We start from the raw sequence: 57,671 nt of genomic DNA on the forward strand, positions 1-57,671 counted from the left end.
GTCCCGGCCCAGGCGTTGCCGACTACTGCCGCTAGGCGCGGTGGGTCAGTGGTGGCCGTGGCCACCGTCACTGCGACGGCGCTGGAGCGTGAACTTCTCGAAGACCGACAGCTCACCTGTAGGCGTGATGATGTTGTAGTAGGTGACGTGGATGCGGGTCATGTCACCGGGGCGACGGCCCGGGTCGACGGCGAACTCGGCGAAGCCGTACGGATGCTCCGCGTCACGGACGCCGATCCAGACCGCCGTCTCCTGCTCCTTGACCGAGTTGAACTTGCCGACGTGCTCCGTCTGGACGTATGCCGAGTGATGCCCGTGACCGTCGGCGTCGTCGGTGGTGAAGCTGTTGTTGGTGATGCCGGACACGCCGCCACCGCCGAGGACCATGTGCGTGGTGCCGTGCTCGCTCTCGATCACGTCGAGTGCGGTCTGACTCGGGTTGGGCGTGAGGGTGACGCTGCCGGGGACGACGCCGCGCACCGCCAACGAGCGCTCGTAGTCGTGCTCGTGGCCACAGACCACCAGGTCGACGCCGTACTTGTCGAACAGCGGGCCGTACGCCGCGCGCAGCGCGAGATCGGCGCCGTTCGCGGCGGTCGCCGAGCTGATCATCACCTGGTGCATGCAGATGACGATCCAGTCGATGTCCTTCGAAGCCCGTGCCGACTTGAGCTCCTTCTCCAGCCAGGCGAGCTGCCGACCGCCGGAGTAGCCCTTGATGTAGATGTCGCCGCCCTCCTGCAGGGCGATCTCGTCGTTCTGCAGGGTGATCACCTTCACCGAGCCGACGGTGAAGGAGTACCAGAGGTTGTCGAGTTCGGGCTGGGTCTCGGTCGAGGGCAGCTCGAAGTAGGTCTGGTACGCGTCGAGACCGAGCTTGCCGTTGCCCAGCTCGATCTCGTGGTTGCCCGCGGCCGGCATCCACGGACGGAATCGCGCCGAGCGGCTGTTGTTGGTGAGGAAGTCGCGCCAGACGCGGACGCGGTCGGGCCCGGTGTTGGCGTAGCAGAGGTCACCGTTGAGGAGGTGGAACAGCGGGCCGACCTTCTCGATGCCGGTGACGATGTCGGCAGCGGCGGGCGTGGCGTTGGGTTCGAAGTCCCGGCCCGAGGCGTCGGCCGGGTTCGCTCCGGTCTTCCACGTCACACTGGGCGCACCCTGGTCGCCGAAGCTGGTGAAGGTGAACGGAGCTCTGCCGGACGGCGCCGTGTGGAAGGTGCCGGCGTCGGGGGTGGCGCCGTCGTGCTGGGCCGCGTACAGGTAGTCGGTGTCGGCCTTGAGCTTGCTGATCAGCGCGTGATGGACCCAGACGGTCCGCCCGGAGGTACCGTCCACGTAGGTCTTCGTCTTCGCGTGCGCTGTGGAGCCGAAGCCGCCACTCAGCGTGCCGTAGACGACCCGCGGGTTCTTGACGGCCGCGTCGGTGACCCACGAGACGACCATCTGGCTGCGGGGGTCGGCACCGAAGGTCAGGTGCAGGCCCTGGACAGGGGTGGTGGCCGAGCCGGTGGTGAGACCGGTGACCTCCGACGTCGCCGGAACCGCCTCGGCGGTTCCGGCGCCGAGGACCAGTGGCCCGGCGGCGGCGCCGGACACTGTCGCGCCGAACAGGCCGAGCGCGTTGCGACGAGAGATTCGAGTTTGCTTGGATTCTTCGGACATTCCGGAGGCCTTTCACGTCTTCGGGTGCAGTCGAACACCGACCGGACAGCAGCGGTTCGAACCTGACGGCGGACTGCGGCAGGCCAGTGGTGCGCAACACTCACGGACGCTAGGAAGAACGTGACAACGGCGCGTCGGGACGGGCATGAACGCCAGATGCCAGTCTCCGCAACGGACGGCAACTCCCAACGGCCTGGCTCCTGCAGGCGTCCGGCAGCGCGGCCGGCCCCGCCCATCACGTTCACCCGACGATCCGGGCGCCATCGGCGAGGCAGCGCGGCGCGGGCATGTACCGACGAACGCCGGGGCAGCGGATGCGCCAGGCGGCCATGCGGGAGCGGGCGGGGGAGCGGTGCATGGAGACCGATTACGCCTTCACCACTCGCACGGGGCGGCCCGTCGAGCCGCGCAATCTGTACCGCTCGTTCATGCGCGTCGCCGGCAGTGCCGGTCTTCGCGTGATCCGGTTGCACGACGCCCGGCACGGCTGCGCGCTGGTGGGCGTGGACGTTTTCGAACCGCCGACATCCGCCTTGTAAGCCTGGTGGTCAGGGTCGTCGAGGTTACGCAGGTCGAGTCAGGTCTGAAGGGTCCCCAGCACAGCGAGGCATCTCGACCGTGGCGAGCCGTCGTTGCCCGTGGCTGACCGCTCGATGTGGCACGGTTGTGGCACGCGTGGGCGCTGTCGACACCCGGCCCCAGGCCTGTGAGGGTGGTACCTCAGCCCTGGAAGGCCTCCGAAGACCTTGTGGTGTCGGCTGGGGCAGCGAGAAGGGAGTCGCGTTGGTACGGCATCTCACCCCTACGTTCGCGCTGGGGGCGTTGTGTCGCGGCAAGGAGATCGAGCAGTTCCTCGGCCCGGTGGAGCGGGGCGGCCGGCGTGGCGTTCGTTGGATCACTCTCAGCCCTGGCCGTGCCGGCGTCGGGGTCTACCTGAACGAGGTGGAGGACATCCCCTCCGAGACCTTTCGTGACATCACCTACCAGCTACCGCTCGACCCGGACGACGAGACATGGGGCAAGGAGATCACCACCGTGGCGACTCCGGAGGAAGCCATCAGCCTGGCCGAGCGGGAGTTCGGCGCGACCGCTGACCGCTGGGTCAATCAGGCTTTCGTCAGCGACGAGTACTACGACTACGTCACCTCCGGCCGTCCGGATCGGACGGACTGACACGTGCCTTGTAAGTTCGGGCCAAAGCCCAGTCGACCTGCCGGAAGGTGTCTACACGGGCGGCCTCTATTCGGTCTCCGGCTGTCTGGCTCCGCAGTCGTCTCCCCGCTGTAAGGCCGGACCGGCCCAGCGGCGACATGCGGCGGACGGGTCGGCAACCGCCCCGAGTAAAACCGATGGCACCGAAAGCGTTCCGGCGACAAGACTGCCCCGGTGAACACCCTGCCGCCGGTGCCCGGCCCGCTCTCTACGCCCCTGCCGGACCCACGTGGCCGCGACATCGTTCTGGACTACGGTGGCATGGACGCTCTGGTAGCGGACCTGGTTTTGCCGCGCGGAGCGTCGATGTATGTCATGAGCGCGATGGAAACCTCCCGCGAGCTCATCCGGCACTCCTACTACCGGTTCGAGTTCGCCACCGTGGCCGTCACGCACTCCCTGTTCGCCCTGGAGCACGTCCTCGCCGAGCGTCTAGGCTCGAACGACCCGCTCCACGCCCTGATCCAGCGGGCCACCGACGCAGGGCTCATCACGGCCGGACTCGCTGCCGAACTCGACCGCAGCCGCCTACTGCGCGACCGGCTCACGCAGGGCGCCGTGTCAAGTGCCGCCCTCAGACAGGCCCAAGCGGTCGCAATGGTGCGTGCCGTCTTCGATGCCGTCGCCCTGCTCCTTCGCCCACCGTCCGCAGCAGAGGCGACAGCCACCCCGGTGGGCGGAGCACAGCCCATTGGCGGACTCGCGCAGCTGTGGAAGGACCACCTACGCGCCCTGTTCCCCGACGGCTTCCGCGGCGTGGACTTCGACGGTGTGGACCTGGTCCTCCTGGATGCCGACGTCGCCGGCCTCGTGCATGGAGAACTGAACGGCGGACTTGACGACAGGGGCATTGCCTCCCTCTGGGGCTTCATCGCCGACCTGGACAAGATCGTGCCCCTGATCAACGAGGAGTACTGCGCCTCCTATTTCACGAAACTTCGGACGATGGCACAGGTCGCAGCATCGCGCTACAACCCGACTGCGATCTGACTGCCGGGGTTGAAACAGACTCGCGAGGCGGGTACGTCGCTTGCGGGACGCCACAGGTCCGGATGTCAAAGACCCCCAGCCATGACCGGCCGGGGGTCTCCTCACTGGTGGGCGTGGACGTTTTCGAACCGCCGACATCTGCCTTGTAAGTTCGGGCCAATCCCCAGTCGACCTGCCGGGAGACCTCGCGACAGGCGGCCCTTGTCCTGCCTTCGGCTGCCGCGTTCCGCCGCTGTCCCTCGGCGTTGATGTCACTCGTGGATGTCAGGATGACGCAACCGTATGCGCTCGTTGGCACAATGGTCTCGTGGTCAACCCGGAGCGCATCGTTGAGATCGTCGCGTACTACCGAGCACTCGAAGAGAGTGCCGCTCTGCGGTACCACTTCCGCCACGCTGACGGAGAAGGCGGCCTTTGGTACATCGAGGCTGTACCCGATCGCGATGAGTTGATCGTCATCAAGCAAGCCGAGCTGACTCAGGCCGGCCGACTTCACCGCTACAGCTGGGAATTACTGGAGGACGAGCACGGCGGCCTGACAGATCAAGCGATCGATCCTGAGGTGGATCCGCTGGAGCCCATCTCGCCCGAGGAGTTCCAGCGGGTGTGGAACTCGTGAGCGCGCGGGACAACCACCTTGGAAGCGAGGTGGGGCGGTTCTGGGCCTGACCTGGGGTTCCTTGTCCTGGGCGGAGTCTGGCATCGCGCACCCTTGCGCACCCTGATTCCCCGTGAGACCCCGCCCGATCTGGTACGGCGTGCTCTCACTCGTGGGCGACCGCCACCAGGGCACGGATCAGGGTGAGGACGAAGAAGGCGAGCTGGGCCAGGATGACGAGCGCGACTACACACCCCGCCAGTCTGTTCGCCTGGCTGCGCTGCCTGGCATCCTCCTGCATCCAGGCGACGCAGATCTGGCAGGCCCATCCCGCGCCGCTGCACCACGGACAGACGTCGACTCCGCTGCGGTCACAGCGTGGGCAGTCCCAGGTGGACTCGGAGCCGTTGCCGTCGGAGGTGGTGTACGTTCCCGAACCGCCGCACTCCCCGCAGGCCGAGTGGCCGGAACCGCCGCAGCCCGTGCAGATCCCCACAACGTGCCTGTGCCATCGGCTACTCACGGAGCGTCCCCCGGCCCTCGGCAATCCCCCGGTGACTGGTCTCTGCCCTCGGTGCCCCGCCTTCAGACAGGACACGGGCCACCTGGTGGGGCTGGACTCCGCTGACCGGTCGGCCCACCGGCGCCGTCGGCACCTCTGCGATTCCGATAGGTGAACGTGACAACAGGCGTGCCGTGGTGGAGAGTTGCTGCGGTCGGCGGCCGGTGTGATCGCCGGTCAGGAAGACCGGCCGACGTACGACCGGGGGTCACGGTGCCGTGGAGCCGGGCTCCAGGGTGGGCCCCTCCGGCGGCGGCGAACCGGCCGGCCGATGGAACGAACAGCGTGTCGCACACCCGAAGGAAGCGGAAATGAGCACGGTCCTCATCGTAGGAGCCACACAGGGCACGGGGCGGGCACTGGCCGCGGAGTACGCGCGGCGAGGTGCTGACGTCGTCATCACCGGACGCACCCAGGAGCGCGCCACGTCGGCGGCAGAGGAACTGGTGGGGGAGACGGGAGGGACGGTCAGGGGGCTGGCGCTGGACCTGAGCCGTCCGGCGGAGATCGCCGCCGCGCTCGAGACGGTGCGGCACGTGGACCGGGTGGTCCTCGTCGGGATGGTCCGCGACATGAACACCACCGGCGCCTATGACGTGGTCAAGGCGACGACCCTGGCCACGACGAAGATCGTCGGTTACACGGCCGTGGTCGCCTGCCTGCGTCCCCGGATGTCCGCGGACGCCTCGGTGCTGCTGTTCGGTGGAATGGCCAAGGACTTCCCGTATCCGGGCTCGACGACACTCACCGCGGTCAATGCCGCCGTCCAGGGGCTGGTGCGCACGCTGAGCGTGGAACTGGCGCCGGTGCGGGTGAACTCGCTGCACCCGTCGGCCATCGTCGACAGCCCCTTCGTGGTGGACAACCAGCAACTCCAGGACATGGCCCTGAAGATGACGCTCGCCGGACGTCTCGCCACCATGGACGACATCGTGGACGGTTGCCTGTTCCTGCTTGAGAACCCGATAGCCAACGGCATCGACCTCAAGTTGAACGGCGGTATCGCCTGACGCCGACGCTGGACGCACGACGTGGCGGGTCGCCTCAGCTCTTGACGGCCTCTGCGATCCGCAGAGCGGCCTGCGCGGGCGTGAGGTGCGTGGTGTCGACGACCTCGGCCGCGTCGTGCAGCCATGTGCGTGCCGCCTCGGCGTAGGGCTCGAGGTATCTGAGACGGAACGGGGAGGGGCCGAGGAGCGTGTCCCCTTCGATGCGCCCGCGAAGCGTGTCCTGGTCGGCGTGCAGTACGAAGTGTCGTACCGGGATGGCGTGGTGGGCGAGGCCCGTGCTGATCTCGCGCCAGTACCGCTCGACCAGGACGGTCATGGGCACCACCAGAGTGCCGCCGGTGTAGTCGAGCACACGGCGGGCGGTCTCGACGACGAGCGGCCGCCACGGCGGCCAGTGCTGGAAGTTGTCCGTCTCGGGCAGCCCCGGCGCGATGTCCATGAGCGTCTCGCCGACCTTCTCGGCGTCGAACACCCGTGAATCCGGGATCAGTGGCTGCACGAGTGCACTGGTCGTCGTCTTGCCTGCGCCGTGGGTGCCGTTGAGCCATACGATCATGGGCCCTCACGGTAGCGCTGTGCGGGTCGGGGCGAGGTCCGGCAGCGCCTCGTGCTCCCGTGAGCGGAGCCGCGCATTGGCGCGCCCAGCGGGTGTTGTATCGTGCACAGCCGCTGATCTTGTAAAACACTTTGCCTTCCGAGGGGAACTTTTCATGAACATTCGCCGCCTCATAGCGACCACCGTCGCCGCCGGCACACTCACCTTCGGTCTCGCGGCCTGTGGTGACGCCGCGAAGGAGGTGTCGAACGCCGGGCCGGCCGGGAGTTCCGGCAAGCCGGCGGAGAAGGAGGTCTCCCCGCTCGTGGCGGTGCAGAACGCCACGAAGGCCGTGCAGCAGCAGGCGTCCGCGAAGGTCGCCGTCGACTCCGTCGACCCGGGCGAGGGCAACACCAAGGCCGACGGCACCCTGAGCTGGAAGCAGGGCTCCGAGGCCGCCGAGCTGAGCATGGCGCCCGGTTCCGACGCCGACCTGCAGGACATGGCCGGCTCGGACGGCAAGGTGCACATGACGATGGCGGACGGCAACGTGTACCTCCCGCTCGAGGGGGAGATGGCCGCGGCCGCCAACGGCAAGAAGTGGCTGAAGTTCGACGGCTCCGCCGAGGAGGACAACCCGGCGAACGACCTGCCGCACGGCCCGGCCACGGCCCTTGCCGCGCTGTCCACCGCCGCGGACCTCGCCGAGAGCGGTGAGGAGCAGGTCGCCGGTGCCAAGGCCGACCACTACACGGGCACCGTGGACATCAAGAAGTTCGCCGCGGACACCGCCGTCCTGAAGCTCATCTCCAAGGACGAACGCGACGCCTACGTCAAGGAACTGAGCTCCACCGGCCTCAAGGACACCGTCAAGATCGAGGCGTGGATCGGCGCCGACAACCTCGCCGTCAAGACCGTGGAGTCCGGTACGACGGCCAAGGGCCCGTCCAAGGTCGCGATCACGTACTCCGGCTACGGCCGGACCGCGGTCATCAAGGCGCCCCCGGCCAAGGACGTCACCACGGTCGCCGAGATGCTGAAGAACGCTGCCCAGGGCTGATCCCCCTGCCACTGGTGGGTGCGTGGCCGGCCGCACCCACCGATGCGGGAGTCCCCGGCAGAGTCGGGCCGCGCGACGGTCGAAACCATTGTCGCGCCCGGGTTCCGGCCGATAGACAGACCCAGTCGTTGGTTGTCATCCGGGAGATCGGCATCCCACGACGGAGTGCCCAGCACCACGATTCCCCACAGAGACGGAGAAATCGTGTTCGCCGCCTACGTCACGGTCACCATCCTCGGCGCGGTCTTCAACGGTGCCGCGGCCGTCACCTACCTGATCGGCCACGAATACCCGAAAACCCAGGCCGACATGAAGGGCGTGCCCCGGAAGTGGGTGCCGGTGCTGGGCATGCTGCTGGCAGCGGGCGCCGTGGGGCTGGCGGCCGGGCTCGCCGTGCCGCTCCTGGGAACCCTCGCCGCCTCCGGCCTCCTGCTGTACTTCATCGGCGCGATCATCGCCCACCTGCGGGTGGGTTCCCGCGACATCGTGGGCGGGATCGTGTTCCTCTCCCTCGCGGCGGCCGCCCTGGCTCTGGGCTTGGTCCACCACGGCCCCTGGTGACCCGTGGGGCCCCGTGGCGTCCTGGTCCGCGGGGTGCTCTCGCGCAGGGGAAAAACGACTGGGCGCAGCCGGTTACGTACCCTGGCGGCATGCGTATGCGCCCCACTCTGAGCTGGACCCCCACCGAGGACCTGCCGCCCGCCACCACGGATCTGGAGCCGGTTGCCGATGCGCTGGGCGCCGGCGGTGTGCTGGTGCTCAGCGGGGCGGGCATCTCCACGGAGTCGGGCATCCCCGACTACCGGGGCGAGGGCGGCAGCCTGAGCCGGCACACCCCGATGACCTACCAGGATTTCACCGCCGACGCCCAGGCCCGGCGCCGCTACTGGGCGCGCAGCCACCTCGGCTGGCGCAGCTTCGGCCGCGCCCATCCCAACGCCGGGCACCGGGCCGTGGCCGCGTTCGGGCGGCGCGGCCTCCTGTCAGGAGTGATCACCCAGAACGTCGACGGCCTGCACCAGGCCGCTGGCAGCGAGGGCGTCGTCGAACTGCACGGAAGCCTGGCCCGGGTCGTCTGCCTTTCCTGCGGCGCCTTCAGCCCGCGGCGCGAACTCGCCCGCCGCCTGGAGGAGGCCAATGCGGGCTTCGAGCCGGTGGCCGCGGGAATCAATCCGGACGGCGACGCCGACCTCACCGATGAACAGGTCGGGGACTTCCACGTGGTGCCCTGCACGATCTGCGGCGGCGTCCTCAAGCCGGACGTGGTGTTCTTCGGCGAAGCCGTCCCGCCCGCCCGGGTCGAGCACTGCCGCAAGCTGGTGAGCGAGGCCACGTCGCTGCTGGTCCTCGGTTCCTCACTGACGGTGATGTCCGGACTCCGGTTCGTCCGCCTCGCGGCCCAGACCGGGAAGCCGGTGCTGATCGTCAACCGGGACCCGACCCGGGGCGACCGGCACGCCCTCACCCGCGTCGCACTCCCGCTGGGAACGGCTCTCACCACCGTGGCCGGCCGCCTGGACATCCCCGTCGACGGCCAGGTGTCCGAGGTGAGCGGGTGACGGCGACGGCGAGGGTGCCAGTGCCGGTGGGGATGACGGGGGTCCTTCTCGCCGACCTGCCGTGCGGATGCGGCGTGCGGCGCCCGGGACTCAGCCGGCGGCGGTAGCCGCGGCGGCCGTGGCGTCCTCGCAGGCGCGCAGGTAGGTCTCGATCGCGCTCCGGTTGCGTTGCAGCACGTCGATGCGGCGTTCGATGCTGCTGAGCTGGCGTCGCAGTCCGTCCAGATCCTTGCCCGCCGGGCACACCGGGGGCTGCGCTTCTTCCTTCGCGGCGTCGAGGCAGGGCAGGACCTCGCGGATCATCTCCGTCGTCAGGCCGGCTTCGAGGAGTTCGCGAATCTGCAGTACCCGGTCGATGGCGGGCTCGCCGTAGCTGCGGTATCCGTTGCTGCTCCGGAACGGGTGCAGGATGCCGACCTCTTCGTAGTAGCGAAGCAGCCGCGGCGCGACCCCGGTCTTCGCGGCCAGGTCTCCGATCTTCACATCGTTCTCCTGAAATGTGCGTCCCTGGGCGGTCTCGCCGCCGGCTCCTTGACCTTGACATTAATGGAAAGGTTTAGCTTTTTCCACGGCCCCCGACCTGCCGGGACGGGTTGTTCAAGGGCGCTCGACAGGAAGGTGGGAGCAGAAAATGACGACGGACTCCTGGGCGATGGAAGGCGAGCCGGGCGGTGCCGGATGGACCGCGGACCGAATGGCCGGGCAGAAGGGCCGGACCTTCGTCGTGACGGGCGCGACCAGCGGGCTCGGCCTGGTGACGGCGCGCGAGCTCGTGGCGCACGGCGGCCGGGTACTGCTCGCGGTGCGCGACGCGGCACGAGGGGAAGCGGTGGCGTCCTCGTTGCGCGAGGGGTATTCGGGGGCCGAGGTGGAGGTGCGGCAGGTCGATCTGCTGGATGTGGACTCGGTCCGCCGGGCGGCGGCGGAGATCGGCGAGGAGGACCGCGTCGACGTGCTGGTCAACAACGCGGGCATCTCGATGGTCGAGCACTCCGTGACCGCGCAGGGCGCCGAGCGTCATCTCGCCGCGAATCACCTCGGCCACTTCGCGCTCACGGCGTTGCTGGAACCGGCACTGCGCCGTTCGCCGGCGCCGCGGGTGGTCACCGTGACGTCGTACATGCACGAGAAGGGCGAACTCGACCTGGACGATGTCGCGTGGTCGCGGAAGTACACGCCGCTCGCCGCCTACTCGGCATCGAAGCTGGCCAACGCCGTCTTCGGTGTGGAGCTCGCCCGGCGCGAGCAGTCGTCACCGTCGCCGATCACCAGCGTTCTCGCGCATCCGGGCTACAGCAACACGCCGATGCAGAGCAAGGGCACCGGGTTCACGGGGATCGTCATGCGCGTCTCCGGCAGGCTCTTCGCGCAGAGCCCGCAGATGGGGGCCCTGCCCCAGCTCTTCGCGGCGACGGAGCCCGGTCTCGCCGGCGGCTCCTACGTCGGACCGGGCGGCCGTGGTGGACGATCCGGACATCCCGCACTCGTTCAGCTGTCGGCGGCAGCCCGGGATCCGGAACTCGGGCGTCATCTGTGGGACCGCTCGCAGCAGTTGACCGGCGTCAGCTGGCACACCGCCGACGCCTGACCGTGGCGCCGCGGTGAGGCGCGCGACGCCGGCGCCACGGGCCGCCTCCGGCCTGGAGGGGGCCCGTGGCGCCGGCGTGCCCTCATCCGGGCTGCTGTCAGCTCAGATCGTCGGTGTCTCGTCGATGGTCTCCTGGTGCGGTTCGAGGATGAACCTCCAGCCGGCGCTGGGCTCCATGAACCGCACTCGGGTGGGGTATATGTCCAGGGCGCGGCGGTCGCGGTTTTGGCTGCCCGTGCTCTTCCGCCCGCGGGCCGGCTCCTCGAACAGGTCGATCTTGACGTCCGGGACCGCCACGACTTCCTCGTTCCAGCGCTGGACGATTCCCGCGCCGAACGCTTCCCTTGCGGAGTTGTAGAGCGAGTCCAGAGATTCCGTGGTCCCGTCCGGCACGAAGAGGGCGAGGTTCAGGAGGACGCCGGCGCTCCGGAGAACCTCGATTTCCTCGCCCGCCTCGTCGGCAACCCATATCCCGCGTTCTTCGGCATTGTCCGGAAGAACGTGAATCTCCGTGCCGAAGATCGTCCTTGCGGTGAAGGATCCTCCCTCGAAACTCTTGCCCGGCTTCGTAAGGAGGGCCGGGGCGTAGCAGTCGAGACTGAGGTCGTCCATCTCCGCCGAGACGAATATCTCGTTCTGGAGGCCGAGTTCTGAGACTTCCTCGGTCGTAAGACGTCGGGCCTTGACCTTCTCAGTGTTCACGCTATTCCCCTTCTTCGTATGACCACGGACAGTTCGGCGGGCCGCTGCTCGCGGCCCGGCCACGCCCCACCAGTCGGCCCCGGTGGTGACCCCGGGTCAAGTGGTGCCGGCAGTCGGGCGCGGCGCTTGACGTCGCCGCCCCGGACAAGATCCCAGACACCGGACCCGGGCAGCAAATCCGTGTGTTCGGCGTGGCTGTCCCGGCGCCCGGGATGTCGATAGCGCCGGGGGACGGATATTCACCGCTGCTTTGCACGCGGGATTACGCGGTCATTCCGGCCGTGCGCTATTCCCCCTCCGGCCGGTGACCCCGCGGCCCTTGGCGGCTTGTCAGGCCAGTGCCGGCGGAGTGTCCCGCAGCGTGACGTTGGCGTGGCTCTCCTGGAAGCTCTGGTCCGAGACCAGAGTGAGCCGGGCGGTGGACTGGAACTCCGGCAGGGTGGTGGAGCCGCAGGAGACCATCGTGGTCTTGAGTTTGGCGATGGTCAGCGCGAGCCCTTCGTTGAGGTCTCCGGCATAGGGGACGTAGCCGTCGACGCCTTCTTCGAAGACCAGCCCCTGGCCTCCCTGACCGTAACGCTGCCAATTGCGGGCACGGTTCGAACCCTCACCCCAGTACTCCTTGACGAATCCGTCGCGGGTGGGCAGCTTGGCGCCGGCCGCCTGGTCGAAGCGCGCGAAATACCGCCCCATCATGACGAAGTCGGCTCCCATCGCGAGAGCCAGGGCCACGTGGTAGTCGTGGACGAGCCCGCCGTCGGAGCAGATCGGCACGTACTCGCCGGTGCGCTCGCGGAAGGCGTCCCGGGCCGCGGCGACGTCGAGCACCGCGCTGGCCTGTCCGCGGCCGATGCCCTTCTGGTCGCGGGTGATGCAGATGGAGCCGCCGCCCACGCCGACCTTGACGAAGTCGGCCCCCGCCTCGGCGAGGAAGGTGAACGCCTCGCCGTCGACCACGTTGCCGCCACCGACCGGGATCTCAGGATGGTGCTTCTTCACCCAGGTCAGTGCCTGTGCCTGCCAGTCGCTGTACCCGTCGGAGGAGTCAAAGCACAGCACGTCCGCGCCTGCCTCCACCAGCGCCGGGACACGCTCCCGGTAGTCGTGGGTGTTGACGCCCGCACCGACGCGCAGGCGCTTGGCGGCGTCGACGGCCTGGTTCGGGAAGCGCTTGTTGTCCGTGTAGTCGGACCGGAACACCAGATGCTGGAGGTGACCCTCGGCGTCCAGCACCGGGAGGCAGTCGAGCCGCTCGTCCCACAGCCGGGCGTTGGCCTCGGAGAGCGTGGTGTCGGGCCCGCAATGGGCGAGGTCGGCGATGGCGGTCATCCGGCCGCTGACGGGTCCGTCGAGGTCGTGGCGCTGGGGGTGGAAGTCCCTGGAGGTCACCAGCCCGAGGAGGCGGCCGGCGGCGGTCCCGTCGTGGGTGACCGCGGCGGTGCTGTGGCCGGTGCGTCGCATGACGTCCGCCAGGCGGCCCAGGCTGTCGTCGGGGCGGACGTTCGTGTCGCTGGTGACGAATCCGGCCTTGAAGTTCTTCACCTGCCGTACCGCTGCCGCCTGGTCCTGGACCGGCTGGTTGTGGTGCAGAAAGCTCAGACCGCCGTTGCGTGCGAGCGCGATGGCGAGTTCGGGCGTACTGACGGCTTGCATGATCGCGGAAGTGAACGGGGAGTGCAGCTCGATCGCCGGCGCTTCGCCCGGAAGGTGCCGCACCAGGGGCGTACGCAGGTCGACCGTCGCCGGCGAGCAGTCGGTCCGGGTCCGGTTCGGCAAGAGCAGAAATTCGTTGAACGTCCTCGAGACCTCGGCGATGATCTGTGCCACTCGTTCCTCCTGACCTGTCGGCCGGGGCCCGACTGCCCCGCCCTCAAGATCGCCCCCGTGTCCGGGGCCCGGGCGGGCAGGGGTCGGCGCGGCAGCCGTGGAGGTGCCACACGCTGCGGCAGAGCCCTGACCGGCCCGTGGATCGAACGGGGTGCGGTCTGACCTGGCACCCTATCGATCGCCTCCCCATCCGCGCTCGCACCGGCCCTCCGGCCGCGCGGCCACGGGCGATCCCGGGCGGCGCTTGTACCCCCAGAACGCGGCGGTGCTTGCCGTTCGTTCAATGACGCGCATCACGCTCACGCCGGACGAGCAGGCGCGGATGAAGGCGGCGCTGCCGTTGTGGCAGGCGGTGCAGGCGCGCTTCGAGGCACGTTTCGGGGACGTTGAGGCGGCCCGGCTGCGCGGGGCCCTCGGGGCCGTTCTCGAGACCGGCTTCGAGCCCTGGGCGGAGTAGGGGCGCTCGCCGCTCGTCGCGGGGCCCGCACGGAATTGCAGCAAATAGGTGAATTGCCCGCCTTATGGGGTGGTCATAGGGTTGATTTCATGGCTATCGCAACGACGAATCCTGTGACAGGTGAGGTCCTGGAGAGGTTCGACGAACTCACTGCTGAGCAGCTCGAGGGCAAGATCGCCAGGGCGGCGGCCGCCGCCGCCTCGTACCGGCTGACGAGCGTCGAGGAGCGGGCGGGATGGCTGCAGCACGCAGCCGAACGTCTGGAGAAGGAGATCGAGAGCGTCAGCCGGATGATCACCACGGAGATGGGCAAGACCTTCCGGGCGGCGGAGGAGGAAGTGGTCAAGTGCGTGCACGGGCTGCGCTTTTATGCCATCGAGGGGCCGGCGTTCCTGCGGGACCTGGACGGTGACAGCGCGCGCGTGGGCGCGAAGCAGACGTTCGTGACGTACCAGCCGATCGGCGTGGTGCTCGCGGTGATGCCGTGGAATCTGCCGTTGTGGCAGGCCATGCGTTTTGCCGCGCCTGCCCTGATGGCGGGGAACGTGGGCCTGCTCAAGCATGCCTCGAACGTGCCGCAGTGCGCCCTGTACCTGGAGGAGCTCTTCCATGACGCGGGCTTCCCGGACGACGTCTTCCAGACCCTGCTGATCTCCGCGGGGAGGGTGGAGCAGGTGCTGCGCGACCCGCGGGTGGCCGCCGCGACACTGACGGGCAGCGAACCCGCGGGGCGGTCGGTGGCCGCCATCGCCGGCGACGAGATCAAGAAGGTGGTCCTCGAACTCGGCGGCTCCGACCCCTTCATCGTCATGCCCTCCACGAACCTGGACCGGGCCACCGATGTCGCGGTGAAGGCGCGGTGCCTGAACAACGGGCAGTCCTGCATCAACGGCAAGCGGTTCTTCGTCCACCAGGACATCGCAGACTCCTTCCTCGAGATGTTCGTGGCGAAGATGGGCGCGTTGGTGGTGGGCGACCCCATGGATGAGGGCACCGACGTCGGTCCGCTCGCCACCGAGTCCGGCCGGCGGGACGTGGAGTCCTACGTCGACGACGCCGTCGGCAAGGGCGCGACGGTGCTGCTGGGCGGCGAACGCCCGGACGGACCAGGCTGGTTCTACCAGCCCACCGTGCTGACCGGCATCACGCCGGAGATGAACATGTACCACGAGGAGGTCTTCGGCCCCGTCGCGCAGGTGTGGACCGTGGCCTCCCTGGAGGACGCCCTGCGGGAAGCCAACGGGCACCCCTACGGCCTCGGGTCGAACCTGTGGAGCGAGGACGAGGCCGAACGCGAACTGTTCGTCCGCGACGTGCAGTCGGGCATGGCCTTCATCAACGGCAACACGACCAGCTACCCCGAGATCCCGTTCGGTGGCGTCAAACGCAGCGGCTACGGACGCGAGTTGTCCGACCTCGGCATGAGGGAGTTCATGAACGCCAAGACCGTCTGGATCGGCCGGGACGCCTGAACCCCGCACCGCGCGGCAGCAGGCACCACTGGCATGGCGCGGCGGCCGACGCGACGCGCGTGCCGCCGAGCCCGTGGAGGCGTGACGATGAGCGGAGCGAAGCGGACCCCGTCGTCCGGGCAGGGACGGCCCGTGGTCGCGGTGCTCGGGACGGGCACCATGGGGGAGGCCATGGCACGCAACATCGCGGCGGCGGGACTGGGACTGCGCGCATGGAACCGCAACCGGACCGCCGCCGAACCGCTGGCCGGCGCCGGCGCCGCGGTGTGCGAGACGCCGGCCGAGGCCTGCCGTGGCGCCGACGTCGTACTGACGGCGCTCGCGAACGAGAAGGTGGTCGCCGACGTGATGGACCAGGCCCGCGACGGCCTCGACGAGCACACGGTGTGGGTGCAGACCTGCACGGTCTCCCCGGACGGCGGTCGCCGTCTCGCGGAACAGGCGGCCGCCCTGGACGTGGCCTACGTCGAGGCTCCCGTTCTCGGCACCAAGGAACCAGCCGTGGCCGGCACCCTGACCATCCTGGCCGCGTCCCCCCAGCAGGAGGCACGCGAAGAGGTACGGCCGGTCCTGGAGGCGGTGGGCGCACGCACCGTGTGGCTCGACGAGGTCGGCCAGCCGAGCAGCCTCAAACTCGCCTACAACGCCTGGGTCCTGACCACCGTCGAGGGCATCGCGGAGTCCCTCACCCTCGCCGGCTCCCTGGGGGTGGACCCCCGTCTCGTCATCGACGTCATCGACGACAGCGGGCTCAACAGCCGGTACGTCCAGAGCAAGGGCCCGAAGATGATCGACGACGACCTCGACACCCCCTCCTTTCCTCTCGAAGCGGCGGCCAAGGACGCTCGCCTGATCACCGACACGGCCCGTGCCGCGGGCCTGCGACTGGGCATCGCGGAAGTCGTGCGCGAACGCCTTCGCCTGGCCGCCGACGACGGACTCGGCCGCGCCGACGTCGCCGCGACCTACCGCATGTCCCGCCGGGCCGCGTCCTGACCGGGCCCGGCTGTTCGTTCGCGGGAGCCGAGAGAGGCAGGGGAGACGAGTGGAGGAACGATGACCCGTGCCGGCATCGCCGCCGCGCGTTCGAGCACGGCGCAATTGGCGGAGATCGTCTCCCAGATGGACGACGACCAATGGGAACTGCCCTCCGCGTGCGCCGGCTGGCGCGTCATCGACGTGGTGGCCCACCTCGCGGCCCTCGCCTCCGAGGCGGTGGACCCGCCACCGCCCGACCCCTCATGGCCGAAGAACCGCGAGCGTTACCACGACCTGCGCGTCGACGAGCGCCGTGGCCGGAGCCATGCCGAAGTGCTCGACGAATGGCACCGCAGCACCCCGCGGCAGCTGGACCTCCTGGAAGCGGCCCAGGAACCACCCGTGGCCGACGAGCCCGTCGTGGTACCCGGGCTCGGGACGTATCCGCGCCACCTGCTCGCGAACACCATGGCGTTCAACGTCTTCTGCCACCTGCGCAACGACTTGCTCGCACCGGGCGGCCCCCTCCCCTTCACCCTGCCGGAACCCACCGACGGACTGGTCGCGCCCGCCGTCGACTTCATGCTCGCCGGGCTCCCGCAGATGCAGGGGCCTGAACTCACCGCCACCGTCCACCGGCCCCTGGTACTCGATCTCACCGGGCCGGGGGCCACGACCGTCACCATCACCCCCGCGACCGAGCCGGACGGGCGGCTGACCGTCGCAGCGGGCGCGGACGCCGCCACTCGCATCCACAGCACGGCACTCGGCTTCATCGCGTGGGCCACCACCCGCGAACCGTGGCGCGACCACTGCCGCATCACGGGGGACGCATCCGCCGCGACGCCGTTCCTCGACTGCCTCGACATCATTTAGGGTCGCGTGCTCCGGCAGCGATCAGCTCCGGAGACGACCGTGCGGCCGGAGACCCGCAGGGGTCAGCCAGGCGGGTTCGGACGGGTGAGCCCCAGGTCGTAGGCGAGGATGACGGCCTGGACGCGGTCTCGGGCGCCGATCTTCGCGAGCACCCGGCCGACATGCGTTTTGACGGTCGATTCCGACAGGACCAGGCGTTCGGCGATCTCGCCGTTCGACCATCCCCGGCCGATGGCGACCAGGATTTCCCGTTCGCGCCCGGTCAGGGCGTTCAACCGGGGATCGTCGGCGGCCGTGGCACCGGGCGGGAGGGCCGGGAGGTGGTGGGCGTAGGCGTCGAGCAGGCGGCGGGTCACGGCCGGGGCGACGACCGCGTCCCCTTCCGCCACGGCGCGGATCCCGGCCAGCAGTTCCTCCGGATGGGCGTCCTTGAGCAGGAAGCCGCTGGCCCCGGCGCGCAGCGCGGCATGGGCGTACTCGTCGAGGTCGAAGGTGGTCAGGACGAGGACACGTGAGCGCCCTCCCGAACCGACGATCCGGCGTGTGGCCTCGATGCCGTCCATACCCGGCATCCGGATGTCCATCAGCACGACGTCGGGCCGCAGTTCCGCGGTCAGGCGTACGGCTTCGGTGCCGTGCCCGGCCTCGCCGACCACGTCGGTGCCGGGCCGGCTCTCCAGGAGCATCCGGAATCCGTACCGCTGCAGGGGCTGATCGTCCACGATCAGAACGGTGGTCACGTCAGGCCGTCCGCGGCGTCGAGGTCCTGGGAGAGATCGAGATCCGTCGTCACCGTCCAGCCACCGCCGGGGACGGGGCCTGCCGTGACCGTTCCGCCGTACAGCGCGGCGCGCTCTTTCATGCCCGCGAGCCCGTGTCCAGCTTCCCCCGGTCGTGAGCGTGCGGCCCCGTCCGGGGGCCCGCTGTCCTCGACCCGGACCCGCAGCCAGGTGCCGTCGACTGTCACGGTGACATGCGCCCGGGTGTGAGGGCCGGCGTGCTTGAGGGTGTTGGTGAGCGCCTCCTGAACGATGCGGTACGCCATCAGCTGCACTCCGCGGTCGAGGTGGTCCAGTTCGCCACCTGCCGTGTACACGATCTGTGGTCCGGCTGCGCGGATGCGTGCGCACAGCCCGTCGATGTCGGCGACGCCTGGCTGCGGGTTCAGTTCAGGGCCTTCCTCGGTCGTACGGTCGCGCAGGACGCCGAGCATGCGCCGCAGCTCGCCCAGTGCCTGTCGCCCCGTGTCACCGATCAGCACCAGTGCCTCCCGGCCGCGCTCGGGGGAGGATCCGACCGCGTACGCACCGCCGTCGGCCAGCGTGACGATGACGGAGAGGTTGTGCCCGATGATGTCGTGCATCTCGCGGGCCACCCGGGTGCGTTCGGTCGCGGCGGCAAGCCGGCTGCGCTGATCCCGCTCGATCTCCAGCCGGGCCGCGCGCTCGCGCAGGCCGGCCAGCTGTGCCCGCCGGATGCGCACCGCGATGCCGATGGCGACCGCCGCGGTCGCGGTGCTGAACAGGAAGAACGAGGAGTCCCAGAAGGACACGGCGGAGGACAGCCGCACCGCGACCAGCGACAGGGCTCCGGCCATCGCCGCACAAGCCCAGGCCAGCTGCCGAAGCCGCCCGTGCAACGCCAGGCTGTACAAGGCGACGAGCAGGGCCACGTCCGCCCGCAGCGCCGCGCCGAGGGCCCACTGGAGCACGAATACCGTCATGACCGCGGCGAAAGCGATCGCCGGACGCCTTCGCCGCCACAGCAGGGGCAGCAGCAGACCTGCCTGCAGGAGCAGGGTCGCGAACAGTGGCAACTGGGTGAAGACGATCCGGTGCTCCCGCGGGCCGTCGTTGTCGTGGACCAGTTCCGGGACGCAGAACGCCAGCAGGATGAGAACCACCACCACGGTGTCCAGGACCCACGGGTGATTGCGGTCCGCCTGCCGCACGCGCTGGCTCGCCCTGGACCAGCGCACGAACACCGGGTGCCCGGACAACGGGTCGCCCACCTCGGCCGGTGGCAGGCCGGGGTCGTGGCGGGCGGGGTCCTGATGGCTCACGGATCTCACCTGTCCATGGTGGGCGGGAAAAGGCCGTCGCGGCACCCGGCGCCGGCCGGGTGCCGCGGACGAGGATGCCTCATGCGTGAGGATGGCTCATGCGTCGGTACGCACCAGCCGGACGGCGGCGCCGGTCAGCGCGGCCGCGGTCCACAGTACGAAGACGACCAGCCCGGCCACGGGCGACAGCGTCGTCGCATCGTGGTGCAGGGCGAACATCGCCTGGCCGGCGTTGCCGGGCAGGTAGGGGCTGATGTTGTCCTGCCAGGAGGTGGGGAGCAACGACACCAGGCCGGGGATCAGCATGAGAGAGGCCACGAGTACCGAGATGCCGCCCGCCACCGATCGCAGCAGCGCCCCCAGGGCGACCCCGATCACGCCGACGAGGCCGAGGTAGAGGCCGGCCCCCAGCAGGCCGCGTACGACACCCGCGTCGGACAGCGACATCGCCGCCCGGGTCTGCGAGACGATGCCGCTGTCGGCGAGGAACGTCACGAAGACGCCGGCAGTGCTCAGGGCCAGCGCGATCACGCCGAACACGGCGGCCTTGGACCACAGCACCGGCAGGCGCCGCGGCACGGCAGCCAGAGTCGAGCGGATCATGCCGGTGGAGTACTCACCCGCGGCGACCAGCACACCCAGAACGCCTAGCGCCAGCTGGGCGAAGTTGGTGCCGAACAGCGACAGGCTCAGTGCGGTGGCATCCGCGAAGTCACGGTCCATGGGCCGGCCCGAGGAGATCCTCGACTTGAACTGGAACGCGGCGATCAGACCGAACGCGACCAGGAACAGCAAGGCCAGCCCGAGGGTGATCCAACTGGAGCGCAGGGACCACAGCTTGGCCCACTCCGCGCGCATCACCCGTGCGCCGGTGACCTTGTAGGCGGGCCGCGAGGGAGGCGCGGCGACGGCCGTGGACTCCTGGCTCGGTGCGACGGTGTTCACAGCACACTCCTGGGGGCTTCGATTCCGGTGACGGAGCCGTGGTACTCGACGGCGTCCCTGGTCAGGTCCATGAATGCCTCCTCGAGGGAGACCGTCCGCGAGGCCAGTTCGAACAGAGCGATGCCGTGCTCGGCGGCTTTGAGACCGATCGCGCGCGCCGACAGGCCGGTCACGAGAAGCTCCTCGGAGCCGGCCCGGCCGGTGACCTCCACGCCGGCCCCGGCCAGCACGTCGCGCAGCCGTGCGGGGTCGGCCGTCGCGACCTTCACCACGTCGCCGCCGGCCTGCCGGACCAGGGCCTGCACGGTGGTGTCGGCCAGCAGGCGCCCACGCCCCACGATGATCAGATGGTCCGCGACGAGCGCGACCTCGCTCATCAGGTGCGAGGACACGAAGACGGTCCGGCCCTCGGCGGCCAGCCCCGTCAGAAGGTTGCGGATCCACAGGACGCCTTCCGGGTCCAGGCCGTTGACCGGTTCGTCCAGCATCACGGTGGCAGGGTCGCCGAGCAGTGCCGCCGCGATGCCCAGGCGCTGTCCCATGCCCAGGGAGAAGGCGCCGGCGCGCTTCTTCGCGACCGACCCCAGGCCGGTGAGCTCGATGACCTCCTCCACACGGCTGCGGGGGATGCCGTGGGTGTAGGCCTGGGCCATCAGATGGTTGAACGCCGACCGGCCCGGGTGGATCGACTTGGCCTCCAACAGGGCGCCGACCTCCTGCAGCGGCGCGGCGTGCCCGGCGTAGCGGTGACCGTTGACCCGTACCGATCCGCTGGTGGGCGCGTCCAGCCCGACGACCATCCGCATCGTGGTGGACTTGCCCGCGCCGTTCGGCCCCAGGAACCCCGTGACGGTGCCGGGCCGGACCGTGAAGTCCAACCGGTCGACCGCGGTCTTCTCCCCGTACCGCTTGGTCAGCTGGTGTGCCTCGATCATCGGTCGCCCCTGCCGTTGCGGGCCGGACCGTCCCGACCGCCTCACCTGCAACGTTAGGTGCGTCCGCGGCGCGATCCGTGGTACCGGGGCCCGATCATCGGAGGGGTCGTAGTACCGCGGTACCACTCCCCCCGCGGCGCGCCGCCGGCCCGGATCCGGCGCGGCCGGCGGAACTGGCGCGGCTGTTCGTGGCGCAAGCGCGGGGGCTGGGAGCGGACGGACAGGCGGTGATCGAGGCGGTACGGGAGTCGCTGGACGAGTCGCCCTGAGCGGCGCTGGGGGTGCGAGTGATCCGCGCCACCACGGTACGGGACCTGATGGAGGCACTTCGGGCCCCGGGCCCGCCGGCGGCTTCTCGCCGCCGATCAGAGCAGTACGTTCGGCATCAGAAGTCCCGCCCGCACAACCACTCCTTCGGCGGCTGGAAGGACTCGGCCTTCGGCGACACCGCATGTACGGCAGCGAAGCCGTGCACTTCTACGAGCCACTGGGACCCGGCCGAGGTGGCGGCCGGTTGAGGACCGGGGCTTCCCCCTGTCCCGCTGACCGCCGGGCGGCAATGTACGTCGTACATGTCCACCGTGCAGGTACACGTGAATATGTGCAGAGTATCGTTGTCACTCATGAAGAAGAGCGGAAGCGATGGGCGTACGCGCGAGCGGCTCAGCCGCGAGGCCATCGCTGATGGCGCCGTGACGCTGGCGGACGCCGAGGGCCTGGAGGCGGTCACCATCCGCCGCCTGGCCAAGGATCACGGCGTCTCGCCGATGGCGCTGTACTGGCACTTCAAGGACAAGGATCTGCTCCTCGACGGTATTGCCGATCGGCTGTTCAATGACGTCGACCTGCCTCCAGTGAGCGCTGACCCTTGGCCTGAGCAGCTGCGTGGGGTGCTGGAGGCGCTTCTGGCCGCCCTCCGGCCCCACCCGGCGGTGGCCGGACTCGTGACCTCTCGCAGCCTCATCTCGGAGGCCGGGCTGAACATCGCCGAGCGCACCCTCTCCCACCTGAGGCAGGCCGGGTTCTCGCCGGAGCAGGCTGCCGAGTTGGGCGGTTACCTCCTCGGCGCGGTCGTCACTCTCGTCACAAGTGAGCCCGGCCGGCGGCACGGTGACGATGAGGAGGCTCACGAGGACGCCGTCCGTGTCAAAGCAGCCTCGCTCGGGGCACTGTCCCCGCGCCGCTACCCCAACATCATCGCTTCGGCAGGCGCCCTGGCGGCCTGTGCGAGCCCGGATGCCTACTACAGGCTGGGCCTGGACATGTTGATCACCGGCATCAGCGGAATCGCCACCGCGCCCGCGAAGCCCGAGGCGGAAACGGCTCCCTGAGCAGCCCCCTGCGCAGCGTGGGTGATGCGCGAGCGCGCCGCGGTCATGCGGTTGGCTGTCCGGGAGTGACGGTGATGTCCTTGGGGCCCCAGATCCGGCGGTAGGAGCCGTGGACGAGTTCGTCGAGCAGTGACGGTCCCTGCGGTGCCCAGCCCAGTTCGGTGCGTGCCTTGGCGGAGTCCACCCTGGTGTTGCTGCTCAGACCGAGGGCGGGGAGCGGCCCGACGGCTTGGGCGAACTCCTCGCCGCCGGCCGAGACGGCTTCCCCGAAGCCGAACAACGCGGCGATGCCGTCGGCGATGCGGCGGAAATCGCACTCGTCGGCGGCGAGGTTGTAGACGCTGCCTGCGGGGGCGTGTTCCAATGCGAGCAGGTAGGCGTCGGCCAGGTCGTCGAGGTAGACGTTGCCGTAGCGGTTCAGGCCGCGGCCGAGGTAGCGGCTCACACCGTCGCGCAGGGCGGCGCGCAGCATCATGGGCAGCTGCTCACTGCCGCCGTAGCCGTAGATCATGGAGGGGCGCATCACGACGGTGTGATCGCCGGACCGTGCGGCCTGCTGGACCAGGACGTCCAGGCTGTAGCGGGGCTCCAGCGGGGGGATCGGGATGTAGCCGTCGTCCTCGGTGTGGACGGTGTCGGTCGGCTCTCCGCCGGCGAGGTCGGTGTAGATGCCGGTGCCGCTGGTCCTGATGAACCTCTTTCCGGTGCCGGCGATCGCCTCCAGCAACGCGGTGGTGGATGCGGCATGGTCGGCGCTCGCGGTCTCGATCACGGCGTCCACACGGTGTGCCGCGGCGCGGAGCGAGTCCGTGTCGTCGAGTGCACCGCGTACGGGCTCGATACCGGCCGCGGTCAGTGTGCGCATGCCGAGGTCATTGCGGATCAGGCCGATGACGTCGTGCCCGGCGGTCAGCAGCCGCTGGGCGACCGCCCGGCCGATGTAGCCGGTAGCGCCGGTGACAAGTACCTTCATGATCTTCCTTCTCGGTGGGGCCCAATCGATGGGCCGGGACGCCGCGCATGACCGGTGGCTACTAAAAGTGGCCAACCGTACGCGCAGGGTCTTCGTTCTGGGGTTGTGTGCAGTGGGGGAGGCCCGTCCGGCCGTGACGGCGTCCGAGGTCGGAGGCCTGGTGCGCGGCTCGGCGGACGGCGGGGCCGAAAGTGAACCATGCGATGTACATGTACGTTGTATAGGCAAACATATGCAAGCGCAGCCGTCAAAGTGAACTGCGGCACTTTGCGCGGCAGGCTCAACTGCGAGGCCGCCAAGTGTGGGCCTGCGCCGCCCGCGCGGGGCGCGCTACCCCTCGAAGCCCTCCGGTGTAGTGATCAGCCCGTGCCAGGACTCCATGGGCAGCGTGCACGGCGCGTGGCCATGGGCGACCCGCCGGCCCTCACGCAGCACGGTGCGGAGTGCGGGGACCCTCAGGACGGTTTGACGGCAGGGACATCCCGGCGCAGGACTGTCATCGGCAGGCGGTCCGGGTGGGGTACCGCGGAGGTGGCTTCCTTCGGAAGCCGGCCAGGGACGTGGCGGAGTTGCCAGCGGGGCAGGATCGTGGCGAGCGCGATGATGATCGCGGTCCACGCGAAGGCGTCGCCGATGCACTTGCGGTTGCCGGCGCCGAACGGCATGAACACCGCGCGTCGGTCGGGGGCGTTCTCCGGCAGCCACCTGTCCGGGTCGAATCGCTCCGGATCCGGGTAGGCCCGCGGGTCCCGGTGCAGGGCGTAGAGGCTGAAGGCGACCTCGGTGCCCGGGGAGAGGAGGTATCCGCCCAGGGTGACAGGCTTGACGGCGCGGCGCATGAGCAGCGTGACGCCGTGCAGCCGCACTGTCTCATCGAGTACCCGTTGCATCAGCGGGAGTTGCCGTACGTGCTGGAAAGTGACCGGGCCGTCCCCGACGACCCGCGTGATCTCCGCGACCAGTTGCTCTTCTATCTCCGGGCGGCGGGCTATCTCGTGGAACACCCAGGCCAGGGTGCTGGCTGTCGCCTCGGCGCCCGCGAACAAGATGGTGCCGAGCTCGTCACGGACCTCTGTGTCGCTCAGGGGCTCGCCAGTGTCGGCATCACGCGCCTCGAGGAGGGTCGACAGCACGTCCGGGACGTCCGGCGCATACCCTGCCCCCGCCGTGCGCGCGGCGGCGATGACCTCGTCGAGGACTTCGTGGAGTTCCCGCGTCGCGGTGTCGAAGCGGCGGTTGGCCGGAATGGGGACGCGGTCCAGGAATTCGGGAGAGACGGTTCTCAGCAACAGGTTCTTGATGATGACGGGCATATTGCGCTGCACGCACTCACGGGCCGGGGCGCCGATGTCGCTGGAGAACATCGACGCGGCCACGGTCGTGACCACGAACTCGTTCATCACGTCATCAACGGCCACCGTCATGCCTGGCGTCCACGACTCGGTGATCCCGCCGGCGTGGAGGGCCATCAGCTCGGCGTAGGCAGCGATGCGGTCGCGGTGGAAGAGTGGCTGCATGAGCCGGCGGTGCACCCGGTGGGTCTGAGCGTCGGCGGTTGCCAGCCCGTTGCCGACGAGGCTGCGCAGCCGGTCGAAGAAGCGGCCCTTCTCGAAGCTGGTCGCCTGGGCGACCATGACGTCGTGCGCCAGGTCGAAGGAGTTCACGAAGTACACGGGCAGGGTGGCGATATCGACCCGGACCAGGTCCGCGGTGTCCCGGAGTGCGGAGACGAATCCCAGGGGTGAGCGGGCCAGAGGCAGCGCGTGACCGAGAAGGGGAAGCCGGCCGGGAGCGCGGGGGACGGACTTCGCCCCCGCCGGCAGGGGGCTGTCCTCGCTCTTCGTGCGGGATTTCGCCGTGACGTCGGGCGCTGCGGCACGCTGTGCGGTGGCGGTGGGGGAGTCGGGTTCTGCGGATCGTTGGGGGATGTGTTCCACGATCGATCACCTCGGCTGTTCAGGTGGGGTCCACCGGTTCCCAAGCCATGACGGCGAGCGCTTGGCGTGACACGCCCATCGTCCCGTCGGAGTGATCACACCAAGAGTGCGAAATGCGCCAACTTCGTGACCGACTTTGACCCGTCACCCTTCTCTCTTGTCCCTGTGGGCTCCGGCCGTGCTCTTCTGACGCGGAGGCAGCGCGCGGCCGGGCGGCGAGACGGCAGGGAAGAAGAATCCCGCCCTGAGGTTCTGCGCGAACCTCGGGGCGGGACTGGGGCGTTGGCTACAACACCCGGTCGGTCACCAGCGAAGCAGGCGGCGCCACCAGGACACCTTGGCGGGTGCTGCCGCGGGCGCGAGGGAGGGCTGCTGCGGCACGGGGTGCGGCTGGGCCACCGGGACCGCTGCCGGCTGCGGCGCCGCGACGTGTGCGGCGGGCGCGGTGGCCGGGTCGGCGCTCGCCGCCTGGGGCGGCTTGCGCGTGAACTCCACCGGGAGCGTGATCAGAGGGTGGGCCATCCACGTGAAGACACGCTGTGTCTCGCCGGCGATGCGGACGTCGGGCAACCGGGTCAGCAGTACGTCGCAGGCGGTCTCGACGATGGCCCGGCCGATGTTCTGGCCGGGGCACTCGTGGCCGCCGCCGCTGAAGGCCAGGTGCGAGCGGTTGCCGTGCATGGGCGCCGTCGGGTCGGGACGGACCTGCGGGTCGGCGTTGCCGGCCGCCAGGCCCATCAGGACCATGTCGCCTTCCTCGATGGTCTGCTCGGCCAGCTTCGTGGGGCCAGTCGCGTAGCGGGCCGGCAGAACCGCCAGCGGCGGCCGTTCCCACAGGATGTGGTCGACGGACGCCTCCAGCGTCTGGGTGCTGCCGGACAGGCTTCCGCGGGTCGCGGAGTCCGTCAGGTAGACCTCGATGGTGTCCGCCAACAGGACGCTGGTGGTGGAGTGGGCCGCGACCAGGGTGTGCCGCAGGTGCTCGGCGACCTCGGTGTCGCTCAGCCGCGCCTCGTGCTCGATCAGGAACGAGGGGAGGTCGTTCTCGGGGCTCGCCTTCCGGGCGGTGACGAGGTTCTGGAGGATCTCCATCACGAACTGGTTGCTGGCGGCGGCGGTTTCGGTGCCCGCGATGAGGTCCTGGCAGGCCGCGATCAGCTTCGGCGCGGTGTCTTCGGGGACACCGAGCAGTCGCATCATGGTGAGCATCGGAAGCTGCTGGGCGTACTGCGCGACCAGGTCGGCGTGCCCGTCGCCGCAGAAGCCGTCGATCAGGGTGCTGGCGATGTGCTGGATGCGCCGCCGGATCCCGATGCTGTTGAACTTCGCCAGGCTGGCGTTGACCGCTGCCCGCAGTCGCCGTTGCTCGTCGCCCTCCGCGAAGTTCACCAGCGGCTGCCAGGCGATCAGCGGGGCCAGCGGGTGCGCGGGGCTGAGCAGTTTGCTGTCCCGCCACAGACGTGAGTCGGCGGAGAACCGCGACGGGGTCCGCAGTACTTCCAGGTTCTCCCGGTGACCCAGCACCAGCCACGCCCGGACCCCGCCCGGGATCTCCACGGGTGCCACCGCCCCGTACGTGGCCCGCAGGTCCTCGTACAACTGGCGCGTGTTCTCCACCGCCTTCGGCGAGTGAAGCTGCTGCAGACCCTCGGCGTACAGCCCGTGGGCGGGACACCCCGGCGGTGGCACGGCAGCGGGCGCGGCCTGGGGCTGTTCGGGTGGAAGGGTGGTCACTGGGCCTCCGAAGTCACGGTGGATTACCGAAGCAAGTGGGCGAGCGCACCACGCCGACGAGCGTGGTGACCGCTCCTTCCCATAGCCAGGCAGGGGCGCCGGGCTCCCCCCAAGTCCCGTAGCTCAAAGCCGAGTTGGAAGCATAGCCACCGCGGGACCCACCCCGGACACGGATCGCTGCACCGTGCAGCCACCGCGGCGGCCGATCTCACGGGCGAAGCGGGCCGGCACGCGCACGCACCGCGGCGACGCGTGCACACACGGCCTCGACGAGCCGCTACCTGGGACATGCCGCGCAGGCTATGGCAACCCAGGGGCAGGCGTGGCGTGTTCGCCCGACTGAGCCCCGGCGAATGCAACCGTGCGCCCCCGAGCGGGGCGCAGGCGAGGCCGGCGAGGCCGGAGAACACGCCTTTTGACAACAGTCCGCGTTGGCCGTGCGGCGTCGGCCGTCACGGCAAGGGGTCCGTCGCAGCCGTCGGACGGCGCACGTCGGAGCCCACGAACGTGAACAGGCGGGTGCCGCGGCGCATGGGTTGAGGTGCGCCGACGAAACGGTGTACACCGACGCCGAAGCCGGCGTCCGCTGCCGACAGCCATCGCAGTTCGAAGTGCTGCGCTTCGAACCATTCACAGATCAGCGGTACCCGGTCGGGGGCACCGCGGTGCCGGGTCCAGATGACGATGCCGCCAGTCCTGCACAACTGGCTGCAGGCCGCGATGGTGTGCTCGATATCCGCCTCGGTGATGTTGCCGAAGACGCCGCAGATGAGAACGAGGTCCGCGGGAGCCATACCTTCGTACTGATCGATGAGAGAAGCGTCGCCGGTCACCACCTCGACCTGCTGCAGCCCTGCTTGGCCTGCCCTCGCCAGAGCGGTCGCACTGTTGCGCGGGTCCAGCTCGACCAATCTCGCCCGCACATCGTCACGACGGGGGTGCTCGGGCAGAACGTCGAGAAGATCCCGGCCTTCTCCGGCGCAGAGGCTGATCACCCGCAACCCACCAGCCGGAGCATCGGACAGAGCAGCGCGAACCTGTGCTTGAACAGTGCGCAGTCGTCGTGCCAACCGCGAGTCGGCCACGTCGTACTCTTCGTGCCAGGCGCTCCAATCCATGAGCGGAGGCTACGGCTGAACACCACCCGTCGGCGACCTCATTCTGATCGCCGAAACCGGAACCAGCCATCCACGACGGACTGGTCCGTGACGAGGTGGCATCCGCTGCCCCAAGCCATGCAAGGCACGGAGGCCGGCCCCGAGGGGCCGGCCATCCTTCGTGCCGAAGCGCGAGCCCGGGGTGCGCCGGCAGCCCGTTTCCGGTGCCGCCGGCGCCGTGCCCGTCGCGCGCCCCTGCTACTTGCGCTTCAGGGTGAAGTTGGCGGTGGCCGTCGCCCCCTTCTTCAGCTTGATCGTCGTGACGGTCGGCTGGTAGCCGTCCTTGGCGACGATGACGGTCAGCGGGTTGTTGCGGACGTCGAGCCACAGCCCGTACGTGCCGTCGGCCGACGTGGTGAGCGTGTAGGAGGTGGCCCAGCTGTCGATCTGCACGGTCGCCCCGGCCAGTGGTGCGGTGCCGCCGGTGGCCGTGTTGCCCAGGACGAGACCGGCGATCTTGCCCCAGGTCTTGGGCGGGTCGACGTGCAGGGCGACCGGGATGCGCGGCACGGAGTACGGCGTGTCGGTGCCCACGCTCAGGCCGGCGGTCAGGTCACCGGGCTGCGTCACCGAAGGCGCCGTGGCGTCCAGGGTGACGGTGACGGTCGCGCTGGTGCCGGGCTGCAGGGTGAGCTGCTGGACGCTCTCGCTCAGCCAGTCGACGTCGCTCGCCCCACCCTGGTCGTAGCCGGGCAGCAGCTCGACCTTGCTGATCGGCTTGCCGGGGGCGTTGCCGCCGCCGACCTTGTAGAAGCCGGGTGCGCCGCCGCCGCGGTACGTGGCGACGTTGGCGTTGGGGAGGGTGCCCCAGGTGCCGGACTTCGGGTCGAAGGCCTGGCTCCGGTTGGTGAGGGCGTTGTTCCCGACGCCGCCGACCAGCACCAGCCGGCCGTTGGCCGCGGTGTAGGCGGAACCCCACTGCGCGGCCGGGACGTCCGCGAGCTGTGACCAGCTGTCGGCGTCCGGGTCGTAGACGTAGGTGTGGACGACGTCGTTCTCGCTCGCGCCCAGACCACCGGCGCAGTAGATCTGGCCGTCGATGGCGCCGCACGCCTCCCACGAGATGGGCTCGGGGTAGGCGGCGATCTGGGACCAGCTGTCGGTGCTCGCGTCGTAGACGCTCGCGTCGGTGGTGCCGCAGGAGTCGGTGCCGCATCCGCCGATCATGTAGAGCTTGCCGTCCAGGACGGCGGAGCCGGAACCGGCGTACGGCTTGGGCGCGGACGCGCCGGTGGTCCAGCTGTCCGAGTCCGGGTTGTAGATCTCCAGCTTCGCGTCCGGGGCGCCCGTCGGACCCCAGCCGCCGGCGACGTAGAGCTTGCCGTCGATGAACCCGTGCGCCGGGTCCTCCCGGGTGTCGGACGCGCTCGCCAGCTTCGTCCAGCTGCCGGCGACCGGGTCGAGGACGTACAGGTCCTTGGTGTCGCTCGATCCGTTGTACCCGAAGGCCGAGTAGACCTTGCCGTCCAGCGTGTCGGCGGTGTTGTCCATGAGGGCGCCCGGGAGGTCCGGGGCCGTCTGCCAGGTGTCGTCGGAGGGGGCCGCCGCGGACGGGTTCGCCTTGCCGGCCGCCGCGTGGGCCTTGCTGGACAGCGGGTTGAAGTCACCCTTGACGGTCTGCAGGGCCGCGCCCTTGGCCTGCTGGGTGAAGCCGCCGGACTGCTCGCCGAGCTTGACCGTGGCGGCGGCGCCGCCGGTGTTCTTGACGGTCAGCTTCTGGGACTTGGTACCGCCCCAGGCGACGGAGGCGGAGACGGAGGCCGGAGTGATCGTGACCTTGCCGGCCTTGAGCTTGAAGTCGGCCTGGACGGCGCTGTCGGCGCCGGTCTTCACCGTCTTGGTCAGCGAGGTGTACTTGGCCTTGGCCGCGGTGAAGGGGTGGCTGCCGAAGGCGGTCGAGACGAAGGAGTAGAAGCCGTCGGGCAGGTTCGGGTCGTCGGGGGTGGCCACCGTGGTGGTCTTCTCGGCGGGCTTGTCCTGGCTGGTCACGGTGGCACCGACGATGCCGTCACCGGTGTTGGCGTCGGTCACGTTGCCCACGACCAGGCCGGCGGGGACGGGGGTGAGCTTCCGGTCGCCGATGAAAACGTTGTCGACCGACCACCACCAGCCGAAGCTCCCGGTGAAGTGGAAGCGCAGCTGCACCTCGGGCTTGCCGGCGAAGTCCGACAGCGAGGCCTCGATGCGGTCGCCGGTGACGTCCGAGCCGGTGGCCCAGATCCTGGTCCAGTTCGCGCCGCCGTCCGAGGTCGCCTCGACGACCGCGGACTGGTTGCCGAACGACTTGTACTCGGTGTTGAAGGCCACCTCGGGGTCGTTCTTCCCGCTGAAGTCGTAGACCGGGCTGACCAGCGAGCTGTCCTGGGTGGCGCCACCGCCGAAGTGGTCGCTGTCGATGACGGCGAACGCGCCGTCACCGCCGGTGCGGTTGCCGCGGTTGCCGGGATCGTCGAACTCCCAGCCCCCCGTGGTGTCCTCGGCGTTCTCCACCTTCCAGCCGGACGGCGGGGCGTCGGTGGCGTCGAACGGTTCGGTGGTGCCGGTCACGTCGACCCGGTACCCGGGCGGGGTCGCCGTCCAGGAGTCGACCGGGACCGCGATGCCCACCGTCTGAGCGGAATCGCCGACGCTGATCGTCTTGCTGACGGCCTTGTAACCGGGGGTGGCCGCAGCGACGTGCAGGGTGTACGAGTGCCCCTGGGGCAGATCCAGGCTGTACGCACCGGTGGCGGGATCGGTCCAGACCGCGCCGGGGACGTCGTCCGCGGTGATCTTGGCGTACAGCGGCCAGCCGTGGCCGGCGCCGTCGGTGACCTTGCCGGCGACCGTCTGGCTGGGCACCGGGCTGAGGGTGAAGTTCTTGGTGACCGTGGCGTCGTCGTCGACCACGACACCGCCGGCCGAGCCGTCGGCGTAGCCGAACGCCTCGACGGACAGGTCGTAGGTGCCGGTGGGCAGCGTCAGGGAGTACGCGCCGGAGGCGTCGGTGTGGGCGACGCTGTCGCCCGCGGTGACGGTCGCGCCGGCGACCGCCTTGCCGGTGGCGCTGTCGGTCACACCGCCGGTGATCACGCCATGCGGACCGCTGCGGAACGCGGCCAGGCCGTCGGGGGTGCCCAGACCGGTCGGGCCGTCGTAGCCGGTGCCGCCGCTGCACAGATACGACGGGGAGCAACTGCCGTTGCTGCCGGTGGTGATGTCGTTGATCCCGGTACCCGCCGCGTACGGGTAGGCGTTCGGGTACGAGCCGGCGACGGGGGTGCCGGCGGCCGCGTACACCGAGGCGATGATGGGCGACGAGACGCTGGTGCCGCCGTAGACCGCCCAGCCGCCGTGACCGTACGTCTGGTAGACCGCCACGTCCTCCGCGACGGCCGAGACGTCGGCGAGCGCCCGGTTGTCACAGCCGGTGTCGTGCTGGAAGGCGGGCTTGGGCTCGTACAGCGAGCAGCCGGAACCGGCGTCGGCCCAGGCGGACTCGGTCCATCCGCGGTCCGTGGACGGAGCGCGGGTCAGCGTGGTGCCGCCGACCGCGGTCACGTACTGCGAGGCGGCCGGGTAGCTCACGCCGTAGCCGTAGTCGCCGGTGGACGCGGTGATCGCGACGCCGGGGTGGTTGTAGTGGGCGTCGAGCGTCGTGGTCTCGGACGGGTCTTCGCCGCCCCCGCCGCGGTAGTCGGTGCCGTAGGAGTTGGAGACGTACTTCGCACCGAGCGCGACCGCCTGGTCGACGGCGGCGGACAGGCTGTCGAAGCTGTTGTCGTCGGCCTCGACCAGCAGGATGTGCGCGTTGGGCGCGGTCGCGGAGACCATGTCGAGGTCGAGCGATATCTCGCCGGCCCAGCCGGCATCCGGTGTGGGGTAGTCGGTGCCGCCGCGCTGGTCGACCTTGCGGAAGCATCCGTTGTCCGTGGTGCAGGCAGGCAGCCCGAACTGCGCCCGGTAGACGGCGAGGTCGGCTTCGGCGGTCGGGTCGTCGAAGGCGTCCACGATGGCGACGGTCTGTCCGGCGCCCCCGTCGGCGGGCAGGTTGTAGGCGCTCTGCAGATCGCCGGCACCGTAGCCGGACGGCGTGTCCGCCGCCCGCAGCAGGCCCTTGACCGGCTTCACGTCGGTGCGGCGCAGGGCGAAGCAGCTGAAGTGGCCGGGCTTGGGCGTGTCACAGGTGGGTTCTAACGACGGGCGCGCGTCGGCGGCTGAGGTGGCCGAGGTGGCCGAGTGCGCGTCCGCGACACTCGTGGCCCATGCCGGCGCCTGCACTCCGAGCACCGCCATGGCGGCGGCGCCGAGGACGGCCAGGCCCCTGACCACCTTCCGGCGGACGGGGTTTGCGGTTCTCGCTGGTCTGTGCAACGTGACTCCCATGCGTGCTTGCAGGGATGGAGCCGTGTACGGCTCCCGGTTGGCGGTGAACATCAGGGCGTTCACCGGGGCCAATTAGCGATCTCAGTCCTGTTCATGTCAATAGTGACCCTCGGTGCCGGTGGTGACCGAACGTCATCGACTGAGTGCCGTAACCACGCATTTCCGTAGGGCTTATTCGAGTTTTCGGGTGGAATGCATGCTCCCGGGCGTTCGCTGAGCGAACGCCGGCCTTCCGTCTCACGTGACTGTTCACGGAAGGTATTGAGGGCGTGAATACGACACGAGACGCAAAGCCGCCAGCCCCCTCGGGGAGCCGGTCAAGGCCCCCGGACGGGCGCCGTGGTGGGTTAGCGTGTCCCCGGAGGTGGTGTGGGCGCGTGAACGTCATCGACTGGCTGCTGGACAGCGACCCGGCGATCCGCTGGCAGGTGATGCGGGATCTCACCGACGCGCCCGAGGAGCAGGTCGCGGCCGAACGGGCCCGCGTCGCGGGCGAGGGCTGGGGCAGCCGGCTGCTGGCCCTCCAGCAACCGCACGGCCAGTGGCCTGCCGGCATCCCCGCGTTCCCCTCCGAGGCCGCGGAGAAGTGGTGGCATGCGCTCGGACCCGCGCGGCAGGGCACCCTGTTGCCCGGGTGGACTTCCACCGCCTGGAGTCTGGTGTTGCTGCGGGCGTTCGGCGTCGAACCGGACAGCGCGGCGGCGCGCCACGCCGTCGGTCTGGTTCGCGAGAACGTCCGGTGGGAGCACGACGGCGAGCCGTTCTTCTCCGGGGAGGCGGAGCCGTGCATCAACGGCCGGACCGTGGCGCTCGGCGCCTACTTCGGCATGGACGTCGCGCGGGTCGTCGAGCGGCTCCTTGACGAGCAGATGGCCGACGGCGGGTGGAACTGCGAGCAGGAGAACGGCTCCACCCGGGGGTCGTTCCACACCACGATCGACGTGCTGGAAGGGCTGCTGGAATACGAGCTGTCGGCGGGAGGCGCCCCGGATGTGGCCGACGCCCGGCTCCGCGGCCAGGAATACCTCCTGGAACGGCGGCTGTTCCGGCGGCTGTCGACCGGCCGGCCCGTCGACCGGGACCGCAAGACCGGCAGTCCGGCTGCCTGGATGCGGTTCTCCTACCCGGCCTTCTGGCACTACGACGTGTTGCGCGGTCTCGACCATCTGCGCGCGGCCGGTGTCACCCCCGACGACCGGGTGGCCGAGGCGATCGGTCTGGTGCGGTCCAAGGCCGACGCGGAAGGCCGCTGGCCGTTGGAGAACCCGCATCCCGGGGAGCTGCACTTCCCCATCGACGACGGCGAAGGTGAGCCGAGCAGGTGGAACACCCTACGAGCCATGCGCGTGCTCAGGTGGTACGAGCAGGCACTGGCGTAGACCCGGAGACCCGTGGACCGCGTCCGACGGCGGACGGCCGGCTCGCGAATCCCGGGAGATCATCCCGGTCCCCATGGACGAGGCCCGGCGCTTCGCCGCCTGAAAGTGTTCAGTTTCGACGGGCGACCGGGCCCCGAGGCACGCCCGCCCCCGTCACTCCTCCAGCGGCCCGAGGCCCGGGGTGTCACACAGGTCGACGGTGGTCCGGGCAGTGGCGTGCAGTTCCAGGACCACCAGCTCGTTGGCGCCGGGACGCAGTACGGGGGCGGGGACGTAGAGGCGGTGCTGCGGGCCGCGGGACCAGTAGCGGCCCAGCGCGAAGCCGTTGACCCAGGCGTTGCCCTTGGTCCAGCCGGTCAGGTCCAGGAAGGTGTCCGCGGGGCCTTCCACCTCGAAGACGCCGTGGTGGAATGCGGGTCCCACGGGCTGCGGGCCGCCCGTGGCGAAGGTGAGCCCGGACAGGTCGTCCAGGGGCAGGGGCGTGCTGCGCCAGCCGGTCAGCTCGGTGCCGTTGGCGGTGACCGGGCCGGTCAGTCCCTTGCGGTCGTGGATGCCCTGGCCGTAGTTGACCCGGCCCTGGTTCTCGACCAGCACCGTCAGGGTCGCGCCCTGGGCGGGGACGGTGAGGGCCAGCGCGCTCTCGTGCTGCTCTCGCTCCAGGGTTCCGACAGGGGCGCCGTCGAGGAAGACCTGGGCGCGGTCCTTGACCTCGGTGAAGTGCAGCAGGGTCGGGCCCGGCTCGGTCAGCCGGGTCTCGTACAGGACGAAGCCGAAGTCCTGGCCCAGCTCCTCCATGGTGAGCGGGCGGGGGCCTGCCACCGCCTCGCCCAACAGGCCGGCGGAGCCGAGCAGTGACGCGGTCCCGCTGAGCCCGACGCCGAGGATATTGAGCTTTTTCGACGGCTCGGGCAGGGGGCCGTCGGGGACGGTGGTGTGCCGGGCCAGTACCTCGCGGAAGGCGAGGTACTTGGGGGTGATGTCGCCGGCCTCGTCCAGGGGCGCGTCGTAGTCGTAGGAGGTGACGGTCGGGCGGTACGTGTGCTTGTCGTTGGCGCCGTTGGTGAAGCCGAAGTTGGTGCCGCCGTGGAACATGTACAGGTTCACGGAGGCGCCGGCGGACAGCAGTTCGTCGAGATCGGAGGCGGCGCTCGCGGCGTCGCGGACGACGTGCACGCCGCCCCAGCGGTCGAACCAGCCGTTCCAGAACTCGGTGCACATCAGCGGGCCTTCGGGCTGGTGCTCGCGCAGCGCGGTCAGGTTCTGCGCGGGCCGGCTGCCGAAGTTGACCGTGCTCAGGACGCCCGGGATGCTGCCGCGGGCGAGGTCGGCGGGCTGGTCGCAGGTGAACAGCGGTACGTCGACGCCGCCTTGGCGCAGTTTCGCCTCCAGGTGCGTGAGGTAGGCGGGGTCCTCGCCGTAGGCGCCGTACTCGTTCTCCACCTGAACGGCCAGGACGGGGCCGCCGTTGGTGGCCAGGTGGGGCGTGACGAGCGGCAGCAGCCGGTCGAGGAAGGCGTCCACGGCCTTCAGGTAGCGCGGGTCGGCGGTGCGCAGCCGGATGTCGGGCGTGGCGAGCAGCCAGGACGGCAGGCCGCCGCCCTCCCACTCGGCGCAGATGTACGGTCCGGGGCGCAGCAGCACGTGCAGCCCCTCGGCCTGGGCGAGCGCGAGGAAGGCGGGCAGGTCCAGGCCGCCGTCAGCGTGGAACTCGTCAGGCCGGGGCTGGTGGAGGTTCCACGGCACATAGGTGTCGATGGTGTTCAGTCCGAGAAGGCGCGCCTTGCGCAGCCGGTCCTGCCACTGTTCGGGGTGGACGCGGAAGTAGTGCAGGCCACCGGAGATGATGCGGAACGGCTCGCCGTCGAGGCGGAATTCGTTCCCTTCTGTCCGCAGTACGGGCATGGCGGGGGCTCCTCCAGTGGAGTCGGGATCACGTGCGTGTGGTGCTGTCACGGGGTGCTCGCGGACGGGGCGGCGGGTATCCCCGGGACGGGATGTTTGCGTTGCCATCGCAGGGCGGGACGGCAGATGGGGTTCGGTCGGTTCATGGGGACCCGGTCAGCGGCCTGCCGGGGGCGGAGCGGTACTGCCGCGGACCACAAGGCTGGTGGGCACCAAGGTGGTGCCCTTCTCCGCGACGTCGTCCCGGATCTGGCGCAGCACGCCCTCGACGCAGCGCCTGCCGACCTCGGCGAAGTCCTGGTGGATCGTCGTCAGGGGCGGCATGAAGGAGGCGGCCTCCGGGATGTCGTCGAAGCCGACCACGCTGACGTCCTCCGGCACCCGCCTGCCGTGCTCGTTGAGCGCGCGCAGCACACCGAGGGCCATCTGGTCGTTGGCGACGAAGACGGCGGTGCAGGCCGGATCCGCCGCGATCCGCAGCCCGGCCTCGTAGCCGGACTGCGCCGACCAGTCGCCGCGCAGCAGTTCCGGCACGTCACGTCCGGCGGACTCCAGGGCCTCCCGCCAGGCGCCGACCCGGCGTTCGGACGCGAACGACTCCTTGGGGCCCGCGATGTGCCACACCGTGCCGTGCCCGAGGCCCAGCAAGTGTTCGACGGCCGCCCGGGCGCCGCTGGCCTGGTCGGTGTCGACCACGCAGTACCGGTCGCCGGCGTCGGAGTCGACGACCACCACGGGGGCGGCCGGCGGCAGCGCCACCGTCATCGCGTCCAGGAGGTGAACCTCCATGATCATGACGATGCCGTCCACCGCGAGTTCGCCGAGACGGGTGAAGGCGCCGCGGACCCCGTCCTGCGTGGGGGCGGTGACCGGCAGCAGGGTGGTCGCGTAGCCCTCGTGCGCGGCGGAGGAGGCGACCGCCTCCAGGGTGCGCATGTTGCCGGTGCTGGACAGGCTGAAAAGGATGACGCCTATCGTGCGGAACTCACCGCTCTTGAGGGCGCGCGCCGCGCTGTTGGGCCGGTAGCCGAGCTGCTTCATCGCGGCGAGGACCTGCTGCCGGGTGTCGTCCAGTACGCCGGGGAAGCCGTTGGAGACCCGGGAGACGGTCTGCGCCGAGACGCCCGCCAGCTTGGCGACGTCGGCCATCGACGCGCCGCGCCGTCGCCGCTGCGCGGCGGCCACCGAGTTCTGTCCGGTCCCGTCCACGTCCGTCGTACACCTCGTCACACGTCACAGCCGCTGATTGGTCAGAAGTCTATGGGGGCGGAACCCCGCGGATCGGCAGTCCGCGGGCCCCCGGCGGGCCGGCGCCGGGGGGCCTCACGCATGAGAACCGCCGGGCCGGCCAAGGGTGGTGCCGGTGCGTCAGTCGCCGACGGTGAAGCCCTGGTCCTTGCCGTACTTCACCGAGGCGTCCTGCCAGGTGGCGAGGGCGTCGTCCAGGGGCGTGGAGGACACGTAGGCCTTGCCGACGGTGTCGTTGAAGATCGAGTTCGCGTAGACCTGGTAGGGCAGGTAGGACCAGCCGGGCACGACGTTCTTCGCCGAGTCGGCGAAGACCTGGTTCGCCTTCTGACCGCCGAAGTAGGGGAACTCGGTGTTCAGGAACGCGTCGGAGTTCAGGTCCGCGGTCGTGGCGGGGAAGGCGCCGCCCTTGATGCGGGCCTGGACACCCGCGTCCTTGTCCGCGTACTTCACGAAGGCGTAGGCGAGGGCCTTGTCCTTGCTCGCCTCCATCACCGCCAGCGAGCTGCCGCCGTTCTCCGCGCTGGCGGTCTGGCCGGCCTGCCACTGCGGCAGCGGGGCGGCGCGCCATTGACCGGAGGCCGAGGGGACGCCGGAGACGAAGTTGGCGGGCATCCACGCACCGGTGTTGAGGGTGGCGATGGTGCCGTCGGCCAGCCCCTTGTACCACTGGTCGCTCCAGGAGCTGATCGGGGCGAGCAGCTTCTCGGAGACGAGCTTCTGCCAGACGGCGGTGAACTTCTTCGTGCCCGCGTCGGTGAAGTTCACCTTCACACTGGTGCCGTCCACCGTGTACGGGTGGCCGCCGGCCTGCCAGATCAGGCTGGTGACGAAGCCCGCGTCACCGGTGTCGTTGGTGATGTACGCCTTGGGGTTCGCCTTGTGCAGCGCGCGGGCTGCGGTGAGGTACTCGTCCCAGGTGGTGGGCACCTTGATCTTGTACTTGTCGAGGACCTTCTTGTTGTAGAACATCGCCATCGGCCCGGAGTCCATGGGCAGGGCGTACACGCCGTCGTTGATGGAGACGGCGTTCCACGGGCCCGGCGAGTACGCCTTGGACAGGTCCTTGGCACCGTACGGGCTGAGGTCGGTGACGGACTTGCCCAGCGCGAACTGGCTCAGCGCGTAGTACTCGATCTGCGCCACGTCGGGGGCGCCCGAGCCGGCCTGGACCGCGTTCTGCAGCGCGGTGTACTGGTCGTTGCCGGTACCGGCGTTGACCAGCTTCACCTTGACCTTGGGGTACTTGGCCTGGAAGTCGCTGACCACCTGCTTCAGCGTCGGCTCCCATGCCCACACCGTCAGGGTGCCGCCCTTGTTCAGCGCCGCCTCGACGCTGCCGGCGTCCGCGGCCTTGGCGCCGGATCCGGAGTCGTCGGAGGAACCGCAGGCGGTCAGGGACAGGGCCGCCGCGCAGAGCACCGCGACCGCCTGCGCCGTGCGCCGAAGTGGCTTGTTCGTCATCGCATCTCACTTCGTTGTGGTGATGAACTGCGGCGCCGCCCGTCGCCCACCGCATGGGTGTGCCGGGGAGAGGCCTGCAGGGGTGGACACGGCGCCTGCGCGGCGCCGGTGATCATTCCTTGACGCTGCCGGCGGCGAGTCCGGACTGCCAGAAGCGCTGGAGGAAGAGGAAGGCCGCGATCAAGGGGACGATGGTCAGCAGCGACCCGGTGATCACCAGGTTGAACACCGGCTGCCCGCCCGCCGTGGCGGCCTGGGCGTTCCAGGCGTTGAGCCCCAGCGTGAGGGGGTACCAGTCGGGGTCCTTGATCATGATCAGCGGCAGGAAGTAGTTGTTCCAGGTAGCGACCACGGTGAAGAGCAGGACGGTGACGATGCCCGGCCCCAACAGCGGCAGGCTGATCCTGAAGAAGGTGCGGATCTCTCCCGAGCCGTCCACCCGGGCCGCCTCCAGCAGCTCGTCCGGGATGGCCTCGGAGGCGAAGACCCACATCAGATAGAGACCGAAGGGCGAGATGAGCGAGGGGACGATGACCGCCCACGGCGTGTTGGTCAGGCCCATCTTGCTGAACATGAGGAACGTGGGCACGGCCAGCGCGGCACCCGGCACGGCGACCGCGCCGATCACCACCGCGAACACCGCGCGCTTGCCCGGGAAGTCGAACTTCGCCAGGCCGTAGCCGCCCAGCACGGCGAGGAAGGTCGCGCCGCCGGCGCCCACCGCCACGTACAGCAGGGTGTTCAGCAGCCACCGTACGAAGATGTGGTCGTTGTAGGTGAGGGTCTGCTGGATGTTGTCCCACAGCGCGAAGTCGCCGCTGAACCACAGCCCGAAGGAGTCGAGCAGGTTCTTCTGGGTCTTGGTGGCGCTGATCAGCAGCCAGGCCAGCGGGATCAGGGCGTACACCGCGACGAGCGCGGTCAGCACGGTGAGCAGGATGTTGCGCCTGGGCCGGTCGGAGGATCGGCGCCGGCTCGCGGTGCGCCCGGAGGACGCGGAGCCGGGGTGCTTTCGTACGGGCGCGAGAGTGCTTGCGCTGGACTGGGCCATCGTCACGCCTCCTTCCGCATGCCGCGCAGCTGCACGACGTAGGCGACGATCATCGTGACCACTCCCATGACGATCGCGACCGTCGCGGCGTAGTTGTGCTGCTGGCCGGAGAAGGACAGCGAGTAGGTGTAGAGGTTCGGCGTGAAGTACGTCGTGATGGCGTTGGGCGCCAGCGGCTTGAGGATGCTCGGCTCGTTGAACAACTGGAAGCTGCCGATGACCGAGAAGATCGTCGCGATGACCAGCGCCCCGCGGATCGCGGGGAGCTTGATGGCCGTGACGATCCGCAGCTGGCTCGCGCCGTCGATCTCGGCGGCCTCGTAGAGGGAGTGCGGGATCACATGCAGCGCCGAGTAGAAGATCAGCATGTTGTAGCCGACGAACTCCCAGGTCACGATGTTGCCGATGCTCGCCAGCACGAGGCCGGGTGAGAGCGGGTTCGGCAGCGAGGCCCCGAAGGTGTCGTTGATGTTGGCGACCAGGCCGAAGCGGTCGCCGTACATGAAGCCCCACATCAAGGTGGCGACGACGGCCGGGACCGCGTAGGGCAGGAAGATCGAGATACGGAGGAAGTTCCGTCCGTGGAGCCGTCCGCTGTCCAGCGCGAGGGCGACGAACAGGGCGATGCCCAGCATGATCGGCACCTGGACGGCGAGGAACAGGGCGACGCGGCCCAGTCCGGACCAGAACTGGCTGTCCTGGAAGGCCTGCGTGTAGTTGTCGAGGCCGACGAACGAGGTGCCGCCGATGAGCCGGTCGCGGAAGAGGCTCAGATAGATCGAGTAACCGATCGGCGCGAGGAAGACCAGCGCGAAGAAGATCATGAATGGCGCCACGAAGCCCCATCCCAGCCAGCGCCGGCTCCCGTGTCCCCGGGGAGGGGCCGCACGGCCGGTGCCCGGCGGCGACATGGCTGCCATGTTCCCATCCTTCACTTCGTCGTGCGGGGTTCCGCCGCATCGGACGGAGCCCCGAATGGTTGCGTAAACATCACCGAGCGTCCGGTCGCACGTTTGCGCAAACATCTGGATGACGCGATGTTGGCACCGGGTATCGGGAGGCGTCAAGAGGCGTTAAGAGGTTCTTCTCCGGCACGTGGCGAGGAGCTCGTCCCAGCGGGTCGGCGGGGGACCGGCCCCTGGGCGCCGACGACAGGGCCGACGCCCTTGCGTCTTCCGGTGATCGCCGGGTGCCGGGAGCGCCGTGGCGAGTGAGGTCAGGACGGGGCGAGGACGCAGAACTCGTGGCCTTCCGGGTCGGTCAGGCACGTCCATGGGACGTCGCCCTGGCCGAGGTCGAGGTCGGTGGCGCCGAGGGCCCGCAGCCGGGCCACCTCCGCCGCTGTGTCGTCACCGGGGTACGGCAGCAGGTCGAGATGGACGCGGTCCGGCACGGTCTTCGTGTCCGGCGTGCGGAGGAAATCGAGATACGGGCCGGTACCACTGGGGGAACGCAACACGGCATGGTCGTCGGTCACCTTGTGCAGGGTCCAGTCCATCGCCTCGTCCCAGAACCGGGCCATGGCCCGCGGATCCGAGCAGTCGACCACCACCGCGGCGACCGGCCCGGTGTCCCGGTAGATCTCCCGGGGCTCCAGCACGCAGAACTCGTTGCCCTCCGGGTCGGCGAGGACCGTCCACGGCACCTCGCCCTGGCCCACCTGGGCGGGCGTCGCACCGAGCGTCCGGAGGCGCGCGACCAGTTCCGCCTGATGGTCCGTGGAAGTGGTGGCGAGATCGAGGTGCACACGGTTCTTCGCCGTCGTCTTGGGTTCCGGGACGGCGACGACGTCGATGCCGACGGCGACCGGGTCCGGCCAGACGAAGCCGCCGGCAGGTCCGATGTAGGTGGTCACGCCGGATCCCGTGCGGTAGGCACTCCAGCCGAGTGCCTCCGCCCAGAACCGGCCGACCGCCGAGTGATCGAGAGCCTTGATGTTCACGTGAGCGGGTCGCAGTGCCATGGCGGCGATCCTAGGGAACCACCACCCCGCACGTGGCAGCCGCGCCGGGGCCGAGCAGAGGCCGAGTCGCTTGGCAGCCGCCATCCTGAGTCCCCCGACCAGGGGCGCTCGGCCCGTCAGGTGAACCGGCACCGACCCGGTGAGCACCGGAGCAGAGCACGGGGTCGATGTCGGAGAAGAGGGCCTTCCGGCGGCCGGCGGGGGAGGTCGCAGTCCCCACCGGATGCGGAAAGGCCCTCAGCTCATCCATCACCCGGGGCGCGCGTCACCGGCGTCCCGGGACGGCACACCTACCCTGTCACCCGGAACAGGTGGCTCCCCGGGCCGACGGTGAAGCGGGCGTAGCCGCCGCCGCGTTCGCCGGCCTTCGCAGCCGCGGGAGGATGTACCTTTTGCCGGCCGCTCACCGGTACCAGGACCTCGGCGGTCGATCCCACCGGCATGTCGACACGCAGGGTGAAGCGTCCCTTCGCGCGCGTCCACGACGAGGCGATCCGGCCGAGCGGTGACTCGACGTGGGCGGAGGCGTGTGTCAGGCCGCCGACGGCGTGGGGGCGGATCGTCACCTTCGTGTAGCCGGGTGCGGCGGGCTCGATGCCGGCGACGTCCTGGTAGAGCCAGTCGTCCACGGTCCCCATGAAGGCGTGGTCGTGCGAGCGCGAGTTCGCGTTCCACTCCTCCCACATGGTCGTGGCGCCCAGACCCTCGAACCAGTAACCCCAGCCGGGGTAGGTCGGGTTGGTGGCCACCGTGTAGGCCAGATCGGCATGGCCGGCATCGGTGAGGACCGGAAGGAGCGCCTTGGTGCCGAGCGCGCCGGTGTCCAGGTGGTCGCCGCGGGCGTGGATGTCCTCGACGAGGTTGTCGATCACGGCCGGGCGGTGCTCCTTCGGGACCATGCCGAAGCTGAGGGGCAGGAGGTTCGCCGTCTGCCGGTAGCCCGCGGCCGCGTTGTCGTAATAGGCCTCCTTGTCCCGGTCGTAGAACGTGGCGTTGAAGGTGTCCTTGACCTGTACGGCGAAGGCGCCGAAGTGTCGGGCGTCCGCGTCGTGGCCCAGTGCCTTCGCCATCGTCGCCAGTCTCGTCGCGGTGAGGTAGATGTACGCGGTTCCGGAAAGCCGGGTGCCCTCCGGGGCGTTGGCGCCTTCCGGGGAGAGCCAGTCGCCGTAGCTGAAGCCGGTGTAGATGCCGCCGGTGGCGGCGATGTCGCGCTCGTAGTGCTCCAGCCAGGCCTTCATGCCGTCGTAGTTCTCGGCCACCGCCTGGGTGTCGCCGTAGTACCAGTACAGGTCCCAGGTGCCGAGTACGTAACTGGCCGACCAGATGGGGTCCTTGACCTGCTTGCCCGACTCGGTGGTGGGCACGGTGGGCCCGATCGAACCGTCGTCGTTCTGGTCGTCGCGGTGCGAGCGCATCCAGCTCTCGTAGAAGTTCTGCATGTCGAAGTTCGCGATCGCCGAGTCGGCGTACAGGAAGCCGTCGGCCGTGTAGGGCCGCTTCTCGTACATGGGCGTGTCGGTCGGGATCGAGTGCAGGTTGTTGAGGATCGTGTCGGCCTGCGCGTCCTGGTAGCGGTTGAGCAGGTCACTGGAGCTGGTGAAGTCGCCGGTGGACGCCACCGCCGTGTGGACCCGCATCCCGTCGACCGACCGGAGGGTGACCCCTTGGGGCACGACGACCTGGGCGTAGCGGAAACCGGCATAGCTGTAGCTCGGCTGGTAGTACTCCACTCCGTCGCCCTTGAGGGTGTACGAGTATTTCTGCAGACCCAGCCCGAAGGCACCGGTGTTGTCGACGGTGCCGTCCGCGCGCAGTTTCTCGCCGTAGGTGACGGTGACCGTCGCTCCGGCGGGTCCCTCGACCCCGATGCGCGCCCAGCCGGCGGTGGGGCTGCCGTAGTCGTAGACGTGCGTGCCGTCGGCCGGTGTGCCGGTGTGCTCGGCCTTCAGGTGGCCGGTCACCTTGACGGGCGGGAAGCTCTCAGAGCGGAGCGTGCCCTTCGGGCCGGCGACCGTCAGCGCGCGGCGCCAGGCGCCGTCATCGAAGCCCGGACGGTCCCAACCTGCCTGCTCAGCACGGGCGTCGTAGGTCTCGCCGAACCAGAGCGACTGCGTGGTCGTCGGCCCGTCGGACACCTTCCACGAGTCGTCACTGACCACCTGCCGGCGCGTGCCGTCGGTGTAGGTGATGTCCAGTTCCAGCTTGAGCTTGGGCTCGCCCCACCAGGACGAAGCCTTCCACTCGTCCGGGTCGGTCATCGCGTAGAAGCCGCGGCCGAGGCTGACCCCGATGGCGTTGCCGCCGGTGCGCAGCGCGTCCGTGACGTCGTACGTCGAGTACAGGACGGTCTTGTCGTACACCGTGAATCCGGGCTCGAGTTCACGGTCGCCGATGCGCCGGCCGTTCAGGTAGAGCTTGTTGTAGCCCAGGCCGGCGATGTGGGCCCGTGCCGAGGCGATGTGCTTGTCCGCGGTGAACTCGTCACGCAGCAGCGTCTCGGGCGGCGGGGGAGCCGACACCGAGCGGCCCCAAGGGCCCGCGCCGTAGCGGGCGGCCTCGCGCGCGTTCGGCCACGCCGCGTCGTCGTACCCGGGCTGCTCCCACCCGTCGGCGGCGGAGCCGCCGGCCTTCCAGTCGTCGTCGGTGACGAGGTCGGCGGGCGATCCCGTCCCCTGGAAGTGCAGGCTTGCGAGCATGCCCGCGGGCCCCTGGTTGGTGTTCGTCGCCTCGACCGCCAGCACGTTGCTGCCCGAGTGCAGGTACGGGGCGATGTCGACGACGCCGGCCGTCCTCCAGGAGTCCGCGACGGGCGGAGAACTCGCCACCTGGGTGCCGTTGACCCACAGCGTGAAACGGTCGTCCGCGGTGAGCTGCATCTCCGCCGAGCTGATCTGCGCCTGGGCGGGCACGTCGAAGGTGCGGCGCATGTAGCGCGTCCCGGCGGGAGCCGAGTCGGCCGGGTCGCCCTCGGGGTACCAGATCCAGTTCGCGTCGTCGAGCCGTAGCGCGGGCGCCTTGTCGTGCGCCCCGATCCACGTCCCGTGGAAGTCGTCCGGATCGACGAAGGCCGTCTCGAATCGTGCTTCGCCACTCCACGGCGACGCCTTTCCGGAGCCGTCCCAGACCCGTACGCGCCAGTAGTAGCGCGAACGCGATGCAAGAGCGGGGCCGTCGTAGACCACATCGAAGGACCGGGAGGATCGCACGCGCCCGCTGTCCCAGACCTTTCCCCGGCCGCCCGGGGACGTCGACACCTCGACCTCGTACGCCGCTTGACCGACGGGGGCACGACCGGCCGCGCCGTGGCCCGGGGCCACCTGCCAACTCAGCCTCGGCCGGGGGACGTCGACACCCAGGGGCTGGACCTGGTGCTCGACCTCGAGCCCGCTCACCGTGAGTGCCGGCCCGCCCACGGCCGGGTTCTGCCGGAGCTCCGGGACGGGCGCGCCCGCGGCGCTGGGCGTCGCTCCCAGGCCCCACACGGCCGCGAGTGACAGCACCAGCCCGGCAGCGATTCTTCGCTTCCTCACGCCTGCTCCCATCGAATGACGCACGGTCCGGCATGAGGCGCGAACGCGAGCCGGCTGAATGAATCGTTTCATTCATTCCGCAAGTCACTCAACCACAGGTGTCAGGACAGGGACAAGGTGTCGTCAGCGGGTCGCTCCGGCCGATGTCGTGCCCCACCCCGCGCGCGGGCGCCCCGACCCGACGGCGTCGTCAACGCTCATTGCTCCGCGAGCCGCTGACGACGGGTCGGCATCGAGGCGGCGGCCCGCGGGGTGTGCGTGTCGGCGTGGCCGTTGCCACGTGACGGGAGCGTGTGCCCCCTTCGGCCGGCGGCGTCTGCTGATGCGGCGACGGCCAGCCGACCTCCTCGGCTGCTTACGCGACCGCGCCCTTGTGGATCTCCCAGAAGCGGAAGACGGTGGACGTGTCGAGGGCCCACTCGAGGCCGTTGACGTCCGCCTTGGCGACGATGTACTGCTTGCCCTGCCACAGCGGGATCATCGGCACGTCGTCGGCGACGATGTCCTGCAGTGTCTCGAAGTCCGCGGTGGTGGAGGCGCGGTCGGCCTGGGCGGCGGTGCGGGGGATGAGTTCGCCGGTGATCCGGTGGTTCACGAAGTTGTTGGAGAGCACGTTGCCGTCACCGAAGAACGGGGCGGTGAAGTTGTCGGGGTCCGGGTAGTCGGGGACCCAGCCGCGAACGTATACGGCGTACTTGCCGGCGGCGATGTCCTTCGCGTACTGGTCGGCGTCGGTGGTCTTGACGTCGACGTCGAACAGGCCGCTGGCGTTGAGCTGCTCGGCGATCTTGTCCAGCTCGGCCACGGTGCCGGGGCCGAAGCGGATCGGGGTGGCCCACAGGGTGAAGCGGACCTTGTCCGTGATGCCGGCCTCGGTGAGCGCGGCCTTGGCGCGGGCCGTGTCGCCACCCTCGCCGTAGCGGTTGAAGAAGGCGTTGTTGTGGGCGGTGATTCCCTGCGGGACGATCGAGTACAGCGGGGTGGCGGTCCGCTGGTAGACGTCACGCATGATGGCCTGGCGGTCGATCAGGTAGGCGACGGCGCGGCGGACGGCCTTGTCGGACACCGCGGGGTCCTTGAGGTTGAAGACGAGGTGCTGGACCTCGGCTCCGGTGCCCTCGGCGACCTTGACGGTGCTGTCCGCGCCGCCGGAGCTCTTGCTCAGCGCGGCGATGTCGGCGGCGGCGAGGCCGCGGTAGGCGAGATCGACGTCGCCGCTCTCGAAGGCGCTCTTGAGGTCGCTCTCCTTCGCGTAGAACTTCATCGTCATGCCGGAGTTGTGGATCTCGTCGGTGCCCTTGTAGCGGTCGTTGACCGAGAAGACGGCCTTGTCCCCGTCGGAGTACGAGTCGAGCGTGTACCGGCCGCTGCCTATCGCCTTGCCGTCCGTGCGGAGCTTGTCCGCCGGATACTCGCGGTGGTCCACGATGGCGCCCGCGCCGGAGGCGATCTTCTTGGGGAAGGTGGCGTCGGAGTACTTCAGGTGGAAGACGACACGGTCGGCGGCGGGGGTGTCGATGGTCTTGATCGAGTCGAGGAGGACGGCGGGGCCGTTCTCGTCGTTGATCTTGAGGGTGCGCTCGAAGGAGTACTTCACGTCCTGCGAGGTGAGGTCGTCCCCGTTGCTGAACTTCAGGCCGGGGTTCAGCGTGCAGTCGAAGGTCCGGGAGTTGGAGTCCGTGAACTCGCAGCTCTTGGCGGCATCGGGTGCGGGTTCGGTGGCGCTCTTGGGGAAGCTCAGCAGGGACTGGAAGACGTTGTTGAAGACGATCCAGGAACCGACGTCGTAGCCGGCGGCGGGGTCGACCGACGTGACCTTGTCCGTGATCCCCATCGTGAGGGGCTTCCCCGTGCCACCGCCGTCGCCGTCACCGGTTCCGCAGCCGGCCACCAGAATCGTGGTGACCGTCGCGGACAGTGGGAGCGCCAGTCGCCGGACTCGATTCCTCACGGGGTTCCTCACAACATAGTCGTGCCAACGGGACGTGCATGTATGGGTCCGGCGTACCGCCCGGATCATATGAATCGATGACCATCCTGCCATGCTCGTGATGCTCGGCCGGAATGGGGTATGACCGACCCGAACAGGCAGCATGGGGTGGTTGCGGACGGAGCGGACGCGGCGGACGGCGGTGGGTCCGCGCTACCGCGCCTCGAGTCGTTAGGCTCACGGCCATGACCATTCAGCGGATGGACAACGTCGCCATCGTCGTCGACGACCTGGACGCGGCTGTCGCCTTCTTCACCGAGCTCGGCATGGAGCTGGAAGGCAAAGCGCAGATCGAAGGCCTTGTCGCGGACCGCACCGTGGGGCTCGACGGCGTCCGGAGCGACATCGCGGTGATGCGGACCCCGGACGGCCACAGCAAGCTGGAGCTGACCAAATACCACGCCCCCGCGGTATCCGACGCCGAGCCGCGGAACGCTCCGCCCAACACGCTGGGCATGCATCGCGTCATGTTCGCCGTCGACGACATCGACGACACCATCGCCCGCCTGCGCGCCCACGGCGCCGAGCTGCTCGGCGAGGTGGCGCAGTACGAGAACATCTTCCGGCTCTGCTACCTGCGCGGCCCGGCAGGCATCATCGTCGCCCTGGCCGAACAGATCGGCTGACGCGGGCCTGCCGCGCCTCGGGGGAGGGTGCCCGCAGGCGCAGGGGGCGCGATGTCGCGCCCGCGGTGAACGCGACGTGGTGCGGTGGGGCCTTCGGTCAGACGGCCTCGTCGGGCATGATCTCCCGGACCTCTTGCGCACAGCGGCACGCGGCAGCGATCTTGGCAGCCCACTTCAGCGCGTCCTCACGTGAGGGCACATCGATGATCGAGAACCCGCCGACGACCGCCTTGGTCTCCGGGTACGGGCCGTCGGTCACGGTCCCGTCGGTGGCCACGACGCTCGCCTGCTGCCTTTGCAGCCCACCACCGAAGACCCACACACCGGCGTCCTGAGCCTCACGCACCACCTCGTGCGAGGCCTTGGCCACCTCGGGGAAGTCCTCCTCGGGGAGGATCATCGCGCCGTCATCGAACGAGATCAGATACCGCGTCACACTCGACTCCCTTGGGTCCGTTGGCCGGTGGCCTTTTCGGCCGCCTCTCACCCTATGGCGAACGCCTCCCCGGGCGCAGCCGCTGCCGCGCCGGCCGACCGGGCACCTTCGCCTTGGTGAATGGGAATTCACCCGGTACGGTGAATTCCCATTCACCGACTGTTCGGCCCGTCTGGAGATGCAGTGACCCAGCCCGCCCCGATATCCGATACGACCGGTTCCGGGCCGGGCCTGGAAGGCATGGAGGGCCTGCGCCGGCGGCTGACCGTGCCGGTGCTGGCGTTCGGCGGCATCCTCATGGCCGTCATGCAGACCGTCGTCGTTCCCCTGCTGCCCGACCTGCCCCGGCTGACCGATTCCTCGGCGGGCGCCGTCTCGTGGATGGTCACGGCGACTCTTCTGTCGGGGGCTGTGCTCACTCCGGTGCTCGGCCGGGCCGGTGACATGTACGGCAAGCGCCGGGTGCTGACGGGAGCCCTGGCCCTGATGACCCTGGGCTCGGTGATGTGCGCCCTGTCCTCTCAGATCGGGGTCCTGATCGCCGCGCGGGCGCTGCAGGGTGCCGCGGCCGCGGTGGTGCCGCTGTCGATCAGTGTGCTGCGTGACGAACTGCCCCCCGAGCGGCGTGGTTCGGCGGTGGCGATGATGAGTTCCACGGTCGGTATCGGTGCCGCCCTGGGTCTGCCGCTTGCCGCGCTGGTCGTGCAGTACGCGGACTGGCACACCATGTTCTGGCTCACCAGTGCGCTGGGCGCGCTGGGTGTGGCCGGTGTCTGGTGGGCGATCGCCGACTCGCCGGACCGGGAGAGCGGCCGGTTCGACGTGGTGGGGGCACTGGGGCTGGCCGCGGGACTGATCTGCCTGCTCCTCGGCGTGTCGCAGGGCGGGCAGTGGGGGTGGGGCAGCGGCCGCGTCGTCGCCCTGTTCGTCGCGGCGGTGATCGTCCTCGGGCTGTGGTGGCTGCAGCAACTGCGTTCCGCGCAGCCGCTGGTCGACCTGCGCCTGGCGTCCCGCCCCCGGGTCGGGCTTTCCCATGTGGCCGCACTGCTCACCGGCTTCGCCTTCTACGCCAACTCGCTGGTCACCGCGCAACTGGTGCAGGCGCCCAAGGCGAGCGGTTACGGCCTCGGCCTGACCGTCTTCGAGACCGGTCTGTGCCTGCTGCCCGCGGGCCTGACCATGCTGCTGCTGTCGCCGGTCTCGGCCCGCCTCTCCGCCGCCCGCGGCCCGCGGGTCACACTGGCCCTGGGCGCGGCCGTCATCGCCTTCGGCTACGTGATACGCGTCGTGGACAGCCGTGACCTGTGGGTGATCCTGGTCGGGGCCACGGTGATCTCCAGTGGCACCACGCTGGCCTACTCGGCACTGCCCACCTTGATCCTGCGGGCCGTGCCGGCCGAGCAGAGCGCTTCGGCCAACGGCGTCAACGTGCTGATGCGCACCATCGGCCAGGCCGCGTCCAGCGCGGCGGTGGCCGCCGTACTGGTCCATCACACCAGCCTGGTCGCGGGGCTTCCGGTGCCGACGCTCCCCGGCTACCGGCTCGCCTTCGCGATGGCCGGCGCCGTCGCGGTCGTCGCGATCGCCGCCGCGCTGTCGATCCCCGGCGACCGTGCGCGGCGCGGTACCCGGCAGGCCGCCGGCCATGCGGAGAGCGCCCGCAGCGAGTCGCTGGAGGACGCGTGAGCACCGCCGCCTCTGCCCGCGGCGCCGGTTCCGCCGCGGCCGGCGGCACGGGCGGGCGCCGGGACGCGGAGGCGACCAAGGCCGCGATCCTGCGGGCCGTGCGCCACTTCCTGGCCCGCCAGCCGCACGCCGACATCACCTTGAAGGCGGTGGCCGAACGGGCGGGAGTCAGCGCACCGTTGATTCTGAAGTACTTCGGCAGCAAGGAGGCCCTGTTCGCCCAGGTGCTGTCCTTCGAGAACGACGCGGAAGCGCTTCTGGACGCGCCGCTGGACCGGCTGGGCTTCCATATGGTCCGCCACGTACTGGAGAGCCAGCGCGACCTCGGTACCGACCCGGTGCTGCGGATCGTCTTCGCACCACTGCACGGCGACTCCGGGGACGTCCTGCGCGCCAACTTCCGCGCGCAGGTGACCGAACGCCTCGTCCGCCGCCTGCCCGGCCTCTACGCCGGGCTGCGCGCGGAACTCGCCCTGGGCGCGCTGCTCGGCTTCGGCGTCATGTACGGCATCGCGCGGGGGCCGGCGGTCCGGGAGGCCGACGCCGACGAGGTCGTCGCGCGGTACGGGGCCCTGGTGCAGTCCCAGTTGACACCCGGCGCCGGGTGAGGCCGGGCCACGCCTGGCCTCCGGGCGTATCACCGGTTCGGCCGGGATACCATCCGCCTGTGTCGACGGTCTGCCTTCTTGGTGTCGGGCGCATGGGTGGACCCATGTGCGGCAATCTCGTTCGTGCGGGACACGAGGTGCGGGCCTTCGACGTCCTGCCCGAACGCCGGGAAGCGGTCCTGTCGAGCGGGGCCCAGTGGCCCGGTTCCGCCGTGGCCGCCGCGCGGGGGGCCGATGTCCTTCTGACCGTCCTGCCCGGACCGGCCGAGGTCGCGGAGGCGATCGACGACAGTGTGCTGGAGGCACTGGCGCCGGGGGCCGTCTGGATCGACATGAGCAGCAACACGCCGTCAGCGGCGGCTCCTTGCCGGGAGCGGGCCGCCGCTCATGGAGTCGGCTTTCTCGAGGCGCCCATCGGCGGCTCCCCAGGGGACGCCGCCGCGGGACGGCTGCGGCTGTTCGTCGGTGGTGAGGCCGCCCTTCTGGACCGTCATCGCACGGTGTTGTCCGCGGTCGCCGACCGCGTCACCCACCTCGGTGGATTCGGCACCGGTTACACCGCCAAACTGCTGGTGAACCTCCTGTGGTTCGGCCAGGCGGCGGCCACCGCCGAGGCGCTTCTGCTGGGCGATCGTGCCGGCATCGACCTGGGCGTGCTCACCGAGGTCCTGGCCGAGAGCCCGGCCTCGACCGCGTTCATCCGGCGGGATCTGCCCGCCCTTCTCGCCGGTGACTATCTCGCCAGCTTCGGCTTGGACCACATCCGTGACCAACTCGCCGCGGTGACGGCCCTGGCGGCCCAGTTCGGTACGCCGCACGCCATCGCCGACACCGTTCGCCGCCTCCACGAGGAGGCACTTGAACACTACGGTCCAGCCGACGGCGAACTGCTCGCGGTGGCGCTGCTCGAAGCGAAGGCCGGGACGCTGCTGCGCCACCCGGTTCAGCCTCCTGTGTGACGTCCCCCTTCCTGGCGCTCGGGCGAGCGGAACCGTTTCACCGGGCGCCGTGTCTTCCTTCGCGGAAGGTGGTTCCACGCCGCGGGACCACGGGTGAAGGGGGATGGCCATGGGGCACGTACGCGAGGGGGCACGGTTAGGGGTATGGGCCGTCGGCGGGGTCATCGGCCTGGCGGTGCTGTACGTCATCGGGGTGTTCGCCTTCGGTGGCGCGGGGTGGATCACCGCACCGTTCCGCGGAGAGGCGGACAAGCGCGAGAACACCGTCGCCTCGGGCGAGTTCCGGCAGACCACGTACGAGGAGTTCTTCGATCTGTGCGAGGCCGTGCAGAACGCCGAAGGGACGATCCAGGTGCTCCAGGAGGAGCGGAAGACCGCTTCGGAGACCCGCGCGACGCAGATCGACCAGTCGGTCACCGCGCTGAAGGCCACGCGGATCGAGTCGGTCAACGCCTACAACTCGAAGGCCGCCCAGGAGCACCGAGCGCCCTTCCGCGACAAGGATCTGCCGTACCGGCTGGATGTCACCGCCGAGCGCACGACGTGCGCCAACTGATCCCCATCTCATCCCGGGAAGAGGGCAGCACCGCATGAAGAAGTTCGCACGCATGGCCCTGGCCACCTTCGTCGCGCTCGTCGTGGGCCTCGCCCTGGCGTCCTGCACCGAGTCCAGCCAGGACAAGGAGAACAAGGCCAAGCAGGACAACTACGACCACCTCGTGGCCGAGCAGCCGGCGGGCCGCATGGAGTACTCGCCGACCCGCGAGGCGATCAACCAGTGGATCAAGACGTGGGGGAAGCGGGGCAAACTCTCGTACGTCTACATCCAGAACGCCAAGGGCGAGTACGGGTACTTCATCATGAAGGGCCTGCCGGTGCCGCGCTGCAAGATGCTCACTCCGACGGAGCGGGTGGAGTCCTCCTCCGACGGCATCGCGGTCCTCGCGCAGCCCGGTATGGACGGCACGTACACGTCGGGTTCCACGTGCAACGCCTACTACGGTTTCGACGCCACGACGGGCGCGTACATGGAGTTCACGGTCGGCACGAACCAGTCGTTCTTCCTGTTCGACAAGCCCATGACGATGCCGGAGTACGCCAGCGCCAAGCAGTTGGGTCCGTCCTCGGTGAAGGACGTCGAGCAGCAATCCTGAGCGGCTGTGGTGCGGCCTGTCGCGGGGCGCGTAGCGCGGATGAGTAGTCGTACTCATGCGTTCACGCAAAGCTCTTGCGATTCTGGGCGCATGACGGACCTCACCGTTCCTGCCCGGCGTGCCCGGCCCGCCGTGCCGGCCGCTGCCTTCACGCTTGCGCTCGTGGTGTTGGTGGTCTCCGGAATTCATCCTCGCGACCGTGGTACGTGGGTGCTGGAGACATTCTGGATCATGATCGGCCTGCCGTTGGCGGTTGTCCTGCGGCGGCGGTTCCCGCTGTCCGGACTGCTGTGCGTCCTGCTGGCCGTGCACGCCGTGGTCTTGTCGGTGGGCGGTCATTACACCTACGCCCAGGTGCCGTTGGGGGATTGGCTGCGCGACGGCCTGGGCCTGTCGCGTAACCCGTACGACCGGATCGGCCACTTGATGCAGGGCTTCGTGCCGGCCGTGCTGGTCCGCGAGATCCTCGCCCGTACCTCCCCGCTGCGCGGCAGCCGGTGGCTCGCGCCGCTCACCGTCTGCGCCTGCATGGCGTTCAGCGCATTCTTCGAACTGCTGGAATGGTGGGCGTCGTTGATCGGCGGTGACGCCGCGGACGCGTTCCTGGCCACCCAGGGGGACGTCTGGGACACCCAGTGGGACATGTTCTGCGCGCTCGTCGGCGCGGTGCTGTCGCTGCTGTTGCTGAGCAGGGTGCACGACCGCCAGTTGGACGGCCTGGCGGTGCGCGGAACCGGGGGCCGGGCCGGGGGAGTGTGACCGGCCGCCGACGCCGCGCGGCGTGCACCGCGCGGCCGGGACCCGCCGAATGCCTACCCGCGGTAGCTCTCCAGCAGCCGCAGCCAGACCTCGCTGATCGTCGGGAAGGCGGGGACGGCATGCCAGAGGCGTTCGATCGGCACCTCGCTGGTGACCGCGATCGTCGCCGAGTGCAACAGCTCCGCGACGCCCGGGCCCACGAAGGTGACACCGGCCACGGTGCCGCGGTCGGTGTCGACCAGCATGCGCGCCTTGCCGCGGTAGCCCATCGCGTACTGGAACGCGCCCGCGACCCTGGCGAGGTCGTAGTCCACCACCTTGACCGTGCGTCCGGTGCGCTCCGCCTCCTGCGTGGTCAAGCCGACGGCTGCGACCTCGGGGTCGGTGAAGATCACCTGTGGTACGGCTTCGGTGTCCGCGGTCGCGACGTGCGCCCCCCATCTGCCGTCGTCCAGTGGTTCCCCGTGCGCACGCGCCGCGATCGCCCCGCCCGCGATCCGGGCCTGGTACTTGCCCTGGTGGGTGAGAAGTGCGCGATGGTTGACGTCGCCGACCGCGTAGAGCCATCCGTCGATGACGTCGCCGACCCGGAAGGTGTCGTCGACGGTGAGCCAGTCGCCGGGTGGAAGACCGATGGTCTCCAGGCCGATGTCGCCGGTGCTGGGGGTCCTGCCGGTCGCGAAAAGGACCTCGTCGGCGGTCAGTTGCCCGCCGTCGGCCAGTGTGACGCGTGCCGCCCCGCCGGCTCCCTCGTCGCGCGCCACGGACACGATGGAGGCTCCGAACCGCAGGTCGACACCTGCCTCCTGCAACGCGTCCGCGACCATCTCCCCGGCAAAGGGCTCCATCCGGGAGAGCAGCCCGCTGCCCCGGACCACCATCGTCACCTGGGCACCGAGCCCTCTCCAGGCGGTGGCCATCTCGACGGCCACCACGCCGCCGCCGACGACGACGAGGCTGCCGGGTACCTCTTCGGCCGCCGTTGCCTCGCGGTTGGTCCAGGGCCGGATGTCCTCCACACCGGGCAGGTCCGGCATCGCCGGTCCGGTGCCGGTGCAGACGGCCACGGCGTGCCGGGCACCGAGCCGCACGGTGCCACCGTTGGGGGTGCTCACCACGACTCGGCGGGGGCCGTCGAGGCGACCGTGCCCGCGCACGAGGTCGACCGAGACGGACGCCAGCCACTCCACCTGATCGTCGTCCCGCCAGTGCTGGACGATGTCATCGCGGTGGGCGAGGACGGCGGCCACGTCCAGCGGCCTGTCCACCGCCCGCCGCAGTCCCGGCACCCGGAGAGCGTCTGCACGTCCCAGCACCGGTCGCAGCAGTGCCTTGCTCGGCTCGCACGCCCAGTACGAACACTCGCCGCCGAGAAGCTCACGCTCCACGATGACGGTGCTGAGTCCGGCGGCCCGGGTTCGCTCGGCCACGTTCTCGCCCACGGGACCCGCGCCGATGACGACGACGTCGTAGGTGCGGTCGGTGTCGTTCACGGCGATTCCTGTGCCTCTCTCAGGCCCCGCGTTGCCCGCGTCCCGGGGCCCCCGTCGGCGACACGCTCACGCGCGTCATCGGGCCGTCACCGTCTCATCGGCCGGGCTGGCGTTCCGTGATCTCCTGGAGCACCCAGCCGTTTCCGTCCGGGTCGCTGAAGGTGGCGTAGGAGGCGTAGGAAGTGCGATCGGGCTCGGGGCCGGCGATCCGCTCCTGGCCCGCACCCTGGTGGATGGCGTCTCCGTCCTCGTGTCCGTGGTGGAGGAGCCCTCCGGCGTCGTGGAACACCTCGCTGACCTCGATGCCCCGCCCGATGAGTTCCGCGCGTGCCTGCTCGACGTCCGAGACGATGAGGTAGAGGCCTTGGGCCGTGCCGGGGGCGGTGGAGATCATGCCCTTGCCGAAGAGGATCGAGCACTGTGATCCGGGCGGCGTGAAGTGCAACAACCGATAGTCGTCGCTGAACGTGTTGTCGACGTCCAAGCGGAATCCCGCGGCCTCGTAGAAGGTCTTGGCCCGGTCGACGTCGGAGACGGGCAGCACGATGGCTTCGAGCTTCAGATCCATCTCTTTCACCTTCATGGAAGAGAATTCCGGAAGATACAGGAGAACGGTCTTTGTCGGACGATGTCACCGCGCGATGTCACCGGCGACAGCCGGCTGGGCGGCGGGGAAGGCCCGGATCAGGCACCGCAAACGGTGGGGGTGCCTGGTGAGTGCGCCCAGGCATGCCTTGTCAGTGTGCCTCGCGGGTGGTCCGTGCGCACTTCGAGGAGGATCCCCGTTCGCGGTGCGACCGGACGCACGCAGCCCGGCTGGTACCGGCTGTGCAGCCCTCCCTCAGGGCGTACCGCCCGCCGCCAGCCGCATCAGCGGCGTGTCGAAGTCGATGTCGTCGACGGACTGCTGGGCCCGGGTGGCGTTGCCGCCGAAGCTGTGCTGGTACGCGGACCACGCCTGGTCGGCGATCGCCTCGCCGACCCCGCTCGCCATGAGGGCGGCGAGTTCGGTCGCCGCGCGGCCGATCCGCTCACCGAGAGCGGGCGAACTCCAGTCCTCGGGCGCGGCGAAGACCGACGTCGGAGCCGTCAGGGCGCGCAGGTAGGCGAACATGGGGCGGGCCTGGTCCTCGACCACCAGCGCGTGGCGGGAGCTGCCGGCGGTGGCACCCAGCAGGACGGGCTTGGCGACGACGAGATCGGTGTCGAGAACGTCGAAGAACGACTTGAACAGTCCGCTGACGCCCGCGGTGTAGACCGGGGTCACGGCGATCACGCCGTCCGCGGCGGCGAGTTGACCGATCGCGGCCCGAAGACGCTCGCCGGGGGTGCCGGAGACGATCGCCTGGGCGATCTCGACGGCGAGCGGCGCGAGTTCGACGACGTTGCCGACGGCTGCGCGTTCGCGTGCCCGCAGCGCGTCGAGGGTCTTCTGGGCGACGCGGTCGGCCAGCAGCCGTGAGGAGGAGGGGTCGCCGGTGCCCGCACTGACGACGACGAGGTGCAGCGGCTCGGCGTCCGGGTGTGTGCTGTCGTTCATGGCTCAGCCGATCAGGGGGAAGCGGGCGGTGACGGCGCGGTCGCTGTCCTGGTAGGGCGAGGTGCCGGTGACGTTGTCGCCGCGGTTGGGGTTGGGGCGCGGCCGGCGGGGCTCGGCGTCCCCGTACTTGGCCTTGACCCGGCTCGCGTGGGTGGGGGTCTCCGGCACGCCGGGGGCGCGCAGCGCCGCCATCTCCTTACGGAGGACGGGGACGACCTCGGTACCCAGGAGCTCGATCTGCTCCAGGGCGGCTTCGACGGGCAGGCCCATGCCGTCCACGTTCCACAACTGACGCTGGTAGTCGCCGAAGCGCTCCCTGAACTCCATGGTCTTGTCGATGATCTGCTGCGGACTGCCCACCGACAGCGGGGTGGTGCTCATGTAGTCCTCCAGCCGGTGGCCGGTGAACATCGGGAAGCCGTTGAAGTAGGGGCGGAACGACTCGATCGCGTCCTGCGAGCGCTTGGCGATGTGCGCCTGGCCGCCGAGCCCCACGATCGCCTGCTCCGGTGTGCCGTGCCCGTAGTGCGCGTAGCGCTGCCGGTACAGGGCCACGAGTCGCTCGAAGTGCCCGTACGGGGCGAGGATGTTGTTGGCGAAGAAGCCGTTGCCGTAGAAGGCGGCCTGCTCGGCGATCTCGGGGGTGCGGATCGACCCGTGCCAGACGAAGGGCGGGACGTCGTCGAGCGGGCGCGGTGTCGAGGTGAACCCCTGCAGCGCGGTGCGGAAGGTCCCCTCCCAGTCGACGACGTCCTCCCGCCACAGCCGGTGGAGCAGGTTGTAGCTCTCCAGCGCGATCTCCAGACCCTTGCGGATGTCCTGGCCGAACCACGGGTAGACCGGGACGGTGTTGCCACGCCCGAGCACCAGGTCGACCCGGCCCTTGGCGAGGTGCTGGAGCATCGCGTACTCCTCGGCGATGCGCACCGGGTCGTTGGTCGTGATGAGGGTGACGGACGTGCTGAGCGTGATCCGCTTCGTGAGGGCCGCGATGTGGCCCAGCATCGTGGTGGGCGAGGAGGGGATGAACGGCGGGTTGTGGTGCTCGCCGATGGCGAAGACGTCGAGGCCCACCTCATCCGCGCGCACGGCGGTCCGCACGACCGTGTCGATGCGCTCCGCCTCGCTGGGCGTGCGGCCGGTCGTCGGGTCGCGGGTGACGTCACCGACGCCGAAGATGCCGAATTCCATGATGATCCGTCGTTCCTGAAGGGTGGGGCGAAAGCGGCTTCGACTTGAAGCTTCAACTGCACTCTAAGCCTGATTGGCTTGAATCTTCAAGTTCTTCTTGGCTCGTACCGCATGGCGACTGCCGACGCTTGGCAGCTGCGGACTCGAGGACCACGTGAACGCGAA

49 protein-coding genes and 1 pseudogene are annotated in these 57,671 nt (G+C 69.8%); 22 read left to right on the forward strand and 28 right to left on the reverse strand.

Annotated elements, in window-relative coordinates; genetic code table 11:
* Positions 1–45: 45 nt before the first annotated feature.
* Positions 46–1,662: a purple acid phosphatase family protein gene (locus ACFWVC_RS28965; RefSeq protein ID WP_384293211.1), complete on the reverse strand. Its 1,617-nt coding sequence runs from the start codon at positions 1,660–1,662 to the stop codon at positions 46–48.
* 311 nt (positions 1,663–1,973) lie between these two features.
* Between ACFWVC_RS28965 and ACFWVC_RS28970 the strand changes: the two are divergent.
* The 4 genes and pseudogenes from ACFWVC_RS28970 to ACFWVC_RS28985 all read left to right on the forward strand — a co-directional run.
* Positions 1,974–2,156, forward strand: a pseudogene (locus tag ACFWVC_RS28970) (site-specific integrase); the annotation flags it as partial.
* A 289-nt stretch (positions 2,157–2,445) separates the two neighbouring features.
* The gene (locus ACFWVC_RS28975) at positions 2,446–2,835 is read left to right on the forward strand and encodes a hypothetical protein (RefSeq protein ID WP_384293215.1); all 390 of its coding nucleotides are present in this window, start codon (positions 2,446–2,448) and stop codon (positions 2,833–2,835) included.
* A gap of 213 nt (positions 2,836–3,048) precedes the next feature.
* Positions 3,049–3,864: a hypothetical protein gene (locus ACFWVC_RS28980; RefSeq protein ID WP_384293219.1), complete on the forward strand. Its 816-nt coding sequence runs from the start codon at positions 3,049–3,051 to the stop codon at positions 3,862–3,864.
* Between the two features lie 307 nt (positions 3,865–4,171).
* Positions 4,172–4,483, forward strand: a complete 312-nt coding sequence (locus ACFWVC_RS28985; RefSeq protein WP_384293225.1) for a hypothetical protein — start codon at positions 4,172–4,174, stop codon at positions 4,481–4,483.
* Between the two features lie 145 nt (positions 4,484–4,628).
* Here ACFWVC_RS28985 and ACFWVC_RS28990 read toward each other — a convergent pair whose 3' ends face one another.
* On the reverse strand, positions 4,629–4,958 hold the full coding sequence (locus tag ACFWVC_RS28990) for a hypothetical protein (protein WP_384293228.1): 330 nt from the start codon (positions 4,956–4,958) through the stop codon (positions 4,629–4,631).
* A gap of 377 nt (positions 4,959–5,335) precedes the next feature.
* Here ACFWVC_RS28990 and ACFWVC_RS28995 point away from each other — a divergent pair, with 377 nt between their 5' ends.
* Positions 5,336–6,034, forward strand: a complete 699-nt coding sequence (locus tag ACFWVC_RS28995) for an SDR family NAD(P)-dependent oxidoreductase (protein ID WP_384293232.1) — start codon at positions 5,336–5,338, stop codon at positions 6,032–6,034.
* A 34-nt stretch (positions 6,035–6,068) separates the two neighbouring features.
* Here the strand turns inward: ACFWVC_RS28995 and ACFWVC_RS29000 are convergent, their stop codons facing one another.
* The gene (locus tag ACFWVC_RS29000; RefSeq protein ID WP_384293235.1) at positions 6,069–6,590 is read right to left on the reverse strand and encodes an ATP-binding protein; all 522 of its coding nucleotides are present in this window, start codon (positions 6,588–6,590) and stop codon (positions 6,069–6,071) included.
* A gap of 154 nt (positions 6,591–6,744) precedes the next feature.
* Between ACFWVC_RS29000 and ACFWVC_RS29005 the strand changes: the two genes are divergently transcribed.
* The 3 genes from ACFWVC_RS29005 to ACFWVC_RS29015 all read left to right on the forward strand — a co-directional run bounded on the left by ACFWVC_RS29005 (position 6,745) and on the right by ACFWVC_RS29015 (position 9,188).
* Positions 6,745–7,629, forward strand: coding sequence for a hypothetical protein (locus tag ACFWVC_RS29005; protein WP_384293240.1), 885 nt, complete (start codon positions 6,745–6,747; stop codon positions 7,627–7,629).
* Positions 7,630–7,833: 204 nt separating this feature from the next.
* Positions 7,834–8,190: a DoxX family protein gene (locus ACFWVC_RS29010; RefSeq protein WP_384293244.1), complete on the forward strand. Its 357-nt coding sequence runs from the start codon at positions 7,834–7,836 to the stop codon at positions 8,188–8,190.
* Between the two features lie 89 nt (positions 8,191–8,279).
* Complete coding sequence (locus ACFWVC_RS29015; RefSeq protein ID WP_384293249.1) at positions 8,280–9,188, forward strand: NAD-dependent protein deacetylase; 909 nt, start codon at positions 8,280–8,282, stop codon at positions 9,186–9,188.
* Between the two features lie 90 nt (positions 9,189–9,278).
* Here ACFWVC_RS29015 and ACFWVC_RS29020 read toward each other — a convergent pair whose 3' ends face one another.
* Entirely contained in the window at positions 9,279–9,671 is a 393-nt protein-coding gene (locus ACFWVC_RS29020; protein WP_384293254.1) for a MerR family transcriptional regulator, read from the reverse strand.
* Positions 9,672–9,819: 148 nt separating this feature from the next.
* On the opposite strand from ACFWVC_RS29020, the gene ACFWVC_RS29025 reads away from it, so the two are divergent.
* On the forward strand, positions 9,820–10,776 hold the full coding sequence (locus tag ACFWVC_RS29025) for an oxidoreductase (RefSeq protein ID WP_384293258.1): 957 nt from the start codon (positions 9,820–9,822) through the stop codon (positions 10,774–10,776).
* A 102-nt stretch (positions 10,777–10,878) separates the two neighbouring features.
* Here ACFWVC_RS29025 and ACFWVC_RS29030 read toward each other — a convergent pair whose 3' ends face one another.
* Both ACFWVC_RS29030 and ACFWVC_RS29035 read right to left on the reverse strand, forming a co-directional pair.
* A complete protein-coding gene (locus tag ACFWVC_RS29030) occupies positions 10,879–11,478 on the reverse strand; it encodes a hypothetical protein (RefSeq protein WP_384293263.1) in 600 nt (199 codons plus the stop codon).
* 330 nt (positions 11,479–11,808) lie between these two features.
* A complete protein-coding gene (locus ACFWVC_RS29035) occupies positions 11,809–13,305 on the reverse strand; it encodes an IMP dehydrogenase (protein WP_384293267.1) in 1,497 nt (498 codons plus the stop codon).
* 283 nt (positions 13,306–13,588) lie between these two features.
* Between ACFWVC_RS29035 and ACFWVC_RS29040 the strand changes: the two genes are divergently transcribed.
* The 4 genes from ACFWVC_RS29040 (at position 13,589) to ACFWVC_RS29055 (ending at position 17,088) form a co-directional block, all read left to right on the forward strand.
* Complete coding sequence (locus tag ACFWVC_RS29040) at positions 13,589–13,762, forward strand: hypothetical protein (protein WP_384293272.1); 174 nt, start codon at positions 13,589–13,591, stop codon at positions 13,760–13,762.
* Between the two features lie 89 nt (positions 13,763–13,851).
* Entirely contained in the window at positions 13,852–15,234 is a 1,383-nt protein-coding gene (locus ACFWVC_RS29045; RefSeq protein WP_384293277.1) for an NADP-dependent succinic semialdehyde dehydrogenase, read from the forward strand.
* An 87-nt stretch (positions 15,235–15,321) separates the two neighbouring features.
* Complete coding sequence (locus tag ACFWVC_RS29050; RefSeq protein WP_384293281.1) at positions 15,322–16,230, forward strand: NAD(P)-dependent oxidoreductase; 909 nt, start codon at positions 15,322–15,324, stop codon at positions 16,228–16,230.
* Positions 16,231–16,290: 60 nt separating this feature from the next.
* Complete coding sequence (locus ACFWVC_RS29055) at positions 16,291–17,088, forward strand: maleylpyruvate isomerase family mycothiol-dependent enzyme (protein WP_384293284.1); 798 nt, start codon at positions 16,291–16,293, stop codon at positions 17,086–17,088.
* Between the two features lie 62 nt (positions 17,089–17,150).
* Here the strand turns inward: ACFWVC_RS29055 and ACFWVC_RS29060 are convergent, their stop codons facing one another.
* The 4 genes from ACFWVC_RS29060 to ACFWVC_RS29075 form a co-directional block, all read right to left on the reverse strand.
* On the reverse strand, positions 17,151–17,828 hold the full coding sequence (locus ACFWVC_RS29060) for a response regulator (protein ID WP_384293289.1): 678 nt from the start codon (positions 17,826–17,828) through the stop codon (positions 17,151–17,153).
* Complete coding sequence (locus tag ACFWVC_RS29065) at positions 17,825–19,150, reverse strand: sensor histidine kinase (RefSeq protein WP_384293292.1); 1,326 nt, start codon at positions 19,148–19,150, stop codon at positions 17,825–17,827. The genes ACFWVC_RS29060 and ACFWVC_RS29065 overlap by 4 nt, the downstream gene beginning before the upstream one ends.
* Positions 19,151–19,246: 96 nt before the next feature.
* Positions 19,247–20,095 (reverse strand): ABC transporter permease, encoded by an 849-nt coding sequence (locus tag ACFWVC_RS29070; protein ID WP_384293296.1) that lies wholly within the window; start codon positions 20,093–20,095, stop codon positions 19,247–19,249.
* Complete coding sequence (locus ACFWVC_RS29075; protein ID WP_384293301.1) at positions 20,092–21,030, reverse strand: ABC transporter ATP-binding protein; 939 nt, start codon at positions 21,028–21,030, stop codon at positions 20,092–20,094. The genes ACFWVC_RS29070 and ACFWVC_RS29075 overlap by 4 nt, the downstream gene beginning before the upstream one ends.
* Positions 21,031–21,653: 623 nt before the next feature.
* Between ACFWVC_RS29075 and ACFWVC_RS29080 the strand changes: the two genes are divergently transcribed.
* On the forward strand, positions 21,654–22,361 hold the full coding sequence (locus ACFWVC_RS29080) for a TetR/AcrR family transcriptional regulator (RefSeq protein WP_384293306.1): 708 nt from the start codon (positions 21,654–21,656) through the stop codon (positions 22,359–22,361).
* A 43-nt stretch (positions 22,362–22,404) separates the two neighbouring features.
* On the opposite strand, the gene ACFWVC_RS29085 is transcribed toward ACFWVC_RS29080, so the two are convergent.
* From ACFWVC_RS29085 to ACFWVC_RS29105, 5 genes are all read right to left on the reverse strand, one after another.
* A complete protein-coding gene (locus tag ACFWVC_RS29085) occupies positions 22,405–23,334 on the reverse strand; it encodes an NAD-dependent epimerase/dehydratase family protein (protein ID WP_384293308.1) in 930 nt (309 codons plus the stop codon).
* Positions 23,335–23,789: 455 nt separating this feature from the next.
* Positions 23,790–25,271, reverse strand: a complete 1,482-nt coding sequence (locus ACFWVC_RS29090) for a cytochrome P450 (RefSeq protein ID WP_384293313.1) — start codon at positions 25,269–25,271, stop codon at positions 23,790–23,792.
* Between the two features lie 303 nt (positions 25,272–25,574).
* Complete coding sequence (locus ACFWVC_RS29095; protein WP_384293318.1) at positions 25,575–27,005, reverse strand: cytochrome P450; 1,431 nt, start codon at positions 27,003–27,005, stop codon at positions 25,575–25,577.
* A gap of 452 nt (positions 27,006–27,457) precedes the next feature.
* Positions 27,458–28,123, reverse strand: a complete 666-nt coding sequence (locus tag ACFWVC_RS29100; protein WP_384293322.1) for a class I SAM-dependent methyltransferase family protein — start codon at positions 28,121–28,123, stop codon at positions 27,458–27,460.
* 237 nt (positions 28,124–28,360) lie between these two features.
* Positions 28,361–32,473: a carboxypeptidase regulatory-like domain-containing protein gene (locus ACFWVC_RS29105; RefSeq protein WP_384293328.1), complete on the reverse strand. Its 4,113-nt coding sequence runs from the start codon at positions 32,471–32,473 to the stop codon at positions 28,361–28,363.
* A gap of 431 nt (positions 32,474–32,904) precedes the next feature.
* On the opposite strand from ACFWVC_RS29105, the gene ACFWVC_RS29110 reads away from it, so the two are divergent.
* Complete coding sequence (locus tag ACFWVC_RS29110) at positions 32,905–33,906, forward strand: hypothetical protein (RefSeq protein WP_384293334.1); 1,002 nt, start codon at positions 32,905–32,907, stop codon at positions 33,904–33,906.
* A 153-nt stretch (positions 33,907–34,059) separates the two neighbouring features.
* Here the strand turns inward: ACFWVC_RS29110 and ACFWVC_RS29115 are convergent, their stop codons facing one another.
* The 8 genes from ACFWVC_RS29115 to ACFWVC_RS29150 all read right to left on the reverse strand — a co-directional run bounded on the left by ACFWVC_RS29115 (position 34,060) and on the right by ACFWVC_RS29150 (position 47,015).
* Positions 34,060–35,808 (reverse strand): beta-galactosidase family protein, encoded by a 1,749-nt coding sequence (locus ACFWVC_RS29115; protein ID WP_384293338.1) that lies wholly within the window; start codon positions 35,806–35,808, stop codon positions 34,060–34,062.
* Positions 35,809–35,964: 156 nt separating this feature from the next.
* Complete coding sequence (locus ACFWVC_RS29120) at positions 35,965–36,957, reverse strand: LacI family DNA-binding transcriptional regulator (protein WP_384293440.1); 993 nt, start codon at positions 36,955–36,957, stop codon at positions 35,965–35,967.
* Between the two features lie 219 nt (positions 36,958–37,176).
* Positions 37,177–38,520, reverse strand: a complete 1,344-nt coding sequence (locus ACFWVC_RS29125) for an ABC transporter substrate-binding protein (protein ID WP_384293343.1) — start codon at positions 38,518–38,520, stop codon at positions 37,177–37,179.
* A 112-nt stretch (positions 38,521–38,632) separates the two neighbouring features.
* On the reverse strand, positions 38,633–39,571 hold the full coding sequence (locus ACFWVC_RS29130; RefSeq protein ID WP_384293348.1) for a carbohydrate ABC transporter permease: 939 nt from the start codon (positions 39,569–39,571) through the stop codon (positions 38,633–38,635).
* Positions 39,572–39,573: 2 nt separating this feature from the next.
* Positions 39,574–40,491 (reverse strand): carbohydrate ABC transporter permease, encoded by a 918-nt coding sequence (locus tag ACFWVC_RS29135; protein ID WP_384293352.1) that lies wholly within the window; start codon positions 40,489–40,491, stop codon positions 39,574–39,576.
* 296 nt (positions 40,492–40,787) lie between these two features.
* Positions 40,788–41,534, reverse strand: a complete 747-nt coding sequence (locus ACFWVC_RS29140) for a VOC family protein (protein WP_384293357.1) — start codon at positions 41,532–41,534, stop codon at positions 40,788–40,790.
* 290 nt (positions 41,535–41,824) lie between these two features.
* Positions 41,825–45,064, reverse strand: coding sequence for a family 78 glycoside hydrolase catalytic domain (locus ACFWVC_RS29145; RefSeq protein WP_384293360.1), 3,240 nt, complete (start codon positions 45,062–45,064; stop codon positions 41,825–41,827).
* Positions 45,065–45,419: 355 nt separating this feature from the next.
* Complete coding sequence (locus ACFWVC_RS29150) at positions 45,420–47,015, reverse strand: ABC transporter substrate-binding protein (RefSeq protein ID WP_384293366.1); 1,596 nt, start codon at positions 47,013–47,015, stop codon at positions 45,420–45,422.
* 224 nt (positions 47,016–47,239) lie between these two features.
* Between ACFWVC_RS29150 and ACFWVC_RS29155 the strand changes: the two genes are divergently transcribed.
* The gene (locus ACFWVC_RS29155) at positions 47,240–47,680 is read left to right on the forward strand and encodes a VOC family protein (protein ID WP_384293371.1); all 441 of its coding nucleotides are present in this window, start codon (positions 47,240–47,242) and stop codon (positions 47,678–47,680) included.
* A gap of 97 nt (positions 47,681–47,777) precedes the next feature.
* Here the strand turns inward: ACFWVC_RS29155 and ACFWVC_RS29160 are convergent, their stop codons facing one another.
* A complete protein-coding gene (locus tag ACFWVC_RS29160) occupies positions 47,778–48,116 on the reverse strand; it encodes a YciI family protein (RefSeq protein ID WP_384293376.1) in 339 nt (112 codons plus the stop codon).
* Between the two features lie 183 nt (positions 48,117–48,299).
* Between ACFWVC_RS29160 and ACFWVC_RS29165 the strand changes: the two genes are divergently transcribed.
* From ACFWVC_RS29165 to ACFWVC_RS29190, 6 genes are all read left to right on the forward strand, one after another.
* Positions 48,300–49,802: an MFS transporter gene (locus ACFWVC_RS29165; protein WP_384293382.1), complete on the forward strand. Its 1,503-nt coding sequence runs from the start codon at positions 48,300–48,302 to the stop codon at positions 49,800–49,802.
* Entirely contained in the window at positions 49,799–50,410 is a 612-nt protein-coding gene (locus ACFWVC_RS29170; protein WP_384293386.1) for a TetR family transcriptional regulator, read from the forward strand. The genes ACFWVC_RS29165 and ACFWVC_RS29170 overlap by 4 nt, the downstream gene beginning before the upstream one ends.
* A 59-nt stretch (positions 50,411–50,469) precedes the next feature.
* Complete coding sequence (locus ACFWVC_RS29175) at positions 50,470–51,369, forward strand: NAD(P)-dependent oxidoreductase (protein ID WP_384293390.1); 900 nt, start codon at positions 50,470–50,472, stop codon at positions 51,367–51,369.
* Positions 51,370–51,472: 103 nt separating this feature from the next.
* A complete protein-coding gene (locus ACFWVC_RS29180; RefSeq protein ID WP_384293394.1) occupies positions 51,473–51,925 on the forward strand; it encodes a hypothetical protein in 453 nt (150 codons plus the stop codon).
* Between the two features lie 34 nt (positions 51,926–51,959).
* A complete protein-coding gene (locus tag ACFWVC_RS29185; protein WP_384293399.1) occupies positions 51,960–52,523 on the forward strand; it encodes a hypothetical protein in 564 nt (187 codons plus the stop codon).
* Between the two features lie 90 nt (positions 52,524–52,613).
* Positions 52,614–53,282: a DUF2238 domain-containing protein gene (locus ACFWVC_RS29190; RefSeq protein ID WP_384293405.1), complete on the forward strand. Its 669-nt coding sequence runs from the start codon at positions 52,614–52,616 to the stop codon at positions 53,280–53,282.
* Positions 53,283–53,335: 53 nt separating this feature from the next.
* Here ACFWVC_RS29190 and ACFWVC_RS29195 read toward each other — a convergent pair whose 3' ends face one another.
* The 4 genes from ACFWVC_RS29195 to ACFWVC_RS29210 form a co-directional block, all read right to left on the reverse strand.
* Positions 53,336–54,775: a dihydrolipoyl dehydrogenase family protein gene (locus tag ACFWVC_RS29195; RefSeq protein WP_384293410.1), complete on the reverse strand. Its 1,440-nt coding sequence runs from the start codon at positions 54,773–54,775 to the stop codon at positions 53,336–53,338.
* 94 nt (positions 54,776–54,869) lie between these two features.
* Positions 54,870–55,343, reverse strand: a complete 474-nt coding sequence (locus tag ACFWVC_RS29200; protein WP_384293415.1) for a VOC family protein — start codon at positions 55,341–55,343, stop codon at positions 54,870–54,872.
* Positions 55,344–55,616: 273 nt separating this feature from the next.
* A complete protein-coding gene (locus ACFWVC_RS29205) occupies positions 55,617–56,315 on the reverse strand; it encodes a CE1759 family FMN reductase (protein WP_384293418.1) in 699 nt (232 codons plus the stop codon).
* Positions 56,316–56,318: 3 nt separating this feature from the next.
* On the reverse strand, positions 56,319–57,506 hold the full coding sequence (locus ACFWVC_RS29210; protein WP_384293422.1) for a CE1758 family FMN-dependent luciferase-like monooxygenase: 1,188 nt from the start codon (positions 57,504–57,506) through the stop codon (positions 56,319–56,321).
* Positions 57,507–57,671 lie beyond the last annotated feature (165 nt).

Source organism: Streptomyces sp. NPDC058691, from assembly GCF_042714775.1.
In the GTDB taxonomy this organism is placed as follows: Bacteria; Actinomycetota; Actinomycetes; order Streptomycetales; family Streptomycetaceae; genus Actinacidiphila.

What these genes read in the sequence shown, in the direction of transcription:
- ACFWVC_RS29000 (WP_384293235.1), bottom strand. Translation starts at nt 6,590, where the DNA reads ATGATCGTATGGCTCAACGGCACCCACGGCGCAGGCAAGACGACGACC.
- ACFWVC_RS29135 (WP_384293352.1), bottom strand. Translation starts at nt 40,491, where the DNA reads ATGGCAGCCATGTCGCCGCCGGGCACCGGCCGTGCGGCCCCTCCCCGG.
- ACFWVC_RS29055 (WP_384293284.1), top strand. Translation starts at nt 16,291, where the DNA reads ATGACCCGTGCCGGCATCGCCGCCGCGCGTTCGAGCACGGCGCAATTG.
- ACFWVC_RS29140 (WP_384293357.1), bottom strand. Translation starts at nt 41,534, where the DNA reads ATGGCACTGCGACCCGCTCACGTGAACATCAAGGCTCTCGATCACTCG.
- ACFWVC_RS29155 (WP_384293371.1), top strand. Translation starts at nt 47,240, where the DNA reads ATGACCATTCAGCGGATGGACAACGTCGCCATCGTCGTCGACGACCTG.
- ACFWVC_RS29040 (WP_384293272.1), top strand. Translation starts at nt 13,589, where the DNA reads ATGACGCGCATCACGCTCACGCCGGACGAGCAGGCGCGGATGAAGGCG.
- ACFWVC_RS29120 (WP_384293440.1), bottom strand. Translation starts at nt 36,957, where the DNA reads ATGGCCGACGTCGCCAAGCTGGCGGGCGTCTCGGCGCAGACCGTCTCC.
- ACFWVC_RS29190 (WP_384293405.1), top strand. Translation starts at nt 52,614, where the DNA reads ATGACGGACCTCACCGTTCCTGCCCGGCGTGCCCGGCCCGCCGTGCCG.
- ACFWVC_RS29185 (WP_384293399.1), top strand. Translation starts at nt 51,960, where the DNA reads ATGAAGAAGTTCGCACGCATGGCCCTGGCCACCTTCGTCGCGCTCGTC.
- ACFWVC_RS29100 (WP_384293322.1), bottom strand. Translation starts at nt 28,123, where the DNA reads ATGGATTGGAGCGCCTGGCACGAAGAGTACGACGTGGCCGACTCGCGG.
- ACFWVC_RS29130 (WP_384293348.1), bottom strand. Translation starts at nt 39,571, where the DNA reads ATGGCCCAGTCCAGCGCAAGCACTCTCGCGCCCGTACGAAAGCACCCC.
- ACFWVC_RS29075 (WP_384293301.1), bottom strand. Translation starts at nt 21,030, where the DNA reads ATGATCGAGGCACACCAGCTGACCAAGCGGTACGGGGAGAAGACCGCG.
- ACFWVC_RS29080 (WP_384293306.1), top strand. Translation starts at nt 21,654, where the DNA reads ATGAAGAAGAGCGGAAGCGATGGGCGTACGCGCGAGCGGCTCAGCCGC.
- ACFWVC_RS29085 (WP_384293308.1), bottom strand. Translation starts at nt 23,334, where the DNA reads ATGAAGGTACTTGTCACCGGCGCTACCGGCTACATCGGCCGGGCGGTC.
- ACFWVC_RS29025 (WP_384293258.1), top strand. Translation starts at nt 9,820, where the DNA reads ATGACGACGGACTCCTGGGCGATGGAAGGCGAGCCGGGCGGTGCCGGA.
- ACFWVC_RS29210 (WP_384293422.1), bottom strand. Translation starts at nt 57,506, where the DNA reads ATGGAATTCGGCATCTTCGGCGTCGGTGACGTCACCCGCGACCCGACG.
- ACFWVC_RS29180 (WP_384293394.1), top strand. Translation starts at nt 51,473, where the DNA reads ATGGCCATGGGGCACGTACGCGAGGGGGCACGGTTAGGGGTATGGGCC.
- ACFWVC_RS28965 (WP_384293211.1), bottom strand. Translation starts at nt 1,662, where the DNA reads ATGTCCGAAGAATCCAAGCAAACTCGAATCTCTCGTCGCAACGCGCTC.
- ACFWVC_RS29115 (WP_384293338.1), bottom strand. Translation starts at nt 35,808, where the DNA reads ATGCCCGTACTGCGGACAGAAGGGAACGAATTCCGCCTCGACGGCGAG.
- ACFWVC_RS29200 (WP_384293415.1), bottom strand. Translation starts at nt 55,343, where the DNA reads ATGGATCTGAAGCTCGAAGCCATCGTGCTGCCCGTCTCCGACGTCGAC.
- ACFWVC_RS29015 (WP_384293249.1), top strand. Translation starts at nt 8,280, where the DNA reads ATGCGTATGCGCCCCACTCTGAGCTGGACCCCCACCGAGGACCTGCCG.
- ACFWVC_RS29045 (WP_384293277.1), top strand. Translation starts at nt 13,852, where the DNA reads ATGGCTATCGCAACGACGAATCCTGTGACAGGTGAGGTCCTGGAGAGG.
- ACFWVC_RS29125 (WP_384293343.1), bottom strand. Translation starts at nt 38,520, where the DNA reads ATGACGAACAAGCCACTTCGGCGCACGGCGCAGGCGGTCGCGGTGCTC.
- ACFWVC_RS29005 (WP_384293240.1), top strand. Translation starts at nt 6,745, where the DNA reads ATGAACATTCGCCGCCTCATAGCGACCACCGTCGCCGCCGGCACACTC.
- ACFWVC_RS28995 (WP_384293232.1), top strand. Translation starts at nt 5,336, where the DNA reads ATGAGCACGGTCCTCATCGTAGGAGCCACACAGGGCACGGGGCGGGCA.
- ACFWVC_RS29050 (WP_384293281.1), top strand. Translation starts at nt 15,322, where the DNA reads ATGAGCGGAGCGAAGCGGACCCCGTCGTCCGGGCAGGGACGGCCCGTG.
- ACFWVC_RS29205 (WP_384293418.1), bottom strand. Translation starts at nt 56,315, where the DNA reads ATGAACGACAGCACACACCCGGACGCCGAGCCGCTGCACCTCGTCGTC.